This is a genomic window from Kribbella lupini, from assembly GCF_039529595.1.
GTDB lineage: Bacteria > Actinomycetota > Actinomycetes > Propionibacteriales > Kribbellaceae > Kribbella > Kribbella lupini.
Genome location: NZ_BAAANC010000005.1, coordinates 1 through 57,075 on the forward strand (window position 1 = coordinate 1; position 57,075 = coordinate 57,075).

49 protein-coding genes and 1 rRNA gene (1 of these 50 only partly in view) are annotated in these 57,075 nt (G+C 69.4%); 23 read left to right on the plus strand and 27 right to left on the minus strand.

The genetic code is table 11. From position 1 onward, the window contains the following. Positions 1–72: ribosomal RNA gene (gene rrf / locus ABD235_RS39975) — 5S ribosomal RNA — on the plus strand; the annotation flags it as partial. A 1,280-nt stretch (positions 73–1,352) separates the two neighbouring features. Here rrf and ABD235_RS36640 read toward each other — a convergent pair. From ABD235_RS36640 to ABD235_RS36660, 5 genes are all read right to left on the minus strand, one after another. After that, positions 1,353–2,006, minus strand: coding sequence for a hypothetical protein (locus ABD235_RS36640; RefSeq protein ID WP_344182723.1), 654 nt, complete (start codon positions 2,004–2,006; stop codon positions 1,353–1,355). A gap of 359 nt (positions 2,007–2,365) precedes the next feature. Continuing rightward, positions 2,366–5,800, minus strand: coding sequence for a coiled-coil domain-containing protein (locus tag ABD235_RS36645; RefSeq protein WP_344182725.1), 3,435 nt, complete (start codon positions 5,798–5,800; stop codon positions 2,366–2,368). Then, positions 5,797–6,450: a hypothetical protein gene (locus ABD235_RS36650; protein WP_344182727.1), complete on the minus strand. Its 654-nt coding sequence runs from the start codon at positions 6,448–6,450 to the stop codon at positions 5,797–5,799. Before ABD235_RS36650 ends, ABD235_RS36645 begins: the two co-directional genes overlap by 4 nt. Continuing rightward, positions 6,443–7,099 (minus strand): hypothetical protein, encoded by a 657-nt coding sequence (locus ABD235_RS36655; RefSeq protein WP_344182729.1) that lies wholly within the window; start codon positions 7,097–7,099, stop codon positions 6,443–6,445. Before ABD235_RS36655 ends, ABD235_RS36650 begins: the two co-directional genes overlap by 8 nt. Next, entirely contained in the window at positions 7,096–8,286 is a 1,191-nt protein-coding gene (locus ABD235_RS36660; protein ID WP_344182731.1) for a hypothetical protein, read from the minus strand. The genes ABD235_RS36655 and ABD235_RS36660 overlap by 4 nt, the downstream gene beginning before the upstream one ends. A 387-nt stretch (positions 8,287–8,673) precedes the next feature. On the opposite strand from ABD235_RS36660, the gene ABD235_RS36665 reads away from it, so the two are divergent. Together ABD235_RS36665 and ABD235_RS36670 are read left to right on the plus strand one after the other, a co-directional pair. Next, positions 8,674–9,651, plus strand: coding sequence for a GDSL-type esterase/lipase family protein (locus tag ABD235_RS36665; protein WP_344182733.1), 978 nt, complete (start codon positions 8,674–8,676; stop codon positions 9,649–9,651). A 3-nt stretch (positions 9,652–9,654) separates the two neighbouring features. Further along, positions 9,655–9,999, plus strand: coding sequence for an iron chaperone (locus ABD235_RS36670; RefSeq protein ID WP_344182735.1), 345 nt, complete (start codon positions 9,655–9,657; stop codon positions 9,997–9,999). Here ABD235_RS36670 and ABD235_RS36675 read toward each other — a convergent pair. Then, positions 9,991–11,289 carry an SWIM zinc finger family protein gene (locus tag ABD235_RS36675; RefSeq protein WP_344182737.1) on the minus strand — a complete coding sequence of 433 codons (1,299 nt, stop codon included), beginning with the start codon at positions 11,287–11,289 and terminating at the stop codon, positions 9,991–9,993. The genes ABD235_RS36670 and ABD235_RS36675 overlap by 9 nt on opposite strands. Then, positions 11,286–14,273 (minus strand): DEAD/DEAH box helicase, encoded by a 2,988-nt coding sequence (locus ABD235_RS36680; protein WP_344182739.1) that lies wholly within the window; start codon positions 14,271–14,273, stop codon positions 11,286–11,288. The genes ABD235_RS36675 and ABD235_RS36680 overlap by 4 nt, the downstream gene beginning before the upstream one ends. Before the next feature lie 68 nt (positions 14,274–14,341). On the opposite strand from ABD235_RS36680, the gene ABD235_RS36685 reads away from it, so the two are divergent. Together ABD235_RS36685 and ABD235_RS36690 are read left to right on the plus strand one after the other, a co-directional pair. Beyond that, positions 14,342–15,328, plus strand: a complete 987-nt coding sequence (locus tag ABD235_RS36685; RefSeq protein ID WP_344182741.1) for a zinc-binding dehydrogenase — start codon at positions 14,342–14,344, stop codon at positions 15,326–15,328. A 45-nt stretch (positions 15,329–15,373) separates the two neighbouring features. Then, the gene (locus tag ABD235_RS36690) at positions 15,374–15,727 is read left to right on the plus strand and encodes a hypothetical protein (protein ID WP_344182743.1); all 354 of its coding nucleotides are present in this window, start codon (positions 15,374–15,376) and stop codon (positions 15,725–15,727) included. 121 nt (positions 15,728–15,848) lie between these two features. On the opposite strand, the gene ABD235_RS36695 is transcribed toward ABD235_RS36690, so the two are convergent. Beyond that, entirely contained in the window at positions 15,849–17,168 is a 1,320-nt protein-coding gene (locus ABD235_RS36695; protein ID WP_344182745.1) for a GGDEF domain-containing protein, read from the minus strand. Positions 17,169–17,287: 119 nt separating this feature from the next. Here ABD235_RS36695 and ABD235_RS36700 point away from each other — a divergent pair, with 119 nt between their 5' ends. After that, complete coding sequence (locus ABD235_RS36700; protein ID WP_344182747.1) at positions 17,288–17,476, plus strand: DEAD/DEAH box helicase; 189 nt, start codon at positions 17,288–17,290, stop codon at positions 17,474–17,476. 71 nt (positions 17,477–17,547) lie between these two features. Here ABD235_RS36700 and ABD235_RS36705 read toward each other — a convergent pair whose 3' ends face one another. Beyond that, positions 17,548–18,795, minus strand: coding sequence for an MFS transporter (locus ABD235_RS36705; protein WP_344182749.1), 1,248 nt, complete (start codon positions 18,793–18,795; stop codon positions 17,548–17,550). Positions 18,796–19,198: 403 nt separating this feature from the next. On the opposite strand from ABD235_RS36705, the gene ABD235_RS36710 reads away from it, so the two are divergent. After that, positions 19,199–21,820: an MXAN_6230/SCO0854 family RING domain-containing protein gene (locus ABD235_RS36710; protein ID WP_344182751.1), complete on the plus strand. Its 2,622-nt coding sequence runs from the start codon at positions 19,199–19,201 to the stop codon at positions 21,818–21,820. 76 nt (positions 21,821–21,896) lie between these two features. Here ABD235_RS36710 and ABD235_RS36715 read toward each other — a convergent pair whose 3' ends face one another. Then, the gene (locus ABD235_RS36715) at positions 21,897–22,274 is read right to left on the minus strand and encodes a hypothetical protein (protein ID WP_344182753.1); all 378 of its coding nucleotides are present in this window, start codon (positions 22,272–22,274) and stop codon (positions 21,897–21,899) included. A gap of 105 nt (positions 22,275–22,379) precedes the next feature. Between ABD235_RS36715 and ABD235_RS36720 the strand changes: the two genes are divergently transcribed. The 9 genes from ABD235_RS36720 (at position 22,380) to ABD235_RS36760 (ending at position 32,628) form a co-directional block, all read left to right on the plus strand. Beyond that, positions 22,380–22,919 (plus strand): hypothetical protein, encoded by a 540-nt coding sequence (locus ABD235_RS36720; protein WP_344182755.1) that lies wholly within the window; start codon positions 22,380–22,382, stop codon positions 22,917–22,919. A gap of 162 nt (positions 22,920–23,081) precedes the next feature. Then, positions 23,082–24,593 carry an ABC transporter substrate-binding protein gene (locus ABD235_RS36725; protein ID WP_344182756.1) on the plus strand — a complete coding sequence of 504 codons (1,512 nt, stop codon included), beginning with the start codon at positions 23,082–23,084 and terminating at the stop codon, positions 24,591–24,593. 37 nt (positions 24,594–24,630) lie between these two features. Next, entirely contained in the window at positions 24,631–25,578 is a 948-nt protein-coding gene (locus tag ABD235_RS36730) for an ABC transporter permease (RefSeq protein WP_344182758.1), read from the plus strand. Continuing rightward, positions 25,575–26,435, plus strand: coding sequence for an ABC transporter permease (locus tag ABD235_RS36735; protein ID WP_344182760.1), 861 nt, complete (start codon positions 25,575–25,577; stop codon positions 26,433–26,435). Before ABD235_RS36730 ends, ABD235_RS36735 begins: the two co-directional genes overlap by 4 nt. Next, positions 26,432–27,454 carry an ABC transporter ATP-binding protein gene (locus ABD235_RS36740; protein ID WP_344182762.1) on the plus strand — a complete coding sequence of 341 codons (1,023 nt, stop codon included), beginning with the start codon at positions 26,432–26,434 and terminating at the stop codon, positions 27,452–27,454. Before ABD235_RS36735 ends, ABD235_RS36740 begins: the two co-directional genes overlap by 4 nt. Further along, complete coding sequence (locus tag ABD235_RS36745; protein WP_344182764.1) at positions 27,447–28,328, plus strand: ATP-binding cassette domain-containing protein; 882 nt, start codon at positions 27,447–27,449, stop codon at positions 28,326–28,328. The genes ABD235_RS36740 and ABD235_RS36745 overlap by 8 nt, the downstream gene beginning before the upstream one ends. Beyond that, positions 28,325–30,046 carry an aldehyde dehydrogenase family protein gene (locus ABD235_RS36750; protein ID WP_344182766.1) on the plus strand — a complete coding sequence of 574 codons (1,722 nt, stop codon included), beginning with the start codon at positions 28,325–28,327 and terminating at the stop codon, positions 30,044–30,046. Before ABD235_RS36745 ends, ABD235_RS36750 begins: the two co-directional genes overlap by 4 nt. Before the next feature lie 138 nt (positions 30,047–30,184). Continuing rightward, complete coding sequence (locus ABD235_RS36755; protein WP_344182768.1) at positions 30,185–31,027, plus strand: SDR family NAD(P)-dependent oxidoreductase; 843 nt, start codon at positions 30,185–30,187, stop codon at positions 31,025–31,027. Between the two features lie 227 nt (positions 31,028–31,254). After that, a complete protein-coding gene (locus tag ABD235_RS36760; protein WP_344182770.1) occupies positions 31,255–32,628 on the plus strand; it encodes an amidase in 1,374 nt (457 codons plus the stop codon). A gap of 110 nt (positions 32,629–32,738) precedes the next feature. Here the strand turns inward: ABD235_RS36760 and ABD235_RS36765 are convergent, their stop codons facing one another. From ABD235_RS36765 to ABD235_RS36780, 4 genes are all read right to left on the minus strand, one after another. Next, complete coding sequence (locus ABD235_RS36765) at positions 32,739–33,890, minus strand: aminoglycoside phosphotransferase/kinase family protein (protein WP_344182772.1); 1,152 nt, start codon at positions 33,888–33,890, stop codon at positions 32,739–32,741. Positions 33,891–34,048: 158 nt separating this feature from the next. After that, positions 34,049–34,915, minus strand: coding sequence for a L,D-transpeptidase family protein (locus ABD235_RS36770; RefSeq protein WP_344182774.1), 867 nt, complete (start codon positions 34,913–34,915; stop codon positions 34,049–34,051). Positions 34,916–35,004: 89 nt separating this feature from the next. Next, a complete protein-coding gene (locus ABD235_RS36775; protein ID WP_344182776.1) occupies positions 35,005–35,418 on the minus strand; it encodes a VOC family protein in 414 nt (137 codons plus the stop codon). A 3-nt stretch (positions 35,419–35,421) separates the two neighbouring features. Then, a complete protein-coding gene (locus ABD235_RS36780; RefSeq protein WP_344182778.1) occupies positions 35,422–35,838 on the minus strand; it encodes a hypothetical protein in 417 nt (138 codons plus the stop codon). A gap of 51 nt (positions 35,839–35,889) precedes the next feature. Here ABD235_RS36780 and ABD235_RS36785 point away from each other — a divergent pair, with 51 nt between their 5' ends. Further along, on the plus strand, positions 35,890–36,147 hold the full coding sequence (locus tag ABD235_RS36785; RefSeq protein WP_344182780.1) for a hypothetical protein: 258 nt from the start codon (positions 35,890–35,892) through the stop codon (positions 36,145–36,147). 86 nt (positions 36,148–36,233) lie between these two features. Then, positions 36,234–37,115, plus strand: a complete 882-nt coding sequence (locus ABD235_RS36790; protein ID WP_344182782.1) for a LysR family transcriptional regulator — start codon at positions 36,234–36,236, stop codon at positions 37,113–37,115. Between the two features lie 5 nt (positions 37,116–37,120). Here the strand turns inward: ABD235_RS36790 and ABD235_RS36795 are convergent, their stop codons facing one another. Genes ABD235_RS36795 through ABD235_RS36805 form a run of 3 tightly spaced genes read right to left on the minus strand, consistent with a single transcriptional unit; the run spans position 37,121 to position 38,725 of the window. Further along, complete coding sequence (locus ABD235_RS36795) at positions 37,121–37,531, minus strand: hypothetical protein (protein WP_344182784.1); 411 nt, start codon at positions 37,529–37,531, stop codon at positions 37,121–37,123. Beyond that, positions 37,532–38,452, minus strand: coding sequence for a DNA/RNA non-specific endonuclease (locus ABD235_RS36800; RefSeq protein WP_344182786.1), 921 nt, complete (start codon positions 38,450–38,452; stop codon positions 37,532–37,534). 12 nt (positions 38,453–38,464) lie between these two features. Continuing rightward, positions 38,465–38,725 carry a hypothetical protein gene (locus ABD235_RS36805; protein WP_344182788.1) on the minus strand — a complete coding sequence of 87 codons (261 nt, stop codon included), beginning with the start codon at positions 38,723–38,725 and terminating at the stop codon, positions 38,465–38,467. 145 nt (positions 38,726–38,870) lie between these two features. Here ABD235_RS36805 and ABD235_RS36810 point away from each other — a divergent pair, with 145 nt between their 5' ends. Beyond that, on the plus strand, positions 38,871–39,644 hold the full coding sequence (locus tag ABD235_RS36810; RefSeq protein ID WP_344182790.1) for an XRE family transcriptional regulator: 774 nt from the start codon (positions 38,871–38,873) through the stop codon (positions 39,642–39,644). Here the strand turns inward: ABD235_RS36810 and ABD235_RS36815 are convergent. The 3 genes from ABD235_RS36815 to ABD235_RS36825 all read right to left on the minus strand — a co-directional run bounded on the left by ABD235_RS36815 (position 39,619) and on the right by ABD235_RS36825 (position 44,578). Then, positions 39,619–40,332, minus strand: a complete 714-nt coding sequence (locus ABD235_RS36815; RefSeq protein ID WP_344182792.1) for an HAD family hydrolase — start codon at positions 40,330–40,332, stop codon at positions 39,619–39,621. The genes ABD235_RS36810 and ABD235_RS36815 overlap by 26 nt on opposite strands. 81 nt (positions 40,333–40,413) lie before the next feature. Next, a complete protein-coding gene (locus tag ABD235_RS36820) occupies positions 40,414–41,388 on the minus strand; it encodes an aldo/keto reductase (RefSeq protein ID WP_344182794.1) in 975 nt (324 codons plus the stop codon). 82 nt (positions 41,389–41,470) lie between these two features. After that, a complete protein-coding gene (locus ABD235_RS36825) occupies positions 41,471–44,578 on the minus strand; it encodes a DEAD/DEAH box helicase (RefSeq protein WP_344183424.1) in 3,108 nt (1,035 codons plus the stop codon). Positions 44,579–44,756: 178 nt separating this feature from the next. On the opposite strand from ABD235_RS36825, the gene ABD235_RS36830 reads away from it, so the two are divergent. Further along, the gene (locus tag ABD235_RS36830) at positions 44,757–44,978 is read left to right on the plus strand and encodes a hypothetical protein (protein WP_344182796.1); all 222 of its coding nucleotides are present in this window, start codon (positions 44,757–44,759) and stop codon (positions 44,976–44,978) included. 37 nt (positions 44,979–45,015) lie between these two features. Here ABD235_RS36830 and ABD235_RS36835 read toward each other — a convergent pair whose 3' ends face one another. The 3 genes from ABD235_RS36835 to ABD235_RS36845 all read right to left on the minus strand — a co-directional run bounded on the left by ABD235_RS36835 (position 45,016) and on the right by ABD235_RS36845 (position 47,778). Beyond that, positions 45,016–46,008 carry an SDR family oxidoreductase gene (locus ABD235_RS36835; RefSeq protein WP_344182797.1) on the minus strand — a complete coding sequence of 331 codons (993 nt, stop codon included), beginning with the start codon at positions 46,006–46,008 and terminating at the stop codon, positions 45,016–45,018. Positions 46,009–46,149: 141 nt separating this feature from the next. Continuing rightward, complete coding sequence (locus ABD235_RS36840) at positions 46,150–46,509, minus strand: hypothetical protein (RefSeq protein WP_344182799.1); 360 nt, start codon at positions 46,507–46,509, stop codon at positions 46,150–46,152. A gap of 135 nt (positions 46,510–46,644) precedes the next feature. Beyond that, a complete protein-coding gene (locus ABD235_RS36845) occupies positions 46,645–47,778 on the minus strand; it encodes an epoxide hydrolase family protein (protein WP_344182801.1) in 1,134 nt (377 codons plus the stop codon). 57 nt (positions 47,779–47,835) lie between these two features. Here ABD235_RS36845 and ABD235_RS36850 point away from each other — a divergent pair, with 57 nt between their 5' ends. Then, entirely contained in the window at positions 47,836–48,804 is a 969-nt protein-coding gene (locus ABD235_RS36850) for a helix-turn-helix transcriptional regulator (protein WP_344182803.1), read from the plus strand. On the opposite strand, the gene ABD235_RS36855 is transcribed toward ABD235_RS36850, so the two are convergent. Both ABD235_RS36855 and ABD235_RS36860 read right to left on the minus strand, forming a co-directional pair. Further along, the gene (locus tag ABD235_RS36855) at positions 48,794–49,453 is read right to left on the minus strand and encodes a response regulator (RefSeq protein WP_344182804.1); all 660 of its coding nucleotides are present in this window, start codon (positions 49,451–49,453) and stop codon (positions 48,794–48,796) included. The genes ABD235_RS36850 and ABD235_RS36855 overlap by 11 nt on opposite strands. Next, positions 49,450–51,669, minus strand: a complete 2,220-nt coding sequence (locus ABD235_RS36860) for a sensor histidine kinase (protein ID WP_344182806.1) — start codon at positions 51,667–51,669, stop codon at positions 49,450–49,452. The genes ABD235_RS36855 and ABD235_RS36860 overlap by 4 nt, the downstream gene beginning before the upstream one ends. 346 nt (positions 51,670–52,015) lie before the next feature. Here ABD235_RS36860 and ABD235_RS36865 point away from each other — a divergent pair, with 346 nt between their 5' ends. Together ABD235_RS36865 and ABD235_RS36870 are read left to right on the plus strand one after the other, a co-directional pair. Beyond that, complete coding sequence (locus tag ABD235_RS36865) at positions 52,016–52,369, plus strand: hypothetical protein (RefSeq protein WP_344182808.1); 354 nt, start codon at positions 52,016–52,018, stop codon at positions 52,367–52,369. Then, complete coding sequence (locus tag ABD235_RS36870) at positions 52,366–53,046, plus strand: hypothetical protein (RefSeq protein WP_344182809.1); 681 nt, start codon at positions 52,366–52,368, stop codon at positions 53,044–53,046. Before ABD235_RS36865 ends, ABD235_RS36870 begins: the two co-directional genes overlap by 4 nt. Here ABD235_RS36870 and ABD235_RS36875 read toward each other — a convergent pair. Next, on the minus strand, positions 53,027–54,070 hold the full coding sequence (locus ABD235_RS36875) for an alpha/beta hydrolase family protein (RefSeq protein ID WP_344182811.1): 1,044 nt from the start codon (positions 54,068–54,070) through the stop codon (positions 53,027–53,029). The two genes, ABD235_RS36870 and ABD235_RS36875, sit on opposite strands and share 20 nt — an antisense overlap. 174 nt (positions 54,071–54,244) lie before the next feature. Beyond that, on the minus strand, positions 54,245–57,075 hold the 3' portion of the coding sequence (locus ABD235_RS36880) for a S8 family serine peptidase (protein ID WP_344182813.1). Its footprint extends 601 nt past the window's final position; 2,831 of the gene's 3,432 nt are visible here — the last part of the coding sequence; its start codon lies off the right edge, out of view; it ends in the stop codon at positions 54,245–54,247.

Sequence of the window (57,075 nt, forward strand, 5' to 3'; positions counted from 1 at the left end):
CTGGAAGTTAAGCCCTTCAGCGCCGATGGTACTGCGACCGGGAGGTCGTGGGAGAGTAGGACGTCGCCGGACATTCACACTGTTAAGGGCCACCCCATTCGGGGTGGCCCTTAACATTTCTCCCACCAACTTCAGTATTTCGAGCGGTCGGCCCACGGGCCGGCCGCTTCTGTGCGTTCAGAGATCTCGCAACACGCTCTTGTGTCGGCTCGTCAGACAGGCAGACAGGCACGCTCGCCTCACGTATTGTCGGCCCTCGTCAGGCCGTCACGCCGCGCTCTCGTCGGCCCTCCTCAGACTGTCCCCGCCGCACCCTGCACCGACTGCCGCACCTGTCATCGCCATCCGGACGAAGGTCGCGTGGGGTGTGCTCTGTCGCGGCTACCGGCTCATGAGCTCGTGTGCGGACTGCTCCGGGTGGAAGCTTTCGCCCGCCTGACTCGAGCTGATCGACGGTACGGCGACGGTCGACCAGCTGAGCGGCGGCCAGTTCGAGCAGTTCGGCGACGCCGGCTGTGGCTGCGGTTGGGTCTGCCCGGTTGGCGTAGATCGGGCTCAGCTAGTCGGCGGCGAGTGGGTTCAACAGGGTGCCGCGGAGCGCGCGGCATTCGGCCTGGCGCGGGCTGTGCGAGCCGCGGTGCGCGCGGCATTTGGCCTGGCGCGGGCTGTGAGAGCGCGGGGCGCCCGGTGTTGGCCAGCCAGGCGTCGTACGGCGGATGACCGCGAGTGCGGTCGGGGTGTGCGGTGTTGGCTGAGACTGGTCACTCGTGGTCGTTCGATGGAGACTGAGCTCTTGCTGACGTGAACGGCTGTCCGGCGGTGTCGGTATCTTGTGGACAGCCGAGGGCTGTCCCCTGCGACCTGGCGACTTGGCGACCTGGCGGGACGTGGTGTTGCGGTTGAGTGCCGAGGGGTTCACGGAACTGCGGTTGGTCGCACCGGCCTCGGTTCACTTCGCGATCAGGTGGTCGGCCTTTGCGTAGCCGCTGGTGGGCAGGAGCAGCCCTTGTTTGCTCGATGGTTAGTGTTCCCGCTGGGTGACCTCGGCGGAGAGGCTGCCCGCTGCCGCACTTGGTGAGCGTAGGGCGGGGTGGGACGAGGTGCTGCTTGCCCCGTTGGAATCCTAGGAAGAGTTACGTCGCTGGGCGGGATGGGCCGACGACGTGGTGCTGACGACGGAGTACAGCTCGGCGGGACGTCGCTGAGTCGCCGCGGATGCCGCTGGTTCGGCGGTGGCGAGCAGGCTCTGGCCGTGGTCGTCGATGGGTTCGAGCGCGGTGATTGGGCGGCTTCGTGCCGAGGAGGGTACGGGGAAGACCTGAGGGCGGCCCGGTGGAGGCCGCTCGGTGGGGTCAGAGGTCTTCTGGGGTTATTCCTACCAGGGCTGCGGCGGCGCAGATGTGGACTGGGGAGAGGTCTATGGGGGCTACGGGGGCCTGGAGGAGGGTGCCTCGTTCGAACGGAGTGAGGTCGATGTCGATGCCGTGGGCGCCGGCGATCATGCCTCGGACGTAGGTCAGCCAGCCCATGGTGGGGATGCCGCGGCGGAAGAGGCCGGCGGCGGTTGCTAGTTCGGTGTCGGCGATGCTGGCCCACTCGGGTTCCCAGATCGTGACGACGGCTCGGAGGACCTGGGCGAAGCGCTCGGACTGGATGAGGGCGTCTTCGTCGCTCCAGTGCAGGGTCAGCTGGTCGGACGCGGTGGTCAGGGTGCTGCCCATGGAGAGGTCGAAGAGCCAGGGGAGTTCGCCGGTGCTCTGGAGGTGGAGCCGGGTGGTGCTGGAACCGTTGGAGAGGACCTTCGTGGTGGCCTCGACCATCTCCTCGAGGGGAGTGGTGCCGTCGGCTTCCAGTACGTGGTAGCCCCAGCGCTCGTCCTGGGTCCAGGCGTGGACGTCGGGGAAGGCCACGGCGACTGCGGTGAGTGTTCGGCCGACGCGGACTGCGCGCTGCTCGACGGACTCGTCACGGTGCGGCCATTGGGCGCGCAGGAGCCAGGATGCCATTCACGCCCTCCGATCGATTACCGGCTGGAGTTGCCCCACGGACGGTACGCCGCGTGATGACGGGTTGGCCAGATGTGAGCGGTGGAAGCGGGCGACATCCCCGTTCAGCAGACGCATCACAGGTCTAGTGTGGCCGATCGGTGGGGTGGACCAGACCACCGGGGTACCTATTCCGCAGTATCCCGCTCTAACTTGCGCTGTTTGTGGAGTGAGGGTGCCACTGGGCGTTCGCGGCGATGCGGCCGGGAAGGTCGCGGGGGTTGGGGCCGCTTCGGCCGGAAAGAGTACAAGTAGTTGGAGCCTGGGGGTGGTGGGGGAGCCGGCTGGGATTACGGGGTGGTGGGGGAGCCTGCTGGGGACTACGGGGTGTCGAGGGTCGGGGCGGGGAGGTCGAGGGTGGGGGCCGGGCCTCGGTAGGAGTCGAGCCAAGAGCGGAGGAGTTCCACTCGGGCGGCGTACTCTTCGTTGCCCTTGACGACGGGGGCCTGGTTGTACGGCATCGTGTCGGAGCTTCGGCGGAGTTTGACGTACAGGCGGGACGACGCGAGGGCGTAGCGTTCCATGTCGTCCTGGAGGGCGCCGATGACGGTGATGTTGCGGTCTCGGCCGATCTGTTCGAAGAGGGCTACTGCCTCGCGGCGGTGCTGGGAGCCGAGGTTGCGGCCCAGTTCGTCGAGGATGAGGAGCAGGGGGCGGTCGCTGCCGCCGGCCAGGGCTGCGGCGCAGACGAGCTTGACCGCCTTCTCGTCCATCTGGGCGGTGTTGCCCTTGACGTTGAAGGCGGAGTACGGGCCACCTTCGGAGCGGCGCCACTTGGGGGTGACGGTCCAGCGCCAGGGCTTGTCGGGCTCGGACGGCGGGTCGGGTTCGGGGAACTCGAGCTTCGCGCCGTAGCCGCCGTACTCCTGGTCGAGGCGGTCGAACTCGTTCGAGACGAGTCGCAGGCGCGACTTGATGCCATCGGCAAGCGACGCGCGGTGGGCGCGGGCGGTGCTCTCGGCCTCGCCGAGGCCTTCGCGGGCGCGTTCGAGGGCGGCGTTGCGCTCGGCGCGCTGGCTGGCGATCTGCTGTTGCTGCAGGCTGTCGAAGGTCTCGTGCTGGGCGAGGTGGCTCGCCAGCGTGCGCTGCAGCGCGGGGACCAGGCCGACGCGGGTGCCGAGGGTGCCGGTCGACCAGCCGTCGGGGCCGTTCAGGATCTCCCACAGTTCGCTGGGGATCTCCTCGCGGGAGCGCGCGTTCGGGAAGCAGCGGCGGATGACGTCGTCGAGCTGCGTCGAGGTCTGGTGGTTCCAGTCGGCCGTCGTACGGCGCTGGGTGTCGGCCGGGAGGGCCAGCAGGAACTCGGACGCCTCGTCCGCGGTACCGCCCCAGGCCGCCGTACGGGAGACGAGGTCGAGGCCGGTCTGCTCCTCGAGCAGGACCAGGCGGCGGCCGCGGAGGTCGTCGAGCAGGCGGTCGTGCTCGCGGCGGGTGGCCTCGAGGTTCTTCAGGCGTTCGTCGCGGACCAGCTGCTGGCCGGCGGCCGCTTCCGCGGACTCCTTCGCGGCCTGGAGTTGGGGAGCGAGGGCGTCGCGATCGGTTTCGTGGCGGTCGTTCTCCTCGCGCAGCGCGAGCATCTGCTCCTGCAGGTCGGAGGCCGTGCCGAGGGCGCGGGCGGCCGCCGTACGGCGCTCGGCTTGCTGGACGCGGGACCGGGCCTGCTCCAGCGCTGCGGATGCGGCGGCGCGTGCCTCGACGGCGGCTTCGACGCGGCGGCGGGCCGCCTCGATGCGGGCGGTGCGGCCGGTGATCGGCTCGTCGTGCTGGCCGACCGAGATGACCCCGGCGGGGTCGTCGATCAGCTCCTTGCTGGCGCGTGCGGCGAGCGTGGAGAAGAAGGTGTCGAGCGAGAAACGCGGGTCCGCTGAGGTCGGGCCGTTGGCGCCCGACTTGCGGGCCTTCGCCGCCGAGCCGGCGGCCTTGGCGGAGGCTGCGCTCTTGTCCGAGGATGTGGAGCCGTCGCCGGGGCGGTTGGCGAGGACGAGGAGGAAGCCTGGGTAGCCGGCGTCTGCGAGAGCCGAGGCAGCCAGCGTCGCGTCGTCGGCGTCGACGACGACGGCTTCGCTGTACGGCGCGAGGCGCGGCTCCCATTCGGCGCGGTCGCCCGCGGGGAGGTCGGTGATGTCGGTGAGGGCACCGCAGGCGATGCCGGCGTTCTCCAGGATCTGCTGCTGCGGAGCAGAGACGGTCTGCCCGCTCTCGGCTTCGCGGAGGTCGGCTGTCGCCTGGTCGACGGCGAGCCGGGCGGCGTGGTCGCGGCCGATGTGCTCTTCCAGTACGGCGCGCGCTTCGTCCTGCTCGGTGAGCGCGACGTCCAGTTCGCGCCCGTCGGCCGAGCGGCCGGCGTCGACGAGCCGGCGGTGCTCCTGCCCGAGGCGCTCGAGCTGCTCGCGGACCGAACGCTGCGCCAGGTCCAGTTCGCGGTCTCGGGCGTCGAGCTTGTCGCGCTCTTGGCGCGTCAGCTGTACGTCGCGGAGGAGGTTCTCCTCGCTGCCGAAGGCGTCGATCTCGGTGTCGACCGCCTCCCGGCGGGCTTCCTGCTCGGCGACGCGCTCGTCTAAAGCGGCGAGCTCATGCAGGATCTCGCTGTTGCGGGCGTCGCCGTCGACCAGGTGCCGCGCGCAGCGAGCGAGCCAGGACTCCTTCGCGGCAGCCAAAGCAGAGCGGGCCGCGGCGCGCTGGAGGATGCCGGCCTCGACCGTGGCCATCTCCTGCTCCCAGCGCTGCAGGTCGGCGGCCGCTTGCTTGGTCGCCTCGCGCTGGGTGTGCTCGGCGGAGCGGTGAGCCTGCTCCTGCTCGAGCTCGTGATCGAGGCCGGTGAGGGTGGCGATCGCGTTGAAGATACGGGCCGGGCCGAGCTCGTTGAGGGGCTCGGCGAGCAGGTTCGCGGTCGGGCTGGAGCGGACCGACGTCGACAGGAACGAGACGCAGCGCACCTGGCCGCCGTACAGGACCTGGGAGAGCTTGTTCGCGTGGTAGTCGGTGCGGCCGTTGGAGTGGGGGAGTGCTGCCCAGAGAGCGTCGGCGCCGGCGGCGCGTTCGGACTCGGTGGCGCCGTACGGGACGTGCAGGCCGTTCTTCCAGCGGAGGTCGAGGTACGACGCCTTGCGGTTGATCCGGATCCAGACGGTGATCGCGGCGGCCTCGATCTCGGCGAGGTCGGTGAGGTCGGGGTCGGAGAAGACGCCGACGATGTAGCCGCGGTCGACGTTCGACCAGTTGCCCTCCTGGCCGGCTGCTTCCGCGGTGAACAGCAGCTCGGCCGCGCCGGGCGCGCCGCTCGTCAGGCGCCACTGGTCGTCGGCGTGGAGCAGGGACAGCGCGGCGATCCAGGAGGACTTGCCGGCGCCGTTGGAGTCGACCGGACCTTGGCCGGCGACGGTGACGAGGCCTTGGCCCACCATCGGGATGGGGTGGGTCGAGAGGCGGGAGAGGTCGACGACCTGGACGCCGAGCAGCACCTTCGAGCCGAGGATGTCGAAGGCGCCGTCGGACGGGCTGTCGGCGGTACGACGAGTGGCCTTGGGCTTCGCGTCCTTGCTTGCCGAGCTGTCTGCAGGCGTCAGATCCGCCGATTTGGAGGCATCGGGCGTGCCCGCCTCGGAGCCGGTCGTCGGCCGCTCGGGGGCGGTTGCCTCGGAGCCGGTGGTCGAGCCCTTGGGCGCCTTGGAGGTGGTCGAGGCCTTGGGTGTGGAGCTCGTGGTCGGGCCCTCGGGGGCGTTGTCCTGCTTGCCCTCGGATGCTGCTGGGCTCATGCCGCTCCCTCGTCTTCGGTGATGCCTTTGCGCGCGCGGATGGCCTCCGCGATCGGGCTGGCCGGTGCGGCCGCGAGGATCAACTGGTCCTGCAGGCGGCGGCGGGCGGCCGGGGTGAGTCGTTGGAGCTGCGGGCCGGGGATGTAGCTCGGCCCGCCGGAGTGGTCGCCGGAGAGTTGGATCAGCCCGGCCGCGCGGAGTCGTTGCAGGGCGAGGCGTCGTTCCTCGCCGCTGATCTTGGTCGTACGCAGCTCGTCGACCGTGGTCGGTCGCGCCGACTTCCAGCTGTCGCCGGTGAGGATGCCTTCGCTGCGAGGGATCGCGACCGAGTGCACGAGGACCAGGACCAGTACGGCGCGGTCGACGGCGGACAGCGGCTGCCAGCCCTGCGCGGTGAGGGTCGCGGCGACGTCGTCGGCGTACCCGGAGGTCCAGTGCGTGCCGTCGACCTTGACCAGCACCCGGCCGATCAGCGTCAGCATCTTCTGGACCTGGCGGCGCAGCGTGACGTCGCGCAGGCCGGGGAGTTGGACCTCGGCAACCGGGTTCGCGGCGTACTGGACGGCGCTGAACGCCGCGAGCACCTCGTCGCGTGAACGGTCGCTGAGATCGCGCAGGATCGGGTCGAAGAGGGCGTGCTGCTCAGCCATCGGAGTCCTCCGAGGGCGCCGGGTCGATCGGACCGTCGGGGGAGTCCTCCGACGGCAGCGGGTCTGCCGGCACCTCCGGCTTGCGCTCAACCAGTACGGCGGCCGGCGGGTCCGGAAGGACTCGGCAGATCTCCCGCAGCGTGGCGAGATCCGAAGGACCCCAGGTGACAGTCCGAGGCCCCAGCCGAACTTCGCCGACCTTCTCGTCCCACAGCAGCCAGTGGGTGGAGTGCAGCCGCCGAAGGCTTCCGATGATCAACGTGAGATCGCTCGACTGCTCAGGCCGCCCGCGCATCCCCGCGTAGACCGCCTTGATCTGGGTCAGAGTGCCAACAACGCCTGGCCAAGCAGAGGAATCCCGCTCCACCCAGCAGCAAGCCACGCAGATCGACAGCACCCGCGCCGTCTCGTTCGGCATCTCGACCGCGACCGGCGGCGAACCGAGCTCCTCCAGTACGCCGTGCCCAGCACCGTCCGGCAACGTGGGCAGCATCCACACACCCGACCCGTCCGGCTCCACCGCACGCGCCAGCCCAGCGACCGCAGGCGTGTCCACCGGGACCTTCAACGCCCCGCCCGACTGCACCTTCGCCCACCACAACGCGTTGTAGACGCGCCCGTTCTCCACAACCTCCGACGAAGATGTCATCGCGTCACCCGCCGGAACGAACCCTCGGTAGCCCACGGCGTCCCCGCCGATGGATCGATCCGCATCCCGTCCGACCACACCAGCTCGTAGTCCAGCTCGTCGTGCAGGTGCGCCGCCGTCAGCTCGGCCAAGACCCGCCGAGCGGTCACCCAGTCCCCGGCGTCATCGACAACGGAAACGATGCTCACGCTGTCCCGCCCGGCCAGCACCCGCTCGGCCTCGGCGCGCAGATCCTCCCGGTCGGTCGCCGCCGCGGACTCCGGCGCCTCGGTCTCCGCCGAGGGCCGTGGCGGCGCCATCCGTGCCGTGCCGGTCCGGCGGCCGGTCTCGACCGCCTCCAGCATCGTCTCGGGCGAGAAGTCCGGCGCGGCCGCGTCGAACAGCAGCCCATCCAGTACGCCGGCCAACACCTCGGTGTCACTCCCACGTGTGAACGACAGCCAGGTCTCGATCGGCAGCAACCCCAGCGCCCGCGTCGTACCGGCCCGTTCCACCAGCCGACCCGCGGCGAGCTGGACCGCGTCCGCGTACGCCGCGAGCGCCATCCGCAGCTGGGTGCAGTCGCGGTGCAGCGTCGGCCAGCGCTCGAGCACGATCCGGTGCACCTTCTCGGCCTGCTCGATCAGCCGCTCGTTGCCCCACGCGAGCTGCGCGTTCTCGCGGAGCTGGGCCGTCGTACTGGTCGAGACCAGGATGGCCAGCTCGTTCCCCAGCAGGCGGAAGACCTTGGTCAGCCGCAGGATGGACGCCTGGCCCTCGTCCTCGGTGGCGCGCGGGTCGCTGACGCTGTGCGCCTCGAGGGTCAGCAGCTGGTGCAGCTCGCCCTGACCGCCTTGCACGGACATCCGGCGCAGGAACATCAGCATCACGTACGGCGCGAACGCCGCGCGGTGACGCAGCTCGTTCGGCCGGTCGACGAGTTTGGTGATGGCGCCGTACTGCCGCAGCACCTCGAAGCGGCGGACCACCAGGTCGTGCGGGAACGAGCGGCAGGCCTGCGTCGCCTGCTCGACGGTCATCCCGTCGCTGCCGGCCTCGGCGAACGCGTCCAGGATCGCCTGGTCGACGTCGAGCAGCTCCGGGTCGACGATCATCGCCCCGGCCTCGCGGGCGAGCACGGCGAACACCTGCCGGTAGACCCGCAGGACCGCGGCTTCCGCCTCGGCGTCCAGCAAAGTGGCGTCCATCGCACCTCCTCCCGTCGGCCACCGCCCCGAATCCGGCGACCAGACAAGGGACTCTAGCGACCAGGACCCACAGACCGAAAACCGACCGACCGGCATCCTGTGGACAACTCCGGCACGACTACGCCGAGCGCGGCGCCGCCGTCGATTCCCGCGTGATCAGCCTCCTTGCCCGGGAGGACGGCTGCACGCTCAGCGGCGGCCGGTCGACTCGGGCTTCTGAACCTGCAGCACTCACCAACCCCCGTGGGCGAGGGCCGATCCAGTCGGCTCACGCTCACGGGGCCGCGGGGCGAGGTGGTTGGTGAGTGGTGCAGGTCCGGGCCGGGTGCTCACACCCGGGTCCGGCCCGGGAGAATGGGCCGGTCGCCGTACCGAGGGAGATGTGACGTGACGTTCGTGCCGGGTGAAGTGGTCGCGCCGGGGGATCCGCGGATCCTGCTGGAGGGGCAGTGGGGGCACCAGCCGGGGCTGGCCGTCACCGTGAACTCCGGCTCGCGGCTGTCGTTCGGGTTCAGCGGGACCGGGTTGCAGGTGCTGTTCGACACCGCCGGCCTGGAGGTCGCGCCGCACCTGTGGGTCACCGTCGACGACGGCGAGCCGACGCTGCACCTGATCGAGCAGCCGGTGCTCGAGCTGACCGTTGACGACGGCCGGCACACGGTCGAGCTCGTGGTGAAGGACGTCAACGAGTTCGTCAACCGGTGGGAGCCGCCGTTCGCCTGCGCGGTGAGCTTCGCCGGGTTGATCCTGAACGACAAGACGACGCTGCGGCTCGGCGCACAGCCCGGCGGTCCGCGGTTCGAGTTCTACGGCGACTCGATCACCCAGGGCGTCCGTGCGCTCAGCGAGGATCCCGAGTCGGCAGGCGCTGACGGGACCAAGGCCTTCGCGTACCTGACCGCTCGCGCGTTCGGCGCCACGTCGTACCAGGTGGGTTTCGGTCGGCAGGGCGTCGTCAAGCCGGGCAACGGCGGTGTCCCCGCCGGGCCGGAGTCCTTCGGCTGGAACTTCGCCGGCTCCCGCGCGCTCCGGATCGCCGCGCCCGACCTGGTCGTGCTCAACCTCGGCGTGAACGACGACACGCTCACGCCCGAGCAGTACGCCGAGTACGTGCGGGTCGTCCGGACGGCGTACCCGAGCAGCACGATCGTTGCCGTGAGCCCGTTCAGCGGCAAGTACGCCGCGGAGATCGAGACCGGCGTGAAGTCGCTCGACGACCCGGCGGTCCACTACGTGCCGACCACCGGCTGGATCACCGAGGCCGACTGCACCGACGGTCTGCACCCGTCGGTCGCCGGTCACGCCAAGATCGCCGACCGGCTGATCCCGGTGCTGCAGGAGATCACGGGCCTGCGGCTACGCTGAGGTATGGCGGACTACGCAACGATCGACGAGTACCTGGCCGCGCTGCCCGCGGACGTGCGGCCGGTGGTCGAGCGGATCCGGCAGACCTTGCACGACGCCGTACCGGACGCGGGCGAGAAGATCGCGTACCAGATGCCGACGCTCACGCTGGACGGGAAGTCGCTGGTCCACTTCAGCGGCTGGAAGCAGCACATCTCGCTGTACCCGGTGCCGCCGGTCGACGACGAGCTCGCGGCGGCGATCGCGCCGTACGTCGCGGGCAAGGGCACGCTGAAGTTCCCGCTCAGCCGGCCGATCCCGTACGACCTGATCGCCCGGCTCGCGAAGGCGTACGTCGACTCACGGTAGCGGCGATGCAGGCGCGGTTGGCTGCACGAGGTCCCGCGGATCCGCCGCAGGAGGACCGGCAAGCGTCCAGTCGCCGAAGTGCTCGGTGAACAGGTACCACAGCCCGTCGCGCCCGAGCCGCAGCTGCCGCCGCCCCGACGTCACCCGGTTCTTGTCGACCCGCGGCGCATCGGCCCACGCCGGGCCTCGGCTCGCGCCGGCCAGTCGGCCGCCGTCGTTGTCGAGCGCCGCCAACGCCGCCTCGCCCTCGGCCAGCGCGCCGGGCTCCGGCGTGAACGACTCGGCAGCGACCGCCAGCCCACTCGGCCCGGCCTCTCGCCACGCGACTGCCCAGTTCGTGAGCTTCCGCGACGACACCCCGGCCCGGTGCGCGAGATCGGCAAGCGCCGACCGGCCGAGCACCTCAGCGGCCCGCCGGGCCAGATCCTGCTCGAAGGTCAGCGACAACCCGCCGTCCCCGATGGCCAGCTCCCACGCGCGCCGCGCGGCGTCGGTCGCCAGCGTGACCAGATCCGAGCCCTCGACGCCCGACGACCGAGGCGGCGCCAGCGCGAGCACCGCGGCAGGCACGCCCGGCTGTCCACCAGGCCGCAGTGGCGTCGGCACAGGACCCAGCTCTGTGGCGAAAGCCTTCCGGGCCAGTACGCCGATTGGCTTCACCTTCACGGTGCTCGGCGCGGTCTTCCGCCGTGCCCGCAGCGCGTCGAGCAACTCGTCCCGCCGCCGCCCGCGCAGCAGCATCAACGCGAACGGATCGTCGTCCAGCGCATCCGCGATCAGATAACAGACCGCCGCCGCATGCTTGCACGGCACGGCGAAGTCGGGGCAGTTGCAAGCAGTCCGCACCTCACCCGCGCCCGGCAACAGATCCAGCCCAGCAGCCTGTACGTCGTCCACGAGCTCCGGCGGCAGCTCGCCGTCCAGCAGCGCGGCGACCCGCCCGATCTGCGCCGACACGATGTCGAGCACCGCGTCCCACTCGGCATCGGTGAACGCCCGGATATTCACCGTCACCCCGTACGGCGTGACGCGGCTGCCCTGCACCTCGGCGCGTACGACGCCCGGGTCGACCGTCAGCTCCAGCACGCTGCCGCGCCGCGCGTACGACCGCCCTCGACCGAGCCGGTTCGGATCGAGCCGCGCCCGCTGCTCCAGCGCCTCCAGCCAGGCCTTGCCCCACCACGTCGTACCGAACGGCCGCCGTGCACCCGGTCCCTTGACCGCGGGAAGGCCGGCGTTCTCGCCACCACCTCGCCAGCCGCGCCAGGGTGCGCGGTCCTCCGGCGTCATGGCGTTTTCCCAACGGCAGAAGGGTTGTGGGCACTCGCCGCGCCCGCCTTCACCGGCGCGGTCGACAGCTCGACCAGCTCCGTCAGTTCGGTGTCGGACAGCTCGCTCAGCCACGCCTCGCCCGAGCCGACCACCGCATCCGCGAGATCCCGCTTCGCCGCGATGACCGTCGCGATCCGGTCCTCGAGCGTGTTCTCCGTGACGAGGCGATGCACCTGTACCGGCTGGTCCTGGCCGATCCGGTACGCACGATCCGTCGCCTGGTCCTCGACCGCCGGGTTCCACCAGCGGTCGTAGTGCACGACGTGCGTCGCCTTCGTCAGCGTCAGCCCGACGCCGCCCGCCTTGAGCGACAGCAGGAACACCTGCTGCTCACCGGCCTGGAACTGCTCGACCATCTGCTCGCGCCGCCGGACGCCGATGCCGCCGTGCAGGAACAGCGACCCGATCTGGCGCGACGCGAGGTGCGCCTCGATCAGCCGGCCCATTTCGACGTACTGGCTGAAGATCAGCACCGACTCGCCCTCGGCGAGGATCACGTCGAGCAGTTCGTCCAAAGCCGCGAGCTTGCCGGATCGCCGGGGGAGTGGACCGGGCTCGTGCAGGAACTGCGCGGGGTGGTTGCAAACCTGCTTGAGCTGCGTGAGCAGGCTGAGCACGAGGCCGCGCCGCTCGATGCCCTTCGCCTGCTCGATTCTCGCGAGCGTCTCCCGCGCGACGGCCTGGTACAGCGTGGCCTGCTCGGTCGTCAGCGGTACGACGACGTCGTGCTCGGTCTTCGGCGGCAGCTCGGGCGCGATCCCCGGATCGATCTTGCGCCGCCGCAACAGGAACGGCCTGGTCACTCGTGCGAGCCGGGCAGTCGCCTCGGCGTCGTGGTACCGCTCGACCGGTACGGCGAGGCTCTGGCGGAACCGCTCCAGCGTGCCGAGCAGACCGGGTGCGGCCCAGTCCAGGATCGACCACAGCTCGGACAACCGGTTCTCCACCGGCGTACCGGTCAGGGCGATTCTGGTTGCCCCAGGCAACGTCCGGAGTGCGCGGGCGGTCCGGGAGAGCGGGTTCTTCGCGTGCTGGGCCTCGTCGGCGACGACCAGGCCCCACCGGATCTCGCCGAGCACGCGATGGTCCTGCCGGACCACGCCGTACGTCGTCAGCACGACCTCGTCCTCGCCGAGGTCGCTCAAGGAGCGTGCCCCACCGTGATACCGGCGTACGGCGACGTCGGGGGCGAACTTGGCGAACTCGCGCTCCCAGGTCCCGAGCAGCGTTGACGGGCAGACCACCAGCGTCGGCCCACGGCCGCGCCCGGACAGGTGGAGATGCAGGGCGATCACCTGGATCGTCTTGCCCAGGCCCATGTCGTCGGCGAGGCAGCCGCCGAGCCCCAACTCCGCAAGCTGAGCCATCCAGGCGACACCCCGGCGCTGGTAGTCCCGCAGCGTCGCGTGCAGCCCAGCGGGCTCGACGAACGGCTCTGGCTCTTCGGCGGCGGACTCGTCAGGCGCTCGGTTGGCTCCTGGGCCGGTGCGCAGCCGGCCGACCATCGTCTCCAGCGAACCGCTCGGCTCGAACGCGACCAGCTCGCCGTCCACCTCGACCCGGCCGGTCAATGCCGCGGCCAGTGCTTCCGCGCCGGTCAGCTTGCGCGACGTACCCCTGCGGAGCTTGCGGACCAGGTCCTGGTCGATGCGCACCCAGCGGCCGCGCATCCGGATCATCGGACGCTTCGCCTCGGCCAGCGCGGTGATCTCCTGCTCGGTCAGCTCCGACCCGTCGAGTGTCGGCCGCCACTTGAACGCCAGCAGGTCGTGCAGGGTGAAGTCCGGTCCACTGACCGCTGCGGGAGTAGGCGTGGCCTGCACCGAGCCACGCACGGCCAGCTCTCCAGCGAACAGCTCAGCCGGCCAGAGCACCTCGATGCCCGCGCCGTCGAGCGCCGTACTGTCTGCGGCCAGGTCATCCAGCGCGTCGTCGTCGATGGTGATCTCAGCTGGTGCCGCGTCCTCCAACGCCGCCTTCAGTGGCGGCCAGACCCGGCCACCTCTGCGCAAGGCCAGCAGCAGGTCCGTCTCGGCCCGCTCACCCAGTGCGGCCAGTACGGCGGGAGGTGCGCTCCACACGTCGGCCACGTCGACCAGCAGGCTCGGATCGACTCCACTGCGCAGCTGCAGCACGGCGCGGAAGTCCTCCAGGTGCTCCGGCGGCTCGATCCGCAGTACCAGCCGTGCACCGGCCTCCTCCGCCAGTGCGGTTTCGCTCAGCCAGTCGGTCGGACCGGTCAGCTCGCGCGGCTCGACCTCAGCGAACGCAGCCGCCCCGAGCCGCACGGCGACCGCTGCCGCGGGAGTCCTCGTCAGCGTGTCGGCCAGCGCGTCCCAGAAGGCCCGCACCAGCTCGTCGGCGCCGACCAGTCGCAGAGGCTTCGACCCTTCGACGGGCAGCGCGTGCCCGTACGCCGGCATCGCGCTCGCGAGGTTCTTCAGCCAGCCCCGATCCATCGGATCCAGCGGAGCCACCCGCCAGGCGCCGTACCCGGACGGGGTCACGTCGGGGACGATGCGCCCCCGCCCGATCAGCCCGAACCCGGCCCAGAGTGCAGCCGCCCACGCCCGGCGACTCGCGCTCCCGCCTGCGCCGCCGCTCCCGCCCGCGCTGTCGTTCCAGCTCCCGCTCTCGTCCCCGCCTGCGCCGCCGTTCCAGCTCCCGCTCTCGTCCCCGCCTGCGCCGCCGTTCCAGCTCCCGCCCGCGTCCCCGCCCGCGCCGCCGTTCCAGCTCGCGCTCCCGGTGCTCACCTCGTCGGCGCTCAGGTACTCGATCGCTTCCTCGATCGTCAGCAGCTTCGCCGGCACCATCACCCGCCGTACGCGCTCACCCCGCGGCTGCACCAGCTCGATCCGCTCGTCGGCGGCCACGCCTTCGCCGTACAGCGCGAGCCGGCCCGCGCGCGGCGGGTCGGCGGGCAGGAAGACGACCTCGACCACGCACCGCAGGGTACGCGGCCGCACCGACAGTTTGACCTCAACCACAGTTCAGGTAGCACTGTGGCGGCATGACAACGACCATGCGCGCAGCAGTGGTGACCGCCTTCGGCGACGCCGACGTGATCGAGATCCAGCACCTGCCCACCCCGACGCCCGGCCCCGGCGAGGTTCTCGTCGATGTCCAGCTCACCGACCTGATCTTCGTCGAGACCGCGATCCGCGCCGGTCTGCACGGCGGCTTCTTCGACGTCACGCCGCCGTACGTCCCCGGCAGCTCGTTCGGCGGCGTCGTTCGCACGGTCGGAGACGGCGTCAGCGCCGACTGGATCGGCAAGACCGTCACCGGCCGGACCGCCTCCTTCGGCGCCCACGCCGAACAGGTTGTCGCGCCCGCGGAGAGCCTGCTCGAAGTCCCGGACGGGCTCACCCTCGAAACCGCGGTGGCGGTCTCCGGCGACGGCTACACCGCCCTGATGCTCGAAGAGCTCGCCACCGACCTCACCGGCAAGCACGTCCTGATCACTGCGGCCGCCGGAGGCATGGGCATCCTTCTCGTCCAGCTCGCCCACCGGGCCAGCGCCCACGTCATCGCCGCCGCCCGCGGCCAGGCCAAGCTCGACCTCGTGAAGGCCCACCACGCCGACGTCGTGATCGACTACGGCCAACCGGGCTGGGAGAAACTGGTGCTGGAGGCAACCAACGGCGCCGGCGCCGACATCACCTTCGAAGGTGCCGGCGGGACGCTCGGCGCCACGGCGTTCACGGTCGCCGCCGACCACAGCTGGTTCTCCGCCCACGGTGCTCCGAGCGGCGGCTTCGCGGCGTACGACGAAGCCGACGCCGAACGCCGGGGCATCACGGTCAAGGGTATCCGCGACCTCCGCGTCGACACCGCCACGACCACGGTCACCGCGGCCCAGGTCCTCGCCCGAGCAGCCCAAGGCGATCTCGTCCCGGTCATCGATCGCCTCTACCCGCTGGACCAACTGGCCGAAGCACACCGAGCCATGACGGCGCGCGAGCTCGTCGGCAAGGCCCTGATCCGCATCCGTTAGCCGATCGGCACAACGGGAACCGGGTCGGTGAGGAGGTCCGAACCGATGACTGTCGAACTCAACAAGAAGGCCCTCGACCACGCCAAGCACCTGATCAAGCAGGGTCAGCTCCAGCGCGACGAGCGGGACGACTGGAGCGAGCACGCGCCCAGCGCCGACCAGGAGAACGACTACCTCGACAAGCACGGCTGGGACGACTACGCCCAGTGGTACCTCGGTGTCGACTCGTCGATGGGCGAGGAGACCAAGGGCCGGTACAAGTTCCCGTACGGCGACTTCCGGCGGGTGCACCGCTGCGGGGTGATCAGCGCCGAGTCCCGCGCGGCCCAGCAGAGCTACGACGACATCACCAAGGCCGTCGCCGAGCTGCACAAGCTACTGGACGGAGATCACGCTTAGGTGAGCGTGCGTTAGCCGTACGGTTCAGGCGGGCACCATTTGGGTGGGAGGTCCGCCGATGACCACACCTGTCTTCAGCCCCGGACGTCGACGGCGTGCAGAGACACGCCGTCGACGGTGGTCAGTTGTCGATCGGGTGGTGGTCGACCGGCGGGATCGGGCGGGCGGAGACGATCTGGTTGCGGCCGCCGCGCTTGGCGGTCAGCAGGGCGTTGTCGGCGGCCAGGATGAGCTGGTCCATGGTGCCGGCGACGTCGGGGTAGACAGCGGCACCGAACGACGCCGGGACCCCGCTGATGATCGCGGTCCGGTTGACACCCGTCTCCACCGAGACGGACAAGGCGCTGAGCCGGTCACGGATCCGCTCGGCGACCTCCAGCACCTCCAGCTCCGAAGCGCCGGGCAGCAGCACGGCGAGCTCGTCACCGCCGACGCGAGCGACCAGGTCGCCCTGCCGCACCTCGGCGCGCACGCTCTCGCCGACGGCCCGCAGCGCCCGGTCGCCGGCCGGGTGCCCGTAGGTGTCGTTGATCTCCTTGAACTTGTCCAGGTCGAGCATCAGCAGACCGACGCTGCTGCGCAGCGACTCGGCCCGGGCCAGCTCGAGCGGCACGGCGTTCGCCCAGTACGACGGCGTGGCCAGGCCGGTCTTCACGTCGACGCCGGCAGCCCGCTGGTACTGCGGCAGCAGCAGGTCGCGGTGCAGGGCAAGCACGGTCACCATCAGGACCGGGACGACCCACGGGTACGACGTCTGGACCGCGGCGATCGCGATGCCCAGGCCGAGACCCGCGCAGATCACCAGCTGGTGCGACAGCTCACCCAGTGCGTCCCGGGCGGTCGCCTCAGGAGAGGAGAGCAGGATCGCGCCGATCACGAGCGCGTAGTTGACCAGCCACCAGGTCGCGGCGGCGGCCAGGACGACCAGCAGCGACCAGAAGTCGGTCGGCAGCCGGGGCTCGTCGACCAGTCCACCGGCCCGCAGCACCGCGGCGGCCGCGCCGCTGGCCAGCACGTAGGTGGCGGCCGAGAAGATCTTGCGGTGGGCAATGGTCCGCCCGTAGACCCGGAACCAGGAGTACAGGTACGAGGTCACCACCAGCGGGATCACCAGCGACAGCGGGAGCAGCAGCAGGCTGGCGAAGACCCACAGGCACTTCAGGTTCGTGTGCGGCGAGGTGTTGGCGGCCAGCTCCCGGCGCCGCTCGATCCCTCGCGCGGACTCCAGGTGCAGTGTCGAGGCCACGGCGAGGACGGCGAACGCCGTCCACTCGGCCTTGCTGATGGGTCCACCGAGCAGCGAACTGCGCGCGGCCAAGGCCGTGATGGCGACGGCGACGACGTCGACGACGATCACGTAACCCAATGCCGCAGGCGGCAGCGACCAGAGCTTCCATTGCCGGGGTGGCACCCAACTGCTCCGACCGATCAGAATCATCATGAGCCTCACACTGTTAGCTCTGAACGGTTATGTGTTCATCGTAACGGTCTGTTCACTTCAGGTCACCCCCACCCCCGGGGGTAATCCTCAAACGTCTGTTTTCAGAAGGGTCGAGAATCATGGCTAAGACGACGCGCGGCACGGGTCACGGCAACGACTGGTTCGTCGGTGGAAACGACTGGTTCCAGGGCGGAAACGACTGGTTCGCCGGTGGTAACGACTGGTTCACCGGTGGTAACGACTGGCTCGTCGGCGGCGGCAACGACTGGTTCGCCGGAAATGTCCGCACGGGCGGCAACGACTGGTAACGGTCGGTAAATCTTTACTGCCCTCTTACATTCCTGCCCGGTGTTTCCGAACCGGTTTTTCGAAATCACCCTCACCGCGATTCCGCGGCGCCGGTCGCAGCCCGGTGGGCGCGTGCCCAGGCAGCGCCCGCCGCGACCGCGGCGAGAGTGCCGAGGGCGCCCATCACGGCCAGGGCGAGCGGAGTGCCCAGAGGTTCCGCAAGCACGCCCGCGAGCAGGATGCCGAGGCCCTGACTGCTCTTCAAAGCAGTGCTGGCCACACCGAAGGCCTGCCCCCTTTGGTGGTCCGGTACAGCCTGGACGAAGGCGGCGCTCGTGGGCAGGTGGTAGGCCGACGCGAGCCCCGACAACGCCCACAACCCGACGGTGGGCAGCAGGCCGGGCTCGAAGGCGCACAGGACCAGCGGGAGACATGCTCCTGCCGCCAGCGGCCCGATCAGCTTCATCCGGCGCTCAGGTGGCAGCAGGGTGATCAGCCACATGCCCAGCACGGCTCCAGCCGGGCTGGCCGCCAGCAGGAGGCCGGCGGCCTCCTTGCCGTGGCCGATGTCGTCGGCGTACGGGACTGCGAGGCCTTCGACGGTGACGTAGAAGCCGGCGATGGTCGCCAGCGCGACCAGGGCGCGCAGCTTCGGCGTACGGAGGACCAGTGAGGTACCGGCGGCCAGGTCGCTGAAGTAGCTGCGGCGTGGCTCGTCTGCACCCCCGTCCTGGACAGGAGCCGGCCGCCGTCGTACGCCGAACGCGATCAGGGCCGCGGACAGCAGGAACGTGCCGGAGTCCAGCAGCAGCCCTCCGGAGACGCCGACGGCGACCACGATCACGCCACCGGTGCCGAAGCCGAGCACCTGGCTGAACTGGACCACCATGTCGTTGGCGGCCTTGCCGAGGACGTAGTGGTCGCCGGGCAGCACCACGGGCAGTGTCGCGGCGCGGGCAGCGTTGAACGGCGAGCCGAACGCCTGCAGAGCCAGCAGCAGCAGGATGACGGTCCACAGAGGCAGTGCCTCGATGGCCATCAGGGCGACCACCACAGCCCGGGCCAGGTCCGTGACGATCATCACCTGGCGACGGGGGTACCGATCGGCGAATCCGGCCAGCAGGGGTCCGAACAACAGGTCCGGAACGTAGGTCAGGGCGTAGGTGAGAGCGGTCAGTCCGGCCGACGCGGTGCGCTCGTAGACGAGCACCGAAAGAGCCACGCGCGCCAGCTGGTCACCGGCGACGGACAGGACGCCGGCCAGGAACAGCGCCCGGAACTCCGTCTGCCCGAACACGTCACGCCAGCGCGCACGCTCGACCCCCACCCCACCAACCATGCAGAGACCTTAACCACAATCAGTGCTGCCACACCTGCCCGCTGTGACGGCAGGGGAATCCCTTCGGCGTGACCTTTCTGACACCACGCCTGGATCAAGGGTTTGCTCGCGGCGAATCAGTGCCACTTCACCGGCCCGGGTGTCGATGCGCTTGTCCGGGCCCTCTATCCTGGAGTCCTTCGGTACCGGGGTCTGGGCGGGGCGGCCCCGACCCTGGTACCGGAGTCTTCTCCCCGGGTCGAGCTCGGCTCCCCGGCTCTCGAAAACTGTCGGCGGTGGACGGTAGCGTTCTTCGTGCCAGGGGCGGCTCCTGGACGTGCTTCCTTCTCCTTTCCAAGGCCTAGTAGCGCGTCCGCTCTCCGCCCCTGGCGCTGCTTTCCTTCGCCCACTGCCGGGAGGTTCGATGCCGGACGCGCTCGCCGCGGTGCTGCTGCGCCGCCGACGACTGGTCGACGGCGGCCGCCTCACCCCGCCGGTCCGGCGATCCGCCTGGCAGTGGCTGAAGCGTCCGCTGACCACGCAGGCCGGCCTGGGCGCACTGCAGGCCGACCTGATCCAGCGCGGCTTCCTGATGTCCGTCGCGCTCTACCGGTACGCCGCCGGCCTCAACCCGCTGGCCCTGACCGGCTTCGGACGGGACCTGCTCGCTCTGCTCGACCAGGAGTCCGGCGCGGACGCCCAGCACGTCCCGCTGTTCCGCGGCTTCCCGGAGAGCGTGCCCGGGAACACGGAGACCTTGTACGTCAACCGCGTCTTCGCCCGCCTCCTGCAGGAGCCGGAGCAGCCGTGCGTGCTCTGCGGCGAGGTCGGCAAGGTGCACCCTGTCTCACCGTGCGCGCATCTGGTCTGCCGATCGTGCTGGGACGGCTCCGATTTCAGCGCCTGCCCGCTGTGCCTGCGGCGGATCGACCCGGACGACCCGTTCCTCGAGCCGTCCTTCGACGATGTGTCGGCAGTTCCTGTCGATGGCGACCGGCTCCGCCTGCTCGCTCTGGCGCCGCTCGATGCCGCCCGGACGACGGCAGCCGAGCTGCTCGCGCGCCGATCGCCCTTGTCCGTGGTCGATCGCGCCGACCTCGCCGTACTCGTGCAGGACGCCGACCTCGGTTGGCTTCCGCCGATCATCCCGGTCCGCGAAACCCGCGCGGTCGTCGTCGCCCACCTCATGCAGCAACACCCATCGGTGATCGACCAGCTCGAGACCGCCACCGACGCCCTCCGCCTGCTCTACGTCCTGATGGACGCCGATCCCGGCCTGCGCACTCCACCGGTACGCCGCCGCTCGCTCCCGCGCGCCGTCCGCCGCGCGATCCTGTCCCGCCTCGACCGCGTGCCGCTGGAAGCGCTCGTCGAAGACCTCCACCGCCACGAACGCGCCTGGAAGCGTCTCGCCGAGAACCTGCATCCCTTTGAGTACGCGATTAGCTACCCGTCAGCCGCGACGGCGTTCGCGGTGATCCGCCGTACGACGCTCGACCCGGCAACGCCGGCCCATCGCGCCGTACTGTCCGAGGTCGCGCAGCACCCTTGGATCCGGCTGGAGCATCCTCCTGCCTCGGTCGCCGGGTCCGCCGGGTCCGCCGGGTCCGCCGGGTCCGCGGCGCCCGCCGGCGTGCGGCTTGCGACCAACACCTTTGCCAGCCGCGTCGAGGGAGCGTTCGCCGCCGGCCGACCTGTTGCTGCCTTGGACTTGTTACGCCAGCGTCCGGGCGAGCTCGTCCGTCGGCTCGTCCACCTCGCGCGCGTGCTGCCGCCCGACGCGCACGGCGTACTGGTGGAGGCTCTCGGCACCGCCGTCTCCGACGTCTCGCCCGTCGTCCTGACCGCCGCCCTCGGCCAGATCCGCACGCCGCCAGGCGATCTGCGCCTGTTCTTCCCCCGCGGCGGCACCACCAAGGTGTGGACCACCGTCGACGAACGCGACCCGCTGCCGGCCCCGCTCGCGCACGCCCTGGCCGGCCTGCTGGTCGCCGAACTGTTGCGCAGGGCAAGCGCTTTGCCGCGCCTGCGCCGCGCCTTCCTCGACGAGGACCTCAACCTGCTCGCCGCCCCGGGCAGCGAACGCGGCACCTCGTCGACGCTGCTGCGGATGACCCGGGGGAGTGCCCAGCCGATCCCGGTCGACGACGAGCTGCGGCTGTTCCTGCACTGGCAGGAGCCGTCGCATCAGCGCGTCGACCTCGACCTGTCCGTCGCGGTCTTCGACACCGAGTGGCGCTTCGTCGGCCTCTGCGACTACACCCGCCTGCGCTTCGACCAGGACGCGCTGGTCCACTCCGGCGACCTCACCTCCGCGCCCGGTCCACTCGGCGCGACCGAGTTCGTCGACCTCGACCTCACCGCCGTACGCCGAGTCGGCGGCCGATACCTGCTGCCCGTGGTCTTCAGCTACAACAACGTCTCCTTCGACCGCCTCCAACGCGGCTTCGCCGGCGTGATGCGCCGCCCGTCCGGCCTGTTCGACCCGACCGCCGTCGAGGACCGTTTCGACCTCACCGGCCCGGCGAAGATCCTGATGCCGTTCGGCGTCGACCTGCACACCAAGGAACTGCGCTGGTACGACGTCAACCTCAGCGCCGCCGGGTACGGCCACAGCATCGCCAAGTACGCCGGCCGGCTCGCCCTGATGTCAGCCGCCCTCGAAGAAGTCCACGGTTCCGGCGACCGCGTCTCCCTCTGGGAGATCGCCTGCTGGCACGCCGCCGCCCGCACCGACGAGGTAGTCGTCCGCTGCGCCGACGGCTCCGTCGTCGGCTACGTCCGCACCCCCGACGAGGACACCACCACCTTCGCCCACCGCCTCACCACCCGCCGCGAACCCGACCGCATCTGGGACACCGACGCCGCCCACCGCGCCGACTTCGTCGCCGTCACCACCGCCGACGACATCACCCCACCCCCAGGCGCTACGGTCTACGCCCTCCACCCGAGGCTGCTCGACCCCACCACCCACAACCTGATCGCAGCCCCGGCCCTGCTGTCCCCACTAACCCCCGACACCAGAGCTCGCCTCAGCACCCACTGAGCGCCTCACCTGTTCGGACCGGAGGGCGCGCTGCAGGACTCTCACCCACCGGCAGCACACCCGCCCCGGCCCCGCTCTAGCGTGCGACCACCGGCGTACGGACCCCGCCGAACGCCACGTGATAGCCGTACCGCTCGGCCGCCGCGGGCGCCACCACCACCCGGTACTGGCCGGTCGTCGCGAGCGACCCGAACCGGAAGGTCCGGCGAGCCCGTTGTTCATCACCGCAGCCCGCTGCCAGGCAACACCCGGCGTACTCCGGTACTGCAACACGATCCGCCGACCGGCCTGCGGCACCGGCCATGCACGGCACCACGCACTCGACGTAGCTCACGGTCCCTTCGATCCGACGGGCCCTGCCCATGTCGCGGCCGCCGTCGTCGCGTGGAGCCGCCGCCAGGTCACCCGGATCTGCTCGTGCGGAACGTCCCCCACTCACCCCGATGCGACGCATCCCGGGAAGGTTGCGGAGTTCACATTCCGGTGACGCGCCGCGGTGCGACGGCGACGGAGTTGCCGGACCGGAGTACAAAGGAAGAGTCGGCGAAGGGAGCCAACCATGACACACGACGTGGTGGTGCTCATCGAACGTGAGATGAGCGAGGGCGACGCCGCAAGGGTCGCCGCCCTGCATGCGAGACACGACGACGCAGTGAACTACCACCTGCTCGTCTCCAGCCATCCGACCGAGGGACTGGCCGGGCCGATGGCTCTGCTCGGGTCCAGTTTCGCCGACGTCGCCGGTCTGTCGGCATCACCGCCGACGAACCGGACCACCACCCTCACCGGCCCGGCGACCGGCAGCACGTCCGCGCCGGCAGCGACCGCGCTCGCTGACCCCCGCGACGACCTCGCCTCGGTGATCGAGCACAGTTCGCGCCGCCTGCGCGGCCGCAACCCCGGCACGGTCAACGTCTCGATCACCCACGGCGAGATTCTGCTCGCCCTGCGCACCCTGGTGAACAGCACCAAGAGCCAGGAAGTGGTCGTCGTCGCCTGGCCCGAGACGGCCGCCCGCTTCGTCTGCTCCGACTGGCCCACCCGAGCCCGCAAGGAGCTCAAGGTCCCCAGAGTCCGCGTAGTGGAACACGACACCTGACCGACCCCGGCTGTACGCCGTACGGCCGGAAGGTCCTTGACACCTGCAAACGCGCGGACGAACCTAGTGAACCGGTTTGCCCGAGGGCGTGGCTCCGGGTCTGTCGCTCGTCGGGCGGCAGACTAGGGGCCCACACCCTCCGACCAGTTCAGGAGTTCTTGCGTGAAGTCCTACTTCAGCCCCGTGGTCGCGCTGCTCGGATCGGCCGCGTTGCTGGCCGTCGCGGCCTGCTCGGCCGGTTCCGGCTCGTCGTCGGGGTCGGGCTCGCCCGGCGCGAACGACTCGCTCGCGATCGGGCTGGTCGCCGAGCCGGCCAGTCTGGACTTCACCACGACCGACGGCGCCGCGATCCCGCAGGCGCTGCTCGGCAACGTCTACAACGGACTGGTCAAGCAGGACGAGACCGGCAAGATCGTGCCGGACCTGGCCAAGTCCTGGAAGGTCTCGGCCGACCGGAAGACGTACGACTTCACGCTGGTCGACAACGCGAAGTTCACCAACGGGCAGGCGTTCACCGCCGACGACGCGGTGTTCAGCATCGACCGGGTGAAGACGGCCTGGACGACCTCGCTGAAGTCCGCGATGGACGTGGTCCAGACCGCGAAGGCGGTCTCGCCGACCGAGCTGCAGGTCACGCTGGCCAAGCCGAGCAACGACTGGCTGTTCCGGATGACGACGCGGATCGGCGCGATGTTCTCCAAGACCGGCGTCGACAAGCTGGCCACCGAGCCGGTCGGCACCGGCCCGTACAAGTTCGGCTCGTGGAAGCGCGGCGACTCGATCGTGCTGCAGCGCAACGACGCCTACTGGGGGACCAAGCCGCACTTCGGCCAGGTCACGCTGAAGTACTTCAAGGACCCGACCGCGCTGAACAACGCGCTGCTCACCGGCACGATCAACGTGATCGGCACGGTCCAGGCGCCGGAGGCGCTGAGCCAGTTCACCAGCAACGACAAGTACCAGGTCATCGAGGGCACCACGAACGGCGAGGTCCTGCTGTCGTTCAACAACTCCCGCGCGCCGCTGTCGGACATCCGCGTCCGCCAGGCCGTCCGCGCCGCGATCGACCACAAGGCGCTGCTCGACACCTGCTGGGCCGGCCGCGGCAAGCTGATCGGCAGCATGGTGCCGCCGACCGACCCCTGGTACGAAGACCTGACCAGCGTCGCGCCGTACGACCTGACCAAGGCGAAGTCGTTGCTGCAGGCAGCGGGGGCCACCGGCAAGACACTTCGGTTGCGCCTGCCAACGTTGCCGTACGCAACCTCCTGCGGCCAGGTGGTGAAGAGCCAGCTGGAGCAGGCCGGGCTGAAGGTGCAGATCGACCAGCTCGAGTTCCCGGCCGCGTGGCTGACCGCCGTACTGAAGAACGCCGACTACGACATGTCGATCATCGCGCACGTCGAGCCGCGCGACCTCGGCGCCGTGTTCAACGCCAAGTACTACACCCGGTACGACGACCCGACGCTGCAGCAGGAACTGGCCGCGGCCGACGCCGGTGACGAGGCGACGCAGGTCAGCGAGATGAAGAAGGCGGCCCGGCGGCTGTCCGAGCAGGCGGCCGCGGACTGGCTGTTCCTGATCCCGAACCTGATGGTCGCCGACAAGGACGTGAAGGGCCTGCCGCAGAACGCGATCACCGAGTCGCTCGACCTGTCCACGCTGTCGCGATGATCCCTGAACCGGCGTCGTTGCCGCGGTGGGTGGCGCGGTGATCCTGCGTCTGGTCGAGCGGACCGCGGTGCTGCTGGTCAGCCTCGCGGTCAGCTCGGTGCTGGTGTTCGCGTTCCTGGCCGTGCTGCCCGGCGATCCCGCGCGGGTCGCGCTCGGCGTCAACGCCTCCGACGAGGCGGTCGCGGAACTGCGTAACCAGTTCGGGCTCGACCGGCCGCTGCCGACCCAGTACGTCGACTGGCTGACCGGCCTGCTGCACGGCGACTTCGGTACGTCGTACATCTCGAAGGCGGAGATCGGCCCGCAGATCACCGACCGGTTCCAGGTCACGTTGTGGCTGGTCGTGGTCGGGATGGTGATCGCGTTGCTGGTCGCCGCGCCGGCCGGGACGGTGATGGCCGCGCGGCACCGCAAGCTTTCCGGGCTCGCGCTCTCCGCGGTGTCCCAGGTCGGCGTCGCGGTCCCGGCGTTCCTGGCCGGGATCCTGCTGATCATGCTGTTCGCGGTGAAGCTCGGCTGGCTGCCCGCGAACGGCTGGACGCCGCCGGCCGAGGACCCGGCGATGTTCCTGCGCCAGTTGGTGCTGCCGGCGCTGTCCCTGGGGCTGGTGCAGGGTGCGGTGCTGACGCGGTACGTGCGGTCGGCCGTGCTCGACGTACTGCGCGAGGACTACCTGCGGACCGCGCGGGCCAAGGGGCTGCGGCCCTTTCGCGCGTTGTGGCGACACGGTCTGCGCAACGCCGCCGTACCGGTGGTGACCGTGCTCGGGTTACAACTTGCGACCCTGCTGATCGGGGCGGTCGTGGTCGAGCGTGTCTTCGTCATCCCGGGGCTCGGCAGCCTGCTGCTGGACGGAGTGTCGAATCGCGATCTGCTCGTCGTCCAGGCCGTGGTGATGGTGCTCGTGGTCGCCGTACTGGTCGTCAACTTCCTCGTCGACCTGCTGTACGTCGCGCTGGATCCGCGCCTGCGGGTGAGCCGATGACCGCCCCGCTCGGTCCGGTCGGCCGCGCAGTCGGCGGGCGCCGCCGCTGGAACCCGAGCCTGCTCGTCGGCGGCTTCATCGTGCTGCTGATCGTCCTGCTGGCGCTGGTGTCCTTCGTCTGGACGCCGTACGACGCGACGCTCGTCGACCCGGCCGGGCGACTCGCGTCGCCGTCGTGGTCGCACTGGCTGGGGACCGACAAGTTCGGGCGCGACATCTTCAGTCAGATCATGGTCGGCTCGCGGACAACACTCTTCGTCGGGCTGGTCGCCGTCGGGGTTGCGGCGCTGATCGGCGTACCGCTCGGCATCCTCGCGGCGATGACACGACGCTGGTCGAGCGAGCTGATCATGCGGGCGAACGATCTCCTGCTGGCGTTTCCGGCGTTGCTGCTGGCCATCATGTTCGGCGCGGTCTTCGGCGCGAGCACGCTGACCGCGATGGTTGCCATCGGCATCGCCACGATCCCGAGCTTCGCCCGGGTCATCCGCAGCGGTGGTCTGCAGGTCATGCGCACCGAGTACGTCCTCGCCGCGCGGGCCGCCGGTCGCCGGCCGTTTCCGATCGCCGTCCGGCACGTGCTGCCGAACGTCGTCAGCCTGATCACCGTCCAGGCCTCGGTCTCCTTCGCCATCGCCGTACTGGCCGAGGCCGCGCTGTCCTTCCTCGGCTACGGCACGCCGCCCCCAACGCCGTCCTGGGGCCGCATGCTGCAGGAGTCGCAGGAGTTCCTGTTCAGCGCACCCCGCCTGGCCGTGTTCCCCGGCCTCGCGATCGCCATCGCCGTACTGGGCTTCAACCTGCTGGGCGACGGCCTGAGAGACCACTTCGACCCCAAACTGGAGGACCGCCGATGACCTCGCAAGCCGCGGAGGTCACCGCCGAAACAACAGATGACGCGGTACTGACCGTGCATGGACTCACTGTCTCCGTCCGCGACCTCGAGCTGGTCAGCGACGTCGACCTGTCGGTCGGTCCGGGGGAGCGGGTCGGCCTGATCGGCGAGTCCGGCTCCGGCAAGTCGCTGACCGCGCTGAGTCTGCTCGGGCTCCTCCCCGAGGACGTCACCGCTACTGGATCCGTCCGGCTGACCGGCGTCGACCACGACCTGATCGGCGCCGGCGAACGCCGCCTGTCACGCATCCGCGGCAACCACCTGGCGATGGTCTTCCAGGAACCGATGACCGCGCTCAACCCCACCATGCGCATCGCCGACCAGGTCGCCGAAACGATGCTCATCCACCACACCCGCTCCGGCCGCCGTACCGCCCGAGCCGCCGCCATCGACCTCCTCGAACGCGTCGAGCTGACCGGCGTGGCCCGCGCCTACCCCCACCAACTCTCCGGTGGCCAAAGGCAACGAGTAGTCCTCACCATTGCCCTCGCCAACGATCCCACCCTGCTCATCTGCGACGAGCCCACCACCGCCCTCGACGTCACCGTCCAAGCGATGGTCCTCGACCTCATCCTCCGCGGCGTCACCGCCCGCGACGCGGCCCTGCTCTTCATCACCCACGACCTGGCCGTCGTCGCGACGATCTGCCAACGCGTCCTCGTCATGTACGGCGGCCGAGTGGTCGAGTCCGGTCCCGTCCACCAGGTCTTCACCGCCCCCCGCCACCGCTACACCGAAGGCCTCCTGGCAGCCTCCGACCTGGAATCCGCCGACTCCGGCCCGGTCACCTCCTCAGAACCTGCCCGCCGCCTCCCCACCATCCAAGGCACCGTCCCCGCCGCCGGCCACTTCCCCGACGGCTGCGTCTTCCGCACCCGCTGCCCCCACGCCACCGACCTCTGCACCCAACGCCCACCCTGGACCGGCACCCCCACCACCGGCTACGCCTGCCACCACCCAGCCGGAGCCACCAATGCCTGAGCTGACCCGGCTGCCCCGCCCGTCCGACGCGACGGCCCGCCCAGAGCCCCTCATCAGGGTCAAAGACGTCACCCGCGACTACCCCCGCCCCCGCACCTCTCTCTTGAAACGCGCCGAGGTAGTCCACGCCCTCAAAGGCGTCAGCCTCGACGTCCAGCCCGGCGAGCGCTTCGGCATCGTCGGCGAGTCCGGCTGCGGCAAGTCCACCCTGCTCCGCATCATCGCCGCCCTCGACCGCCCGACGACCGGCAAAGTGGTTGTCGACGGCAAGGAAATCACCAACCTCCCCGAACGCCGCCTACGCTTCCTCCGCGAGAACCTCCAGCTCGTCTTCCAAGACCCGATGAGCTCCCTCGACCCCCGCATGCGCGTCCGCGACATCATCGCCGAACCGCTCGTCGTCCAAGGCCACCCCGCCTCCGGCGCCCGCGTGAAAGAACTCCTCGACGCCGTCGGCCTCTCGGCCGACGCGGGCGACCGCTTCCCGCACCAGTTCTCCGGCGGCCAGCGCCAGCGCATCTCCATCGCCCGCGCCCTGGCACCCAACCCCAAGATCCTCGTCGCCGACGAACCGGTCAGCGCCCTCGACGTCTCCGTCCGCGCCCAGGTCCTCAACCTGATCTCCGACCTCGTCGACGAGCTCAACCTCACGCTCGTGTTCGTCTCCCACGACCTGTCCGTCGTCAAGCACGTCTGCGACCGCGTCGCCGTCATGCACGCCGGCGAGATCGTCGAGACCGGCACCACCGGCGAGGTGTACGCCGCCCCCCGCCACCCGTACACCCGCCGCCTGGTCGCCGCCATCCCCACCCTTCCCAAGGCCCTCGCCGGCGCAACTCCCCAAGACCTCATCCCGAAGGGAGCCCGCCCATGACCGCCACTCCACCCGACCCCATCCCGTCGACGACACCCGGCCCGGCGGCAATGCCCGACTCCATCCCAGCGGCGTCCCCCGGCCCCACCCCAGCGGCGACACCCGGCCCCGGCGCGACGGCACCCACCCTCGAGTTCCCCTCCGGCCTCCCCATCGGCGAGTCCTGGCTCGAAGCCCCCACCACCGCTCCCGTCCACTTTCCGTACGACGGCTCCGTCGTCGCCCAAGCCCCCGTCGGCGACACCGACCTCGCCCACCAGGCCCTCGAGAACGCGCTCTCCGTCCGTTCCCAAGTCGGCCACCTGCCGTCGTACACCCGCAGGTCAGCTCTCCAGGGAGCGCTCTCCGCCGTCTCCGCCAAGCGCGAGCAGTTCATCGATCTCCTCATCCTCGAAACCGGCAAGCCCCGCGTCGACTGCGAGGTCGAACTCGACCGCACCCTGCTCACCCTCCAGACCGCCGCCGAGGAAGTCGCCCGCCTGCACGGCGAAACCGTCCCCCTGGACCTCCTGCCGAGCGGTGAGAACCTGATCGGCTTCTGGGTCCGCAGACCGATCGGCGTGGTCGTCGGCATCACCGGCTTCAACTATCCCCTCCTGCTCGCCGCGCACAAGATCGCTCCTGCGCTCGCCGCCGGCTGCCCGGTCATCGTCAAACCCGCGCCGCAGACCCCGCTCGCCACGCTCTGGCTCGTCCACCTGTTCCGCGAAGCGCTCGCGACCGCCGGCGCCCCGAAGTCCGCCGTACAGCTCATCACCGGGGGAGTGGACGTCGGCTCCGCGCTCACCACCGATCGCCGCATCGGCGCCGTCTCGTTCACCGGTTCGGCCGCCGTCGGCCACCAGATCGCGCGCGACGCAGCGCCGACCAAGGTCCTCCTCGAACTCGGCTCCAACTCCGCCCTCGTCGTCGCCGAGGACGCCGACCTGGCCGCGGCCGCCGACGCCGTCGTCCGCGGCGGTTACTACGCCTCCGGCCAGGCCTGCATCAGCGTTCAGCGCGTCATCGTCGTCGAGTCCGTCCGCGCCGCGTTCCTCGCCGAACTCACCCCGCGCCTCGACGCGGTCAAGGTCGGAGATCCCCGAGAGAGCGCGACCCGCGTCTCCGCGCTGATCGACGAACGCTCGACCACCCGCGTGAACCGCTGGATCGACGAGGCCGTCACCGCCGGTGCCACCCTCGCTCACCAAACCCAAGTCGCCCAAGGCAACAGCAGTCCGTCCACCGGACAGGCCGCCCAAGGCAACAGCAACCCGTCCGCCGGACAAGCCGCCCAAGGCAACAGCCGCGGCCTGGTCGCCGAACAAGTTGCCTCGACGCCGGATCCAGTTGCCGGCGGCGAGCACCAGCCGCGCCCGATCATCGGTCCCACCGTTCTCCTCGACCTCCCGCACGGCCAGCAGGCCTGGGACGAGGAGATCTTCGGCCCGGTCATCGCGGTCCGCTCGGTTCCCGACGTAGAGAGCGCGTTCCAGGTCGTGAACGACACCCGGTACGGCCTGCACGCCGCGGTCTTCACGTCGTCCCTGGCCACCGCGTTCGCCGCGATCGACCAGCTCGACGTCGGGGGAGTGGTCGTCAACGAGGTCCCCGGCTTCCGCAGCGACGTCATGCCGTACGGCGGGGTGAAGGACTCCGGCACCGGCCGCGAAGGCCCCCGCTTCGCCATCGAAGAGCTCACCACCACCCGGATGGCGATCATCCGCCCCAACCCCTGACCTCGTCCGGCCGGCCCAAAGTCGACCGAGCAAGCCCTGCTGTCGTCCCGGCCCTCCGATACGAGAAACCCACCCGACCAAACCCTCCGATCCGAAAGCCCCGCCCCCGAACATCCGACGATCCTCCGGGAGGTCCCCGTGCCGCACGACTACGCGAACCTGTTCCGCCTCGACGGCCGGCACGCCCTGGTCGTCGGTGCCGGCAGCGGAATCGGCCGTGAGGCCGCGCTCGCCCTGGCCGCCCACGGAGCCCGCGTCACCTGCGCCGACCGCGACCTCCCAGCCGCCGAGCAAACCGCTGCGCTAGGCAACGCAGACCGCGATACCTCCGATGCCCAAGGCAACCCGACCCGCGGCACCTCCGATGCCCAAGGCAACGCCGCGCTCACGCCGTACGAACTGAACGTCCTCGACCCCGAGGCGATCACCACCGCCGCCCAAACTCTCGACCCCGTCGACATCCTCGTCTTCACCGCCGCGACGAACGTCCGCAAACGCATCCTCGACTACACCGGCGAGGAGTTCGACCGCGTCGTCGCCCTCAACCTGCGCGCGTCCTTCGACCTGATCCGCGCCTTCGGCAAACAGATGGCCGACCGCGGCCGCGGCAGCATCATCGGCTTCAGCTCCATCCGCGCCACCACCGTCGAACCAGGCCAATCGGTGTACGCGGCAACCAAAGCCGGCCTCGTCCAGCTCCTCCGCACCGCCGCCGCCGAGCTCGGCCCGAACGGCGTCCGCGTCAACGCCATCGCCCCCGGCGTCGTCGAAACCCCGCTCACCGCACAGATCAAGGCCAATCAGCCCTGGTACGACGCGTACGCCGCCAAGAGCGCCCTCAACCGCTGGGCCACCCCCGACGAACTCGCCGGCGCCGTCGTCTACCTCGCCTCCGACGCCGCCAGCTTCGTCACCGGTTCGGTCCTCCACGTCGACGCCGGCTGGACCGCCATCGACGGCCGCTTCACCCCACCCACCTAGCCTGGGATCCGCCGCCCACCGAGCGCCGGATTCACCACCTACTGAGCCCCGAACCCCACCCGCCGCCTCGCGTCCCACACACCGAGCCCTGACCCCACCGACCTAGCCCGCTTGCTCGAAGACTCCGCTTTCCTTCCCTCCGGCCGCCGCGACCTCAGCCCCCAGCAACCTCACCGGCCGCATAGGCACCCACCCCGACCACCGCTTCGCAGTACTGGAGACAGCAGATGAGCCTCGCCGATCTGACCGCCGTCGAACTGGTCGCGAAGTACCGCGCCGGCGACCTCTCGCCCGTGCAGGTGATCGACGACGTCCTCACCCGCGTCGAGGCCCTCGAACCCCGCCTCCAAGCGACCTACGCGCTGAACCCCGACGCAGCCCGCCAAACAGCCCGCGAAGCAGAAGCCCGCTACCAACGGCAGGAACCCACCGGCCCCCTCGACGGCGTACCGGTCACCATCAAAGAAAACATCGCCACCCAAGGCACCCCAGTACCGCAAGGCACTGCGGCCACCGACCTGGTCCCCGCCACAGAAGACCACCCAGCAGCAGCCCGCCTCCGCCAAGCCGGTGCCGTGATCTTCAGCAAGACGACCATGTCCGAGTACGGCATGCTCTCGTCCGGCGTATCAACCTTCCACCACCTGGCCCGCAACCCCTGGGACCTCACCAAAACCCCCGGCGGCTCCAGCGCCGGCGCCGCCGCGGCAGCCGCGGCCGGCTACGGCCCGATCCACCTAGGCACCGACATCGGCGGCTCAATCCGGCTCCCGGCCGGTTGGTGCGGAGTCATCGGCCTCAAACCCACCCACGGCCGAGTCGCCGTCGGAAATCCCTACCCAGGCAGGGCCATCGGTCCGATCACCCGTACGGCGTCCGACGCGGCCCTCACCCTCCAAGTCATCTCCGGCCCCGACCGCCGCGACCAGACCTCGCTGCCACCCTTCACCGACGACCCGCGCCCACTCGCCCTGCAAGGCACCCAAGTCGCCCTACTCCTGGACGCAGGCCTAGGCCTCCCGGTAGACCCCGACATCACCGCCGCCGTCACCAAAGCCGCCCAAACCCTCGAGGCCGCCGGCGCCGTCATCACCGAGATCCCACCGATCATCACCCGCGCGATGCTCGACGGCCTCGACCACTTCTGGCGAGTCCGCTCCGCCGCCGACCTCGCCGCCCTCCCCGAGAACCGCCGCGCCAAGGTCCTCCCCGCCATCCGCGAGTGGACCAGCACGGCAGACGCGCTCACCCCGTTCGACGTCTTCCACGGCCACACCCAGATGCAGAACATGTCCACCGCCGTCGACCACGCGTTCGCGGCGTACGACTTCATCCTGTCGCCCACAGCCCCCATCCCAGCCTTCGCCGCGGACCAGGCCTACCCCACCAACAACCCCCTCCAGCCCTTCGAACACATCGCCTTCACGGTCCCGTACAACATGTCCACCCACCCCGCGGTCACCGTCAACTGCGGCCACACCGAAGCGGGCCTCCCCATCGGCCTCCAGATCGCGGCTCCCCGCTTCCAAGACCTCCGCACCCTCGCCCTGGCGGCGTACCTGGAGCGCGTCCTCCCGACCAACCCCTGGCCGACTCTCTGAGGACGTCGACGCCCACCACTGATCAACCTCCGGGCGGCCGCGCAACTCAGCGCTTTTCACGCTGACCGCGGCGCGGGCCGGGGGAGATGATCAGTGGTGGCCGTCGCAGGTCAGCTGTCGAGGACTTGCTGCAAGGACGCCCGTGTCATCGGCCGCTGCAAGAGATCCGCGACCTCGCGTTCGGCGAAGCGTGCGCGGTCCGGATCGGACGGGTCGATCGCCTCGCAGATCGTGTTGTACGTCCAGTTGAGCCAGCCCGTGACCGCGACCGCGAACGACGAGAGGTCGAGCTCCGGCCACCGACCGGCGGACTGAACGTACCCCTCCCGGAACGCGGCGATCGCCGGACGGTTGAGCGCCGGTCGCAGCCCCCAGTGCCCGAGCGCGGACCCCAGTTCCTGCTCAATCGTCAGCGATCCCGCGAAATCCCACTCGGTGATCACCAGTTCGTCGCCGTGCCCGATCCGGACGTGCTCCGGGATGAGCACGCAGTTGCAGAGAATGAAGTCGCCGTCGAGATCAGCCTCGATCCCGCGCAGCTCGGACAGCACAGGCAACGTGCGTGCCAGCTGATCGGCCAACGGCTTGCCCGCGGCGCGGGCCCGAGCGAGCAGCTCCTGCCACTGGGCGTCATCGCGGCGCGCGGTCAGGTACGGGTTGACGGGCGTCGTACTCGGCATCGCCAACGAGTGCAGGATCCCGTACGCCGTACCGATGCCTCGGGCAACCGCCGTCGGCGTCGGGCTGACCGGCGACGGGCCGACCTCGATCCACTCGTGCACCCGCCAGCTCTGCTCCCGCACGCGCTCGATCAGCCGCCCGTCGGGGCTGCGAACCGGAGTCGGCGCCGCGGCACCGGCGGCGACCGCGGCGTCGCGCAGCCGGGTACCGAGTTCGGCCTGTTCGTTGGTGATCCACGGGTAGACGGTGACCGCGAGCCAGCGCCCACGCTCGGTCGTGATCGACCAGCAGCGCCCCATCGGCGTGAACGCGACGGGGGAGGGCGGCGCGGTGACCTGCCCGAGTCCGAAGGTCGACGCCAGTTCCTCGGCGAGCCCGTCCGGCGCTGCCGGTACGGCGGCGGCCCGGCGTTCGGCCTCGGACTTCAGCTCGGCCCAGTCCCGTACGCCGTACTCGGCCGCCAAGGCCTGCTGGGCCTCGGTCAGCGACGTACCGGGACGGGACTCACGCAGTGCCGCCAGGAGATCCTTGGCTTCCTTGCGCAGGAATCCGAGACTCGGCTTGTCCGGCAGGTATCGCATCGCGCATCCTCTCGCGCCCGGACTCGCACGGGCGGGAAAAGAGAGCGCGGCGAACTCGGCTCGATCGGGGTGGCTTCCAGCCTGCCGGCGAGTCTCGACGCGGCCCCGGCCGCGCTGCCGGCAACGCTAGCCGACCGGCGCGACCGCGGTCAACGAACTCAGTACTCGCCGTACACCGAGACCGTCGTGCCGATCTTGGTCTCCTTGAAGATCTCGCGGATCTGCGGGCGCATCACCCGGACGCAGCGGTGCGAGGCCGGGTAGGTCTTGATCAGCGTGTTCGACCGCGAACCGTGCAGCGCGATCCCGGGGCGGTCCTTCAGGAAGTAGATCGAGTCGTACATGTACGCGTCGTCGTACAGGCTGCTCTCGTGCGCGCCGGCCCACTTGCGCCAGACCTTGCCGGTGCGGTTCGGGGTGTCGTAGCCGGGCGCGCCGGTCGAGACCCAGACGATCCGGCGGTAGGTGTTGTCGACGACCTGGTACAGGACCTGGCAGGTCTTGTTGACGTAGATGCCCGCGGGCTTCGTCGGCGCCGGGCGGTTCTTTGCCAGCAGCACCGATCGCACGTCGGCGGTGGTCAGGCGCTCGCGGCTGATCGGGAGGCCGTTCGTCTCGCGCCACGCGCAGAGCGCCTGCTTGGTCCGCGCGGTGACCTCGCCGTCGACGTCGCCAACGGGATATCCCCAAGCGGCCAGGCGCTTCTCGACCTCGAGCGGGTAGTTGACCTTCGCCGGGGTGACCGGGGTCGTGGGCTTGCCGGTCGGCGTGGCCGTGGGATCTGCGGTCGGCGTCGCGGAGGGCGTGGTGGTCGGCGTCGAGGCCGGAGTGGACGGCGTCACGGAAGGAGTCGAGGGCGTCGTGCTCGGCGTCGCGACCGGACTCGACGGCGTACCGGACGACGCGCTCGTCGTCGTACCGGCCGAAGGAGACTTCGCCGGCTCGTCCGCCGCGACGTCGGTACACCCGCTCAGCACGACGCCCAGCACCAGCAACCCCGCCACGACTCCACGTCGACGCGCCACGAGAATCCCCTCTCCTCAGGACTTTCAGCGTCGCAGACGGGGCCGTTCCGGGGCGGAAGCCTCGCCGTACTGCGTTCGCTCGCCGAACGCTAGTCGTCCGACAGGTCCTCGGAGGGCGGCGTTCCCACTCCCGTCACCGAACCGTTGTGATCGGTGACGTACAGCCCGGTGGACAGGTCGAGCAGCGCGAGTCGGTTGCCGAAGGCGTCTTCCACGACAGCACACCGCCCGACCGGTACGTCGAACGCCGGCGTCACCACGACGTCGAAGGACGCGACGGCGGCATCGACGTCGTCGACCAGCCAGGTCGGTGCGTACGGCAACCCGGTCGTCAGCACGATCTCGGTGTCGCTGTCCGGCATCCCCAGCCCCGCTTGGCCGATCGCGTCGTTGCGCCAGAGCAGGGGATGGCCGAGCCGGTCGCGGTAGTACGCGAGCCCGCGCTCGAGATCCGGCACCGGGACCGTCACCGCGTCGATCTTCCGCAGTACCGGCCCGGTCATGGTCTACAGCCCGAGGTCCCGCAGGAACTCCGGCTTGTACGCCTGCATCACCACGTACCGCGGGTCCGGGACCTCCATGTCGGCGTTCTTCGCCGCGTCCTCGGCCGGACTGTGCTCGCCCTCGGGCGCACTCGGGTCGGTCCATTCCTGCGCGGCCGCGTTCCACTTGGTCACGGTGTACTCCGCGCTCAGGTCGTCCCCGGCGACGAGCTCCTTCACCGTGCTCTCCGCCTCACGGGCGTCCTCGAGGGTGTGCGTGTAGAGCAGCATCCGGTTCCCGTCGCGGGTCACCGTCACCTGCCGCCCGAGCCGCTTCCGCGCGTCGTCGTCCAGATCGAGCGCCCGCAACCGCTCCCAGAACGTCAGCCCGTGCTCATCGCTCCCGAGCTCGACCTCAACCCGAAACTCCTCATCCGCCATGCCGCACACCCTACCCAGCCCCTCGACCAACCTGATCGTGAGGAGGCCGCCGTGCAACTCGTGCCCGACGAACTGCTCCACCAGATCGTCACCCGCACTCTGGAACACGGAGGAGCCACCGTCGACCTCGCCACCGGCTCCTTCACCTGCGAGGGCGACTTCTGGTACTTCCCGCGGTACCCGTCTCGAACGCGGCGAAGCTCCGTGAAGCCCGGCGGGTCAAGCGAGGTCGACGGCAGGAAGATCGTCACCATCTACAACCCCGCGCTCGACCGGATCGAGTACGTCTGGGCGGGGATCAGGTTCTGAGCGCTCGTACGCCGTACCAGCGACTGTTGAACATCGAACCGCCGACGGGACAATCCATTCTCATCCATCGACTACAGTTCTGAGTCATGGAGCTTCGCCACCTGGAACACTTCATCGCCGTCGCCGAGCAGAAGCACTTCACCCGCGCCGCCGAGGCGATGTCGATCTCCCAGTCGGGCCTGTCCGCCTCCATCCGCGCCCTCGAGCGCGAGCTCCACGCCTCGCTCTTCGTCCGCAACACCCGCAGCGTCGAGCTCACCGAAGCCGGCCGGGCCCTCCTCTGCGAAGGCCGCCGAACCCTCGCCGCCGCCGAAGCCGCGCGCGACGCCGTCGCCGCCGTCCAAGGACTGGTCCGCGGTCACCTCACGGTCGGCCTGGAGCAGTGCCTCGGCGTGGTCGACGTACCGGCTCTCCTCGCGAAGTTCCGCTCCGCCTACCCCGGCGTCGAGATCGAGGTCCGCCAGGCCGGCTCCACCCCCATGCTCGACGAGCTGGCCTCCGGCCGCCTGGACGTAGCCTTCGTCGCGACCTCCGGCCACCCCGTCGACGGCCTCGACCTCCGCCCCCTCTCCACCGAGTCCATGGTCCTCGTCTGCGCCCCCGACCACCGCCTCGCGGGCGCCACCGAGGTCTCCCTCCAGGACCTCGCCGGCGAGTCCTTCGTCGACTTCGACCGCACCTGGGGCGCCAGAGCCATCTCCGACCACGCCTTCGCCGCCGCCAACGTGGCCCACCCCGTCACCATCGAGGTCAACGACGTCCACACCCTCCTGGCCCTCGTCGCCCACGACCTCGGCGTAGCCCTCGTCCCCGAACGCATCGCCGCCAAACGAGGCGACCACAAAACCGTCCCGTTGGTGCCGGGCGCAGCCTCGGCTTGGCAAGTCTCAGTAGCCGTCCCCACCAGCCCCGCCGCGAGCCTCACCGCGGACGCGCTGATCGGGATGCTCCCGACGACGCGCACGTAGCCCAGCTAGGAGGCTCGGGAAGGGTGCCAGGCCGGAAGCAACTCCTCCGATCTCGGGAACAACCGCTGGTCCTCGACCATCAGCACTGCGTCGGCATCCCCGTCGAACGGCGGGTTGTCGTAGTCGAACTCAGCTGCCAGCTCACCACTCCGAGCTAGCGTGAGAACCGCGTTGTACCAGGTTCCACGGTCGGGCTCGTACATTGATTGACGCAGATCGGCTGCGGCGTCGTCACCTTCGTCGTCCAGCTCGCAGTGCCGGTTCAGGCTCCCGTCGACCAGCGTTGCAGTGGTCGTCGTGCTCGTCATTCCGCCCGCGGCCGATATGTGTAGCTCCACCAGCTGCCAACCCTCCGGAGCCGTACGCGCCAACGCCTTGCCGACCTCGGTGAGCAGTTCCTGCGCCTCGTCGTTCATCTACTTCGCTCCTCGATGCGGGCTGTTGTCAATGGTTCTACGAACGATCCCGTCGGCGTGTTCGTAACGGACCCTGATCTTATGGGGGCGGACGGCATCGTCGTCGTAGCTGAAACGGACTGATACATCGATGGCCTCACCTCGATCGATCAAGCGCCGCCAATGATTCTCGATCACCTTGTACTGACTCAGGTTCACCTTGCTGCCCTTCATCGGTACCAGGTTCATTGTCCCGATCGGGCCGCCGAAGATCCGCGCGAAGATATGCCCGGCATGGTCGCCCGTCAGCTTGCCGGCGAGCCTGCGTTGGGCTGCGGTGTCGCGCGGATGCTGAAGGTCGATCCGATCAAGAACCGCGTGTGCACTGATCACCCGCCCGTCGTGATCCGTGCGATAGAGAAACTTCTCATCGACGAGGATCGAGCTGTTCGGTGGAGGTGCGTCGAGAGTCGGACGGTGATCGCGGTTGGTTGTCGACAGCTTCAGTACGTCGTCGGACTTCACACCATCAGAACCGGGTCCATCAATGTGCGGCTCGATTTCCGGACGGCCGATGTCGAGCTTGACGGTCTTCTGATCAGCGTTGTCACCAGGGCGAGGGCGCCCGGCAGTTGGATTGCGGTCCGCAGGCAGCGGGTCGCGAACCGGCAACGAGCCTTCTGACAGGATCAGCTGTTCGGCCCAGGCGCGCGCACGTTGCGGAGCGATCGACGCCAGGTGAGCGGCCTCCTCGCAGCTTCTCGCCGCCTGATCGAGCTGTAGCGCAGCTGTATGAGCGCTTGGCTGTGCCGACATCGATCCGATCAGGGCCGCATTCTCACGACACCGCTGCGCTGTGCGCTGCAAGTAGGCAACAACTCGAGGTACTTCATCCAGAACCTCGAGCAGGGCCTGGCCAACCCGTTGCAGTTCGGACGGCACGATCGGCCGGGACTAGATTTGGTCCGCGTAACTGCGACATCCGGCCGCGGCGATCTGCAGTGCCTCGACAGCCTGGTCGATGGACCGTCCGGCCGCTTCCAAGACCTGGACGATTTCACGGTCGGCCCCTGTCGCCGATCCCGCGATCAAACCGTGGACGTGGTGGCTCGTCTGGCCGAACTTCTGCCGGAATCCACCCAGGCTGCCAGCACCTTGCTGAGCTTCGGTCATGAGTTGGTAGAGCTGCTGCTTGAGGCGCTGTATGTCCGACATGTCGGTCCCTTTGCGGTGTGGCGGTCAGTGGTACCAGCTCACCGCACGGAGCCCGGACAACACAGGTCGTCACATGGGCATCGCTGGGACATTGTCGGTCTGCCAGAATGTCCCTAAGACGTCCCTTTGTCCAAGGAGCTGCGCTGTGGTGAACGACCGGCTTCGGTCAGCGATGAGCAGTCGGCAGTTCACGGTGGAGGTCTTCGCTGCCGAATTGGGAGTCGATCCCAAAACGGTCCAGCGCTGGCTGACCCACGGCCGTCGCCCGCACCGTGCGACGGCCTACCGAGCGGCGACCTTGCTCGACGTACCCGCCAACTGGCTCTGGCCCGAGCTCGAGGCCAGACGTGGTGGGGCCGAGCCGGGCGAGGTGGTTGCCTTTTACCCACATCGTTCGGAGACGCCGAAAAACTTGTGGCTGGACCTCCTGAAGTCGGCAGACAAGGAACTCTGGCTGCTGGCCTACGCCAGCCTGTTCCTGCCGGAGCAGAATCCCGAAGTGATCGCGCTGATCAAGCACAAGGCCGCCAATGGAGTCGACGTCCGCATCGTTCTCGGCGACCCGGACAGCCCCGAAGCGGAGCTCCGTGGTCGCGAGGAGCAGCTGTACGACGCCATCCCCGCGCGGATCAAGATGGCCCTGGCTTACTACCGACCGCTGACCGATGTGGCTGGGGTCAAGTTTCATCTGCATCGCACCACGCTGTACAACTCGATCTTTCGGTTCGACGATCAGATGCTGGTCAACCAGCACATCTACGGGGCTTATGGCTACATTGCCCCGATCCTGCACCTTCGTCGAGTGGACAGCGCGGACCTGTTCGAGACGTATACAACGAGTTTCGAGCGGGTTTGGGCGGAGTCCTACCCCTGGAGAACCCCGGACTCGAAGGTCACGACCGACCGGCCAGCTTCCTGACCGCTGCAATCACGGCTTCGGTGTCTCGCAGGTCGTCGAAGACCGCATCTGCGCCTTCGGTTCGCAGCACGTCGGCAGAGTCGATGCCAGTGGCAACACCGATGGCCTGAGCACCGCCGTTCTTCGCCGCGCGAATATCTCGCGTGGTGTCCCCGATCAGCACTGTCGACTTCAGCTCGAATTCGACGCCGTACTTCTCGCCCGCCCGACGCTGTGCGTAACCGACCAGCTTTGGCCTGTCGATGTCATCAGATCCAAAGCCACCGATCTCGAAATCGATGAACTGATCCAATCCGAGGGCTGCCAGCTTTGCACGACCATTCGGCGCGATGTTCCCGGTGAGAACCGACTGGTGAATCGAGTTGTCAAGCAGGACAGCAGACAGGGCCTCACGAGCGCCCGGCAGGACTGAGCCGCGTCGCCGCAGGTCGTCGTACTTCTCCTTCATCGCGGTCACGAGCGCCTCTGTGATCACCTGCCGGGCGAAGCCATCGGGATTCTCGCCGTTGGCGCGCAGAAGGTTGCCGACAATCTCGAAGTCGGTGCGGCCATCCGTCTGGATCGACGCCGCGGGCGCGCGGCCGGTCAAGTGCTCGAAGGCGCGCGCGTAGATCTCTTTACTGACACCCGCGTTTTCGATCAGGGTGTGATCCACGTCCCACAGCAGCAGAATCTGTCCGTTGCCCATGCGGGGGAGTATCTCAGAGGTCAGGGAACGTTCCGCCCACCTGGCGGTAAACGCCGGTGGGCGGAACGAGCGCCAGCACTCCTACCAGGCATAGTCCTCAGGCGAGGTCTTGTAGCCCGGGAAGATCTCGTCGAGGCGGGCCAGGGCCTTCTCGTCGAGCTTCAGGTCGACCGCCCGTACGGCGGACTCGAGCTGCTCCATCGTGCGCGGTCCGACGATCGGGCCGGTGACGGCCTTCTGGTGCAGGAGCCATGCGAGCGCCAGGTCGCCGGGCTGGGTGCCGAGCTCGTCGGCGAACGCCTCGTACGCCTCGATCTGCGGACGCAGCTTCTCGACGGTCTCCTTCGCGCGGCCCTCGAGCCGGCGTACGCCCTCGTTCTCCTTGCGGATCACGCCGCCGAGCAGTCCACCCTGCAGCGGCGACCACGGGATCACGCCGAGGCCGTAGTACTCGGCGGCCGGCAACACCTCCCGCTCGACGTCCCGCACGATCAGGTTGTAGATCGACTGCTCGCTCACCAACCCGGTGAAGTTGCGCTTCTCGGCGGCCGCCTGGGCCTGTGCGATGTGCCAGCCGGCGAAGTTCGACGACCCGGCGTACAGGATCTTGCCTTGCTGGATCGCTACCTCGATCGCCTGCCAGATCTCCTCCCACGGCGTGTCCCGATCCACGTGGTGGAACTGGTACAGGTCGATGTAGTCCGTCTGCAGCCGCTTCAGCGAAGCGTCCAGCGCCCGACGGATGTTGAGCGCCGACAACTTGCCCTCGTTGGGCCAGCCCTCGCCCATGTCCCCGTACACCTTGGTCGCCAGCACCGTCTTGTGCCGCTTCACCGGGTCCTTCGCGAACCACTCGCCGATGATCTCCTCGGTCCGGCCCGGGTAGATCGCCCGCCCGTACCCGTTCGCGGTGTCGAAGAAGTTGATCCCCTTCTCATGCGCCGCATCCATGATCGCGTGGGAGTCCTCCACGCTCGTGTGAGGCCCGAAGTTCATCGTCCCCAACACGATCCGACTGACCTTCAGTCCCGTTCGCCCAAGCTGAGTAAAGTCCATGGCTACCACCCTGCGCGCCCGGCGCTCAGACTTCCAACAGAAGAATCCGCACAGTGTGATCGGCTGAACTTCTGAGTGGGGGTTACGCGACCACAGACGCAGCTTGGAACATGTCGGTTGGCATGGGGTGATGAAGTTTCCACGTGATCGCGATCGGACGATCGCCAGTGTGGCTGGCATAGGTCGCCGGGCCGAGGAAGAGGTACGGCGAGGTGCCCAGTTCATCCTCGTTGCGAGTTCGCGCGAAGATCAAGATGTTGGACTTGCGTTCGCGGTGATGCAGATAGCGCTGGCCGGTCTCCGACTTCACCGAGGTCCTGCTCTGCGTCTCCCAATGGAACAGTTGAGGGCTGATCGCATAATCCTTGTACATCGTCGTCGGTGAGTAGTCGGCCTCAGACTTCGTCAAGGTCACCAGAAAGGCATCAGTGGCGATCTCCGGTGAGTTCAGCACGCCTTCGCGGAAGTTGCTTGGATAGCGTTGAAGGTTCGCATGATTGAGGGCAGCAAGGATTTCTTCCCGCTGGTATCGGGCGTGGACCCGCAGGCTCAGGCGCCTCAAGGGTCCGGACAGAGCCTGAGCGCGGTGACGGGCTTGGTCCATCGCGTAATCGATGACCTCGAGCAGTTCGTCGCGCAGTGCGTTCTCGTTCCGCAGAGCGTCGAAACCTTCCTGGTACGACGAGAAGCCGCCGCCGTTAGGCCATAGCGAGAAGAACAGCATGCGTGCGTAGTTCTGCTGTGAATCGTCGAGTTCGTCGTACGACGGTGCTCCGTCGACAATGAGCCTCCGATAGGCCAGCGTGCGCTCGGCGTCATCGACGTGAGCCAATGCGCGAACGCGTCTCAACAGCGCTGATTCCCGCTCACTACCTTCGCGCGTCGACAGGCCCGCATCTCGACGCAGGCCAGTCCAGGAGCGGCCGCTGCGTAGTACATCGCTGAGTTCGACCCCGGTCTCCGCCAAGAACGTCGGCAGATTTTGCTCCCCGTGGTCCCGAAGTTCGGTGACAAGGTCCTTCCAGCGGCTTCCGATCTGAGACCGAAGGTTGTCGAGAACGGCCTGCTGCGCGACCTCATCCAGAATGATCTGGCAACCAGATGGCAGGAAGGGGAATCCCTGCTGGAGCTGCTTCTCCAAACCCCTGCGGGTGTCTCCAGTCAGGGCTCGGAACCGTCGGTCGAAGCGGAACTCCTTGCGCTGATGTCCGACAAAGTCGAGGGCCGTTAGAACCGGCTTGCCACGTGCTTGCCGCAATCCACGGCCGAGCTGCTGAAGGAAGATCGTCGGACTCTCCGTAGGCCGGAGGAAGAGCACCGTGTCGACCTCAGGCAGATCCAGGCCCTCATTGAAAAGGTCGGCCGCAAAGAGCGCGTTGACCCGCAAGGCCTTGAGATCCTTAAGCGCTTGCTCACGCTCTGCAATGGAGGTTTGGCCAGAGACCGCCTTGGCTGGGATGCCAGCCTCCGAGAACACCTGAGCCATGTACTCCGCGTGGGCTACCGATACGCAGAACCCCAGCGCACGCATGGCGCTCACGTTGGTGATCTTGTCGCGCACCTCGCGCAAGACGATGCTCGCCCGCCTGCTGTTGCCGGTGTAGAGGTCGTTGAGTTGCTGATCGTCGTACCGCCCGCGCTTCCAGTCCAGGCCAGCGAGGTCGGTGCCGTCAGCGATGCCAAAGTAGTGGAACGGGCAGAGTAGATCGTCGGAAAGCGCGTCCCAGAGGCGAAGCTCAACGGCCGTCCGGCCACCAAAATAGGTCTGTACGTCGAAGCCATCGGTGCGTTCCGGAGTCGCTGTCAGGCCGAGCAACTCACGCGGCTCGAGGTGTTCCAGCAGCGTTCGGTAGGTCCTCGCGGCAGCGTGATGGAACTCGTCGACGACCACGATGTCGAACGCGTCGCGGGGCATCGCTGAGACGTCGTCGATCGAGAGCGACTGGATCGAGGCAAACACGTGGCGCCAGCGCTCGGGACGAAGTCCGGAGTGGTACTCCTCGCCGAACGATGCGTCGCTCAAGACCTCCCGGTAGGTCCTGATCGACTGCTGAAGAATCTCGCGTCGATGAGCGATGAAAAGCAGTGAGGGTGCCGGCTCGCCCTGTGTCTCAGCTGCCTCTTTGAGGCGGCGGTAGTCCAGTGCGGCGATCACGGTCTTTCCTGTGCCCGTCGCTGCGACTACGAGATTGCGGTGTCGATCGTGGACGGAACGCTCGGTGTCGAGCGTCTCCAGCATTTCGGCCTGGTAGGCGCGCGGTCGCACCTCGAGGCCGGCGAGCGAAACCGTGCCCTGGCGAGCCGTCTTATCTTGGCGCGAATGGGCTAGAGCGTCGTCAAGCCGATCGCGATCTCGCTCGGGATCGTACGTCTCGAAGCTGGGGTCGTTCCAATAGGTGTCAAAGGTGGCGGCGAACTTGTTGAGCAGGCTCGGGGTGCCGATTCTGGAGAGCCGGACATTCCACTCGACGCCGTCGAGTAGTGCCGCTCGGGAGAGATTGGACGATCCGACGTACGCCGTATCGAACCCAGTCTCGCGCCGGAACAACCATGCCTTGGCGTGGAGCCGAGTGCGCAGGGCGTCGTACTGCACCTTGACCTCTGCGCCGAAATCTTGGACGAGTCGGTCAAGTGCTCGTCGATCGGTGGCACCCATATAGGTCGTGGTGATGACTCGCAACGGCGCGCCGCGAAGGCGCAAGCGCTGCAGTTCGGGCTCCAGTACCCGCAGACCGTGCCATTTCACGAAGGCGCAGAGCAAATCGACCTCATTGGAGGAGTCGATCTCCGCGCGCAGTTCAGTGCCCAAGGCAGGCTCGCCGTGAGCGTTAGTCAGCAGGGCCGCGTCCGAGAGTGGCGTACTGGGCCTGGTGAGCGCGACCGATTGCAAGCCAGGTCCAGCCGCTTCGCCCGCGGCAAGGAGCCGCTCAGGCTTCTTGTCCGGAACAACGTCCTCATGCGAGGCCAGTCGGGTGAGCAAGTCATTGACGATCGAGATGCGCTTTTCCTCATTGCGCGTGCCGTCAAGGACGCGAAAGATGACGTCTCGCAGATGCCGCGCCAGCACCTCCGGTTGATCGGCTTCGTCAACTTTTTCGAAGGTCGGGCTGAGCTCATCGGATTGTCGAAGTGCATCGAGCAATCCGTGCGTCACGAGCGCGTCATAGATCCCTGGTCTCATCCGGTCCACCGCCACGCGGAGAGCTTGCCAGACCTCTCCGACAAAGTGGGAGGGAGGTATCAACGGACGCCGCCCCGGATGATCCTGCGACGTCTGGTTTCTGACATGCCGGAATCCGACAGAGGTGAGGTCTCCTGGGGACGACCGCGGGCTGTTGCACTGGGGGAAGCCGGTGGGAGGAGGAGTCGTGGACAACCCCGGGGTGTCAGTACGGCGGCGGGTGCGGGTGTGGTTCGGCGAGCATGTGATCGCGGACTACTGCGCCGAGCCGTTGCTGGCGGAGCGGTATGCGAAGGCGATGGCGCGGCGGTTTGCGGGGCTTCGGGTGACGAACGAGGCGCTGAACGGGGAGGGACCGAGTTCGCGGCCGTTGCCTGATGAACGGCTTTGGGGGTTGGGGCCGCAGTAGCGGAAGCCTCATGACACCGGGCGTGCCGGCGTTGGGATCAGCCTGCGACCTTTGCCAGTAGGCGGCCGGCTCGGTTGGCCAGGGCGTCTACTGTTTCGGCGAGGCGGGCTACCGGCGGGGACAGCGTGAAGGCCAGTTGGCGGCTTGCGGCTTTGGCCTTGGTGTCGAAGGCGCCGTGGGAGCCGTGGTCGCCGGGGACGGGGTCGTAGAGGTTGTCGGGGCGGCCTTGGGTTTCTGGTTCGTCGACCTGCTGGCTGTTGAAGCCGGTCTTGCCGAGGAAGGCGTCGAGCAGGGGAGCGGCGAGGCGTTCGCCGACGATCGTGTAGACCGTGGGGAACCCGACCCAGAGCTGGCGGCGTCGGTGGTGGGCGGCGTGCCAGATCGCCTCCGCGGCGAGTTCTGGCTGGAAGATCGGCGGGACCGGCTGGGCCTTGCGGTCCAGCTTCGACCGCTGGATGCGGAACTGTGGCGTGTTCACCGCAGGCATCTGAACCTCGGTGATCCGGACCTTGCTTTCGTCGTGCAGCAGTTCACAGCGGATGGAGTCGGTGAAGCCCTGGATCGCGTGCTTCGCACCGCAGTACGCCGACTGCAGTGGGATCCCACGGAACGCGAGTGCCGAACCGATCTGAACGATGACGCCGCGGTCGCGGGGGACCATCCGGTGCAGCGCGGCCCGTGTTCCGTTCACGTAGCCGAGGTAGGTGACCTCCGTGACGCGGCGGAACTCGTCGGGCTCCAGTTCGAGGAACGGCCCGAACACGGTCGCCATCGCGTCGTTGATCCAGACGTCGATCGGGCCGAGCTCCTCCTCGATCCGTGCCGCCGCCTCGTCGACCGCCGTACTGTCGCTGACATCGGCCGGTACGGCGATCGCGCGGCCGCCGGCGAGCTCGACCTCCTTCGCGGCGGCGGTCAGCCCGTCGCTGCCGCGGGCGATCAGCCCGACGTCGTACCCGCGCTCGGCGAACAGCCGCGCGCTCGCTCGCCCGATTCCTGCACTCGCTCCTGTGACCACCACAACGCCCATACCGCGCCCTGTGCCCCTCGACGCGGCATCCGACACCCGGTCTTCGCGCCGTGCGCGATCAGCCCACGCGGCTGGCGCTCACCCCGGACGGTTCACGCCCGATCCAGCACCTCGCGGCTGATGAGGAGAGGTGGTACGGCGTCAGTTCGGTGAACGGAACTCGGAGTCGTCGGTGTCGCCCTCGAGGTCCCAGCCGAGCTCGGCGGCGACGTCTTCGAGCGGAATTGAGGGTCCGCCGGGGTTCTTGAGGCGGTGGCGCAGTACGGAGTAGCTGGAGTCGAAGCCCTCGTCATCGGTGCTGGTCTCGATGAGCGCACGCCAGACTTCGAAGGGGATGACCACACCTTCGGGTTGGCCTGCGTCTCCGAAGATCAACGGGTCGGTGGAGCCGGACCGGAACAGGCTGAGGAGTTGGGCGAGATTCTGCGATGCCGCGGCGGTGGACAGCACCCAGACCGTGCTTCCGTTGGGGAGCAGGTGCTGGGTTTCGTCGGAGTCCATGACCAGTCCATCCAAGTCGTCGAGCCGTCGGTCTCAGAATAGGAGTCCGCGCATCGACGCCGTCCTGGTTGTCCACAGGCCCGTACGACGACCGAAGGCCGGCCCAGGTGGGCCGGCCGGTCGGGGGGAGAGGATTCAGCGGAGGTTGGCGAAGAACTTGCGGAGGTCGGCCACCACCTCGGTGGGGCGCTCCAGCGACGCGAAATGGCCGCCGTCGGGGTAGTTGGTCCAGTGGACGATGTTGGTGTTGTCGCGGTCGGCCAGGGAGCGGATGGTCTTGAAGTCGTCGGCGAAGACGGCGACGCCGGTGGGGGCGTGGTTGAGGGCGGGCTCGGTGCCGGCGTGGGCTTCCTCGTAGTGGTAGCGGCCGGCGGCGGCCGAGGTGTTGGTGAACCAGTAGAGGGAGACCTCGGTGAGGATCTGGTCGCGGCTGACCAGGCTGGTGCCGTTGCCGAAGTTGTTGAAGAGCTCGTTCCAGGCCAGCTGGCCGACCGGCGAGTCGGAGATGCCGACGGCAACGGTCTGCGGGCGGGTGGAGTTGATCGCGTTGTAGCCGCCGACGGACTGGAACCACTGCATGTGCTCCAGCGCCGCGTAGTCCTCCGGGGTGAACTTCTCGAACTCGGTCGGGTCGCCGCTGGGGAACGAGAACAGCTGCAGGACGTGTAGGCCGAGGAAGCCGGGAGGGTTCAGCAGGCCGAGCTCGCGGGAGATCATCGCGCCGCCGTCGGAGCCGTGGGTGCCGTACGAGTCGTAGCCGAGGCGCCGCATCAGCTGGTCGAAGGTCTTGGCGACCCGGGCCATCGTCCAGCCGCGCTCGACCAGCGGGGTGCTGAAGCCGAAGCCGGGGATCGAGGGGACGACGACCGAGAACGCGTCCGACTCCGAACCGCCGTGCGCGACCGGGTCGGTGAGCGGGCCGATCATGTCGAGGAAGTCGACGAACGAGCCCGGGTAGGTGTGCAGGAGCAGTAGCGGGGTCGCGCCCTCGACGGCGGACGGGACGTGCAGGAAGTGAACGGTCTGGCCGTCGATCTCGGTCAGGTAGTGCGGGAACTGGTTCATCCGGGCCTCCTGGGCCCGCCAGTCGAAGCCGTTGCGCCAGTGGTCGACCATCTCGCGCAGGTAGTGGTTCGGGGTGCCGAGGTCCCAGTCGTCGCCGGGGGCGGGCTCGGGGAGGCGCGTGTTGGCGAGGCGGGCCTGCAGGTCGTCCAGGTCGGCCTGGTCGATCTTGACGGTGAAGGACTGGATGCTCTCGTTGTTGGTCATGGCTTCACTGTAGGAGCCGTATAGGCAAGTTGGATTCCTATTTGAGACTATTTACGTGTGCGTGAAACCTCCTCGAGATTGCTGTCCCTGTTGTCGCTCCTGCAGACCCGCCCGGCCTGGACCGGGGCGGAGCTGGCCGGCCGGCTCGACGTCAGTACGAGGACGATCCGGAACGACGTCGACCGGCTGCGCGAGCTCGGGTACCCGATCGACGCGACCCGCGGGCCGGCCGGGCACTACCAGCTCGGCGTCGGGGCGAAGATGCCGCCGCTGCTCCTCGACGACGAGGAGGCCGTCGCGGTCGCCGTCGGCCTGCGGACCGGTGCCGGCGTCAGCGGGATGGAGGAGAGCAGCGGGCGCGCGCTGGCGAAGCTCGAGCAGGTCCTGCCGCACCGGCTCCGCCGGCAGGTCAACGCGATCCACACGACGCTGAGCAAGGGACCGGACAACACCGGGTCGAACGTGCCGGATCCCGAGGTCGACCCGGCCGTCGTCGCGACGATCGCCGCCGCGATCCGGGACGAGCACTACCTGCGTTTCGAGTACGCCGTACCGGATGCCGAGCCCGGGTTCCCGATCCTGGTCGAGCCGTACCGGTTGATGAGCTGGCAGCGGTACTGGTACCTGGTCGCGCGCGACGAGAAAGGGGCCTGGCGCACCTATCGGGTCGACTGGATGGACTTGCGGATGGCAACCGGTCGGAAGTACCAGCCGCGACCGATGCCGAACGACGACTACACCGATTTCGTACTGCGCGACGTGGCAACGACCGGGTGGAAGGTGCACGCCAGGATCACCGTCTTCGCGTCGGCCGACGAGGTGCTGGCCCGGATCCACGCTGCCGTTGGGATCGTGGAGCCGGTCGACGACCACACGTGCGTTCTCGTGACCGGCGCCGAGTCGCTCGAGGTGGTTGCCGTGTACATCGGAATGCTCGGCATCGACTTCCAGGTGACAGCCCCGGAGGCGCTGGTCGAGCATGTGCGGATGATTGGGCAACGGTATCTGCGGGCCGTCACTCCGTAGCGCGGCCGAGGCCGGCGTCGCGGGCGCGGACGATGGCGGTGGGGCGGTCGGCGACGTGGAGCTTGGTGAAGATCGAGGAGACGTTGTTCGCGACGGTCTTCGCGGCCAGGGACAGGCGGGTGGCGATCGCGGAGTTGGACAGACCGGCCGCCAGTAGATCGAGGATCTCGCGCTCGCGGGTGGTCAGCTCGGGGAACGGCGCCTCGGTGGAGGGCGGGGCGGCGAACAGCGCGAGGACGCGGCGGGCGACGCCTGGACCGAAGATCGCTTCGCCGGATGCGACGGCGTGGATGGCGCGGGCGATCTCGTCCTGCTCGGCGCCCTTGACCAGGTAGCCGCGGGCGCCGGCGCGCATGGCAGTGAAGACCGATTCGTCGTCCTCGAACATGGTCAGGACCAGTACGGCGACGCGAGGCGCGGACCGGGCCAGTTCACGGGTCGCGGCGAAGCCGTCGAGGTCGGGCATCTGCAGATCGAGTACGGCGACGTCGGGGTGGTGGGTGAGCACCTCGCGGATCGCCTCACGGCCGGTTGCGGCGACGCCGACGACCTCGATGCCCGGCAGCGACGTGAGCAGGGCGGCGAGACCGGCCCGTACGACGGGATGGTCGTCGGCGAGGACGACGCGGATCGGCGACGGGTCGGTCATCGGTGGTCCGCGGGGAGGTGGTTCGAGGGACTCGCGTCGGAGGCCGGATCGGGGTGGCGGCGGGTCGGGGGAACACCGGCGGGAAGGCTGGTGGGGGCTCCGTCGGGGTGTTCCGGGGGACGTGGGGGCTGGTCGTGTTCGAGGTGGTCCGGGGTGCGCGGAGTCGGGGCGACACCGGCGAGGCCGAGCGGGAGGGATGCACTCACTCGGCCGCCGTACGGGGTGGGGCCTGCCTCGACCTGGCCGCCTAGTTCGGTGGCTCGGGCGTGCATCGTTTGCAGGCCGACGCCCCGCGTCCACGGGCCCGCGGGTGGGCCGTCGTCTTGGATCTCCAGCTCCAAGGCGGAGCCGCAGCGGACGGTGAGGTGGGCGGTGGTCGCGTGCGAGTGGCGTACGACGTTCGTGAGCGCTTCGGTGGCGATCCGGTACGCCGCGACCTCGAGCGCGGCGGGGAGTGGGGGGAGGCCGTCCGCGTCGACGTGGACGCGGATGGCTGCGCCGTCGGCTCGCCAGGAGAGCTGGTCGGCTCGTTGGCGGAGCGCTCCGGCCAGGCCGAGTTCGTCCAGGGCCGGCGGGCGGAGATCGTCGACCAGGCGGCGGATGTCGGCGATCGCGGTGCGCGTGTCCGTGCGGAGGTTGCGGAGGAGTTCCGAGGCTCGGGCCGGGTCGGCGGTGACGAGGTTCGCGGCCGCGTCGGCGGTGAAGGCCACGCCGGTGAGGGCCGGGCCGAGGCCGTCGTGCAGGTCGCGGCGGAGTCGGCGGCGTTCTTCCTCGCGGGCGGCGACGAGTTGCTCGCGGGAGGTCTGGAGCTCCTCGGACAGGCGGGTCGCGTGGACGGCGACGGCGAGCGGTACGGCGACCAGGGCAAGGACGTTGCGGTCGGCAACGGAGAGGCCGGACTCGCCGGGGCGGAGGCCGACGACCAGCGCGCCGACCGAGGTGCCGCCGTAGGAGAGGTCGACGGTCGCGACCGGTCCTGCCCAAGGGGCCGGTCCGGCCGAGGCAACCGGTCCGGCCGAGGCAGCGGGTCGGGTCGAGGCGGCGGGTGGGGGCGCGGCGACCGGTCCGGCCGAGGCGGTGGGCCCGGCAAAGGCGACGGGCCCGGAATCGGGCGACAACGTCGTGGTGCCGGTGGTGAGGGCGACGTACGGCAGACGGAGCGCCGAACCGATGGCGGCGGCCACGGTGTCGAGGCCGGCGGTGGGGTCGGTGGTGAGTTCGGCGGCGATCCGTGTGGCGACCCGCGCCGGGTCGCGGCGGTCGCCGTACATGGCGCGGTCGACCAGGCGTTGGAGGCGCGGCAGGACCGGCGCGATCAGGAGCGCTACGACGACGGTCAGCGCAGCCGACCGGCCGAACTGGGAAGCAACAAGGGTGTCGGTGAGCGCGACCAGTGCAACGTAAGTGCCGATGGCAACCAGTGAGAGCAGGCCCCAGGCCACTGCGCGAGAAACGACGAGGCGGATGTCGAGGAGCTGGTGCCGGACGATCGCGACCGCCACGGCGACCGGGACCAGTGGGATCGCGAACAGGACGAACACCGGCGTTCCGGCGACCAGCGACCACGGGATCATCAGCGAGAGTGCGATGACCGCTGCCAGGAGCAACCACAGGAGTTGCCGACGGCCCGTTTCGGTGGCGCGTCGATACCGGATCATCAGGCAGGTGATCGCCAGGAGGAAGGCGACCAGACCGCGGACCTCGGTGATGGTCCAGAGTGGCTGCAGGGCGTCGTACGACGGCAGCGCCAGACAGCCGGTCGGACCACCCTCGAACGGCGCTCCGCCGCCCGCGCCCATCTCCAGGGCGAACAGGGGTGACGTCAGCACGATCGCCCAGGCGACCGGTCGCCAGCGCGGCGAGAGCAGGTGCCCGTCGGGGAACAGCAGGAGGGCGAGCGGGAGGAACAGGCCGATCGACCACGGCCAGGCCCATTCGGCCGCCGTCATCACGCCGCGCTGCAGTCCGATCGGCGCCGAAATGTCGTGCAGCTGCCGCACCAACGGTGCGCCGGCCGCGGTGGTCGCGTGGCCGATCCCGTCGGCGAGGAACAGCCAGCCGATCGGGTTGGCCGGCCGGTGCCAGGCGATGACCGCTCCGCAGGTCGCGAACGCGAAGCCCATCAGCGCGTTGGTCACCACGAACGCGTCGAGCGCCTCCGCCCAGGACCAGCCCACGAGCACGGTGAGGACGACCGCGGCGATCACTTCCGCCACGGCGAAGGATCCCAGTCCCGCCGCGAGCCGACGGCGTCCCGGCCGCGTCGATCCAGCCGCCGACCGAAGCTCCGGCGGCGAGGATCCAACCGCCGACCGAGGCTCCGGCGGCGAGGATCCAACCGCCGACCGAGGCTCCGGCAGCGTTGATCCAGCCGCCGGTCGCCGGCGTACGAGCCACCCCGCCCTCGTCATGGCCTCAGTGTGCGCCCGGAGGGCTCCCGGCGTCCCGGGATCGCGCTCCCGGAGTTTCCGGGCGATCTCCCGGCCGGCGGTGATCGCGCTCTGCGGCGCGGGGAGCCTTCCGGCGCCAAGGTGGTGGCAACCGATGAAGGGGGAGAGCGAGATGAGTCGTACGTTTCGAGGAGGACTGGTGGTCCTCGGAGTGCTGTCGGTCGTGGACCTGGCCGGTCCGCTGGCCACCGACGGAGAGCACCCGCCGATGGAGATCGCGCTGATCGGGGCTGCTCTCGGCCTGCTGAGCCTGATCCTGGTGGTGCTGGCGTGGCGGGGCAAGCGGCGGGCGGTGGTGCCGTTGATCGCGCTGCGGGTGTTGTCGGCGGTAACGGCTCTGCCGGCGTTCTTCGTCGGCGACGTGCCGGCGATCGCGGTACTGCTGGCCGGGGTGCTCGTGGCGCTGACGGCGCTGGGGGTGGCGCTGGTCCTCGTACCGGCCCGCCAGTTGGCCGGTGCGCGATGACGGCGACGGTCGGCGCACGAACGCCGGAGAGTACGACGTCCGGGCGGTGGTCGAGCTGGGGGATCGCGCTGCTGTTGCCGGTCGGGCCGGCGGCGGTCGCCGTACTGCGGTACGTGCTGCCGTACGACACGGTGGACGACAGCTCGACGATGGTGCGCAAGGCGATCGCCGAGCCGGGCAGGGCGTCGCTGGTGCTGTGGTTGGGGTTCGTCGCGGTGCTGACGTTGGTGCCCGCGGTGTACGCGGTCGGCCGGATGACGCGGTCGCGGGCACCACAGCTGACGGCGGCGGCGATGCTGCTGCTGATTCCGGGGTACCTGGCGCTCGGGTGGCTGGCCGCCGGCGATCAGGTGCTGTGGCTGGGGCCGAAGGCGGGCCTGGCCGCGGATCAGGTGACCAGGCTGTACGACGCGGCGCATCCGACCACGGAGATCGCCGAAGTGGTCTTCGTGCTGGGGCACGTCGTCGGGACGATCCTGCTGGGGATCGCGCTGTGGCGGTCGCAGGTGGTGGCGCGCTGGGCGGCCGTGGCCGTGATCGTCTCGCAGCCGATCCACATCGTGGCGGCGGTCGTCGTACCGAACCACACGCTCGACCTGGTCGGGTGGGGTCTGCAGGCCGTCGGGTTCGCCGCGGTGGGGTGGGCGATCCTGCGACCTAGAGCCCGTTCTGTTTGAGGAACGCGACGGTCCGGGCCATTGAGGTGGGCCAGGCCGGGCCGAAGGCGTGTTCTTCGCCGGGATAGGTGTACATGGAGGCCTTGGCGCCAGCCTTCTTGAGGGCGGCCAAGGTCTTCGTGGACCAGGCGATCGGGCAGGTCGAGTCCGCGGTGCCGTGGTGGATGAGGACGGGGTCCTTGGCCTGGGCGAAGAAGTTGACGGGGGAGACGTTGCGCCAGAACGTGGGGTTGGCGGCGGGGGTGCCATGGGCGCGGGTGATGGCGGCGGCCGTGGCGGTGTCGGAGCGGGTCCAGCGGTTGAAGTTGTCGACGGTGTCGGAGCTGACGGGGGCGAAGACGACGGCGGCCTTGACCAGGCCGGGCTGGGCGACCAGGACGTTGTACGTGACGCCGCCGCCCATCGAGCGGCCGAGCATGCCGATGCGGGCGGGGTCGACGTACTCCGACGTGCGCAGGGCGAGGACCGCGTTGATGGCGTCCTCGGTGTAGCCGAGGCGGAGGTTGACCTCGGACGACGGATCCTTGGACGACTGCGCGTGGTTGCGGTAGTCAGTGTGCAGTACGACGTACCCGCGGCGCGCGAGGTAGTCCTGCTCGCGCATCAGACCGCGGCCGTTGGTGTAGATCGACAGGTCGATGTGGCCGTGGTTCAGGACCAGCGCGGGGTGCGGGCCGGGCGTCGACGGGACGTTGAGGATGCCGGAGATCGTCAGCGACCCGCTGGGGTAGGTGACGAAGTACCGCGTGTACGCCGGGTTGCGGGCCAGCACGCGGCCGATCCGCAGCGGGCCGCCGGTGAACTTCTTCGCCGCCAGCGCCTGCAACGACACCGGATCAGGCGCCGCCGAAGGAGCCGGCGTTGACGGCGGCACCGAAGACGGAGGGACGGATGACGGAGCAGGTGTGGAGCTGACCGCCGTACCGGGACTCGACGCAGGGGATGCCGCGTCGTCCGTCGTGCAGGCGACCGCGGCCGTCATCCCGAGCGCGGCGATCCCCGCCCACGTCATCCGCCGGTTCATGTCCCCAGTCTGGCGCCCGGGACCGAAACCCGTCCGAAAATCCCTGCAACGATCAGAGCGGCCGGCCCGGTCAGGGCCGGGCCGGCCGCTCGCACGAGGACCGCGCCCCGGTCCTCGATGGTTGTCCGGCGATCCGGGACCGGCCTGGGGCAGAGGCGGCCGGTCCCGGGTGCCCTACCGCCGGACGGTGAGCTGAGCCGTGAGGTGGCCCAGCGTCAGTGGGTAGGTCCCGGCCGCGGGACTACGGAAGGTGAACGCCACCCACGCGTCGCGACCGGTACGCAGCGATACCGTCCGGGTGGCAACCACAGCGCCGTTCAGCATGAGAGCGGCGGAGTAGCTTCCGTCGGCCTCGCCCACGTTCTTCAGGTACGCCGTGACGGTGACCCGCTGCCCGGCGCGCACGTGATGCGGGGTGACCGACAGGTCGCTCAGCGCCCACTGCGCCTCAGGCCCCGCGGCCAGGTCGTGCACGAACACGTCGGAGCGGTGGTTCGTGTCGTCGCCGACCAGGTTCGTCGAGGTGCTCTGGAAGGACACGTACCGCCCGTTCCCGCTGAGATGCGGCAGCTCGGACCGTCCGTCGCCCTGGACGCCGAGCGGCCCGCCCGACACCAGCGTCGTGGTCTTCGCGGCGAGGTCGCGGACGAAGATGTCCGGCTTGCCGTTGGTGTCGCCGGCCACCAGGTTCGTCGCGTCGCTGTAGAACGCGACCTTCGAACCGTCCGCGCTCGGCGACGCCGCGAAGGACCAGTCGTTGCCCTCGGCCCCTGTGTCGGCGGTGGTCGCCCGCTCGGCCACCCCGGTGCGCAGGTCGTACACGTAGATGTGGTTGGCCCACGACGGCGCGCTGCGGTTCTCGAAGACCACCTTGGTGCCGTCGGCGCTGATCAGCGGCGACGAGTACTCCCCGTCCAACCCCGGTACGGCGATCAGCCGCGTCGTCCCGGCCTGGCGGTCGCGGACGAACAGGTCGCGCTGGAACTCGACGTCGTCCCCGGCGAGGTTGCTCGCGTCGCTGACGAACGCGACGTACCGGGCGTCGGCGCTGATCGACTGCTCCCGCGAGCCGCCGTTGCCGCCGGTCCCGTCCGGCGCGACCGAGACGCGCTCGGTGACACCGGTCCGCAGGTCGCGGACGAACACGTCGGTCTGCTCGTTCGTGTCACCGGCGACCAGGTCGCTCGCGTCGCTGTTGAAGGTGACGACGTTGCCGTCGGCACTGAAGGACGGCGGGCCGGACAGCCCGTTGCCCGGAGCACCCGAAGGCGTGACCGAGAGCAGTCGGGTCGTCCCGGTGACCCGGTCGTGGACGAACGTGTCGGTCTGGCCGTTGGTGTCTCCGGCAACGAGGTTCGACGCGCCGCTGTTGAAGCCGACGTACCGGCCGTCGGTGCTGAGCGTCGGCGAGAGCGAGAAGCTGTTGCCCTGCTCACCGGTCGACGACACCGAGACCCGCTCGACGGCGCCGGTCCGGCGGTCGGTGACGAAGATGTCCAGGTCGTTGTTGGTGTCGTTCGCGACCAGGTTGGACGACGCGGTGGCGTACGCGACGACGCTGCCGTCCGCGTTCAGTTCCGGCCACCAGATGTCGGAGTTGCCCTGGGCGCCGTCCGCCGAGACCGACGGGCGTTCGGTCGGGAAGGGCTTCGGCAGTGCGAGGTCCAGCCGACCCTGAGTCCGTACGGCGACTGCCGCCGGCGTCGTCCGGGAGATCCCCGGCGCGTTCGCGACCACCTGGTAGCTGCCCTCGGGCACGTCGCGGATCGTGTAGCGCCCGTCCCGACCGGTCGTCGCGACCAGCTTGTCGGGCACGTCCTGGACCTCGACCGTCGCTCCGGGCACGGTGCTGCGGGTGGGGCTGTAGGTCACCTTGCCGGTGATCGTGCCCCAGCGGGTCCGGTCGAGCTCGATCCGTACGTCGGTCAGCCGGTCGGCCCGGACCTTCGCGGCCGCGGTCGTGCTCCGGTAACCGAAGCGCGACAGCGTGATCGTGTAGTTGCCCGGTGCAACCCGCAGCTCGAAGTTGCCCGCGGCATCCGTGGTCACCTTGCGGCCGTTCGGCAGCGCGACGGTCACGCCCGCCAGCACCTTGCCGGACCGGTCGTCCTTGACCACGCCGTGAATGCCGCTGCGCAGCCCGGCCTCGGTCACGGCGGCGAACGCGTCGATCCGGCCGAGGCCGACCCGGTCGTTCGGGATCGCGCCGTACCGGGTGTCGCTGACCGCCGTACCGGCGAGGATGCCGAGCGCCTCGTCGACCGTCAGGTCGGGACGGGCCTGCAGCATCAGGGCGACCGTGCCGGAGACGTGCGGAGTCGCCATCGACGTACCGCTCAGCTCGCCGTACGAACCGTTGGGCAGCGTCGAGTAGACGTCGACACCCGGCGCGGAGATGTCCGGTACGACGAACGACGCGGGCCACTCGCCGGGGGCGTCGATCCAGTCGGTGCGCTGGACGGTACCGCCGCACGACCAGTCCGGGACGTCGTCGTTCGCGTCGGTCGCGCCGACGCTGACCGACTCGTAGATGTTGCCGGGACTGGAGGAACCGCCGGGCAGGCACTCGTTGCCGATCGCGAACGCCGGGAAGACGCCGGCCCGGTAGATGTTGCGGACGGGCTCGATCATCTCGTCCTCGAAGCCCTCGGCGCCCAGCGACATGCTGACCACGTCGGCCGGCTCACCGGCCGGCTTGCCGTCGGCGTCGTACGGCGCGATCGCCCACTCCATGCCGGCGATCACCTGGGCCAGCGAGCCGGAGCCGTTCGGGATGACCAGGCCGGCCATCAGTTCGGCGCCGGGGGCGACGCCGATCTTGACGCCGGAGGAGTTGCCGCCGGCAATCGTTCCGGCGACGTGCGTGCCGTGGTAGCTGCTGTCGTGGGGCTGCGAGTGGATCGGCTCACCGCCGCTGCCGAACTCCAGCCAGCCGCCGGGGTGCTCGGGGTCGGACTGGTCGGTGCTGACCAGTTTGCCGGCCAGGTCGGGGTGGGTGATGTCGA

What these genes read in the sequence shown, in the direction of transcription:
- ABD235_RS36720 (WP_344182755.1), top strand. Translation starts at nt 22,380, where the DNA reads ATGACACACGACGTGGTGGTGCTCATCGAACGTGAGATGAGCGAGGGC.
- ABD235_RS36835 (WP_344182797.1), bottom strand. Translation starts at nt 46,008, where the DNA reads ATGGGCGTTGTGGTGGTCACAGGAGCGAGTGCAGGAATCGGGCGAGCG.
- ABD235_RS36645 (WP_344182725.1), bottom strand. Translation starts at nt 5,800, where the DNA reads ATGAGCCCAGCAGCATCCGAGGGCAAGCAGGACAACGCCCCCGAGGGC.
- ABD235_RS36685 (WP_344182741.1), top strand. Translation starts at nt 14,342, where the DNA reads ATGACAACGACCATGCGCGCAGCAGTGGTGACCGCCTTCGGCGACGCC.
- ABD235_RS36715 (WP_344182753.1), bottom strand. Translation starts at nt 22,274, where the DNA reads ATGCGTCGCATCGGGGTGAGTGGGGGACGTTCCGCACGAGCAGATCCG.
- ABD235_RS36750 (WP_344182766.1), top strand. Translation starts at nt 28,325, where the DNA reads ATGACCGCCACTCCACCCGACCCCATCCCGTCGACGACACCCGGCCCG.
- ABD235_RS36650 (WP_344182727.1), bottom strand. Translation starts at nt 6,450, where the DNA reads ATGGCTGAGCAGCACGCCCTCTTCGACCCGATCCTGCGCGATCTCAGC.
- ABD235_RS36780 (WP_344182778.1), bottom strand. Translation starts at nt 35,838, where the DNA reads ATGGCGGATGAGGAGTTTCGGGTTGAGGTCGAGCTCGGGAGCGATGAG.
- ABD235_RS36865 (WP_344182808.1), top strand. Translation starts at nt 52,016, where the DNA reads ATGAGTCGTACGTTTCGAGGAGGACTGGTGGTCCTCGGAGTGCTGTCG.
- ABD235_RS36660 (WP_344182731.1), bottom strand. Translation starts at nt 8,286, where the DNA reads ATGGACGCCACTTTGCTGGACGCCGAGGCGGAAGCCGCGGTCCTGCGG.
- ABD235_RS36675 (WP_344182737.1), bottom strand. Translation starts at nt 11,289, where the DNA reads ATGACGCCGGAGGACCGCGCACCCTGGCGCGGCTGGCGAGGTGGTGGC.
- ABD235_RS36855 (WP_344182804.1), bottom strand. Translation starts at nt 49,453, where the DNA reads ATGACCGACCCGTCGCCGATCCGCGTCGTCCTCGCCGACGACCATCCC.
- ABD235_RS36795 (WP_344182784.1), bottom strand. Translation starts at nt 37,531, where the DNA reads ATGAACGACGAGGCGCAGGAACTGCTCACCGAGGTCGGCAAGGCGTTG.
- ABD235_RS36670 (WP_344182735.1), top strand. Translation starts at nt 9,655, where the DNA reads ATGGCGGACTACGCAACGATCGACGAGTACCTGGCCGCGCTGCCCGCG.
- ABD235_RS36790 (WP_344182782.1), top strand. Translation starts at nt 36,234, where the DNA reads ATGGAGCTTCGCCACCTGGAACACTTCATCGCCGTCGCCGAGCAGAAG.
- ABD235_RS36765 (WP_344182772.1), bottom strand. Translation starts at nt 33,890, where the DNA reads ATGCGATACCTGCCGGACAAGCCGAGTCTCGGATTCCTGCGCAAGGAA.
- ABD235_RS36870 (WP_344182809.1), top strand. Translation starts at nt 52,366, where the DNA reads ATGACGGCGACGGTCGGCGCACGAACGCCGGAGAGTACGACGTCCGGG.
- ABD235_RS36695 (WP_344182745.1), bottom strand. Translation starts at nt 17,168, where the DNA reads ATGATGATTCTGATCGGTCGGAGCAGTTGGGTGCCACCCCGGCAATGG.
- ABD235_RS36760 (WP_344182770.1), top strand. Translation starts at nt 31,255, where the DNA reads ATGAGCCTCGCCGATCTGACCGCCGTCGAACTGGTCGCGAAGTACCGC.
- ABD235_RS36815 (WP_344182792.1), bottom strand. Translation starts at nt 40,332, where the DNA reads ATGGGCAACGGACAGATTCTGCTGCTGTGGGACGTGGATCACACCCTG.
- ABD235_RS36875 (WP_344182811.1), bottom strand. Translation starts at nt 54,070, where the DNA reads ATGAACCGGCGGATGACGTGGGCGGGGATCGCCGCGCTCGGGATGACG.
- ABD235_RS36745 (WP_344182764.1), top strand. Translation starts at nt 27,447, where the DNA reads ATGCCTGAGCTGACCCGGCTGCCCCGCCCGTCCGACGCGACGGCCCGC.
- ABD235_RS36820 (WP_344182794.1), bottom strand. Translation starts at nt 41,388, where the DNA reads ATGGACTTTACTCAGCTTGGGCGAACGGGACTGAAGGTCAGTCGGATC.
- ABD235_RS36805 (WP_344182788.1), bottom strand. Translation starts at nt 38,725, where the DNA reads ATGTCGGACATACAGCGCCTCAAGCAGCAGCTCTACCAACTCATGACC.
- ABD235_RS36655 (WP_344182729.1), bottom strand. Translation starts at nt 7,099, where the DNA reads ATGACATCTTCGTCGGAGGTTGTGGAGAACGGGCGCGTCTACAACGCG.
- ABD235_RS36740 (WP_344182762.1), top strand. Translation starts at nt 26,432, where the DNA reads ATGACCTCGCAAGCCGCGGAGGTCACCGCCGAAACAACAGATGACGCG.
- ABD235_RS36640 (WP_344182723.1), bottom strand. Translation starts at nt 2,006, where the DNA reads ATGGCATCCTGGCTCCTGCGCGCCCAATGGCCGCACCGTGACGAGTCC.
- ABD235_RS36775 (WP_344182776.1), bottom strand. Translation starts at nt 35,418, where the DNA reads ATGACCGGGCCGGTACTGCGGAAGATCGACGCGGTGACGGTCCCGGTG.
- ABD235_RS36840 (WP_344182799.1), bottom strand. Translation starts at nt 46,509, where the DNA reads ATGGACTCCGACGAAACCCAGCACCTGCTCCCCAACGGAAGCACGGTC.
- ABD235_RS36705 (WP_344182749.1), bottom strand. Translation starts at nt 18,795, where the DNA reads ATGGTTGGTGGGGTGGGGGTCGAGCGTGCGCGCTGGCGTGACGTGTTC.
- ABD235_RS36700 (WP_344182747.1), top strand. Translation starts at nt 17,288, where the DNA reads ATGGCTAAGACGACGCGCGGCACGGGTCACGGCAACGACTGGTTCGTC.
- ABD235_RS36735 (WP_344182760.1), top strand. Translation starts at nt 25,575, where the DNA reads ATGACCGCCCCGCTCGGTCCGGTCGGCCGCGCAGTCGGCGGGCGCCGC.
- ABD235_RS36845 (WP_344182801.1), bottom strand. Translation starts at nt 47,778, where the DNA reads ATGACCAACAACGAGAGCATCCAGTCCTTCACCGTCAAGATCGACCAG.
- ABD235_RS36710 (WP_344182751.1), top strand. Translation starts at nt 19,199, where the DNA reads ATGCCGGACGCGCTCGCCGCGGTGCTGCTGCGCCGCCGACGACTGGTC.
- ABD235_RS36690 (WP_344182743.1), top strand. Translation starts at nt 15,374, where the DNA reads ATGACTGTCGAACTCAACAAGAAGGCCCTCGACCACGCCAAGCACCTG.